Annotated in this window: 44 protein-coding genes; 8 read left to right on the forward strand and 36 right to left on the reverse strand. The window is 26.7% G+C overall.

What is annotated here, in order from left to right:
- The 16 genes from VN21_RS11555 to VN21_RS11625 all read right to left on the reverse strand — a co-directional run.
- A partial coding sequence (locus VN21_RS11555; protein ID WP_046823414.1) for an FAD binding domain-containing protein occupies window positions 1-458 on the reverse strand: 458 nt, incomplete at its 3' end.
- Between the two features lie 173 nt (window positions 459-631).
- The gene (locus VN21_RS11560; protein ID WP_046823415.1) at window positions 632-1,867 is read right to left on the reverse strand and encodes a cation:proton antiporter; all 1,236 of its coding nucleotides are present in this window, start codon (window positions 1,865-1,867) and stop codon (window positions 632-634) included.
- An 87-nt stretch (window positions 1,868-1,954) separates the two neighbouring features.
- Window positions 1,955-3,304, reverse strand: a complete 1,350-nt coding sequence (locus VN21_RS11565; RefSeq protein ID WP_046823416.1) for a uracil-xanthine permease family protein — start codon at window positions 3,302-3,304, stop codon at window positions 1,955-1,957.
- 241 nt (window positions 3,305-3,545) lie between these two features.
- Window positions 3,546-3,707: a hypothetical protein gene (locus tag VN21_RS18685; protein WP_161794391.1), complete on the reverse strand. Its 162-nt coding sequence runs from the start codon at window positions 3,705-3,707 to the stop codon at window positions 3,546-3,548.
- A gap of 23 nt (window positions 3,708-3,730) precedes the next feature.
- Window positions 3,731-3,913, reverse strand: a complete 183-nt coding sequence (locus VN21_RS11570) for a hypothetical protein (protein ID WP_046823417.1) — start codon at window positions 3,911-3,913, stop codon at window positions 3,731-3,733.
- Between the two features lie 289 nt (window positions 3,914-4,202).
- Complete coding sequence (locus tag VN21_RS11575; protein WP_046823418.1) at window positions 4,203-5,264, reverse strand: lysylphosphatidylglycerol synthase transmembrane domain-containing protein; 1,062 nt, start codon at window positions 5,262-5,264, stop codon at window positions 4,203-4,205.
- 121 nt (window positions 5,265-5,385) lie between these two features.
- On the reverse strand, window positions 5,386-6,030 hold the full coding sequence (locus VN21_RS11580; RefSeq protein ID WP_046823419.1) for a peptidylprolyl isomerase: 645 nt from the start codon (window positions 6,028-6,030) through the stop codon (window positions 5,386-5,388).
- 12 nt (window positions 6,031-6,042) lie between these two features.
- On the reverse strand, window positions 6,043-7,053 hold the full coding sequence (locus VN21_RS11585) for an acyltransferase family protein (RefSeq protein ID WP_046823420.1): 1,011 nt from the start codon (window positions 7,051-7,053) through the stop codon (window positions 6,043-6,045).
- An 18-nt stretch (window positions 7,054-7,071) separates the two neighbouring features.
- On the reverse strand, window positions 7,072-7,893 hold the full coding sequence (locus VN21_RS11590; RefSeq protein ID WP_046823421.1) for an alpha/beta hydrolase: 822 nt from the start codon (window positions 7,891-7,893) through the stop codon (window positions 7,072-7,074).
- Window positions 7,894-7,959: 66 nt separating this feature from the next.
- Window positions 7,960-8,589: a DUF4397 domain-containing protein gene (locus VN21_RS11595; RefSeq protein WP_046823422.1), complete on the reverse strand. Its 630-nt coding sequence runs from the start codon at window positions 8,587-8,589 to the stop codon at window positions 7,960-7,962.
- Window positions 8,590-8,997: 408 nt separating this feature from the next.
- Window positions 8,998-9,294, reverse strand: coding sequence for a hypothetical protein (locus tag VN21_RS11600; protein ID WP_046823423.1), 297 nt, complete (start codon window positions 9,292-9,294; stop codon window positions 8,998-9,000).
- A gap of 151 nt (window positions 9,295-9,445) precedes the next feature.
- Window positions 9,446-10,390 (reverse strand): alpha/beta hydrolase, encoded by a 945-nt coding sequence (locus VN21_RS11605; protein WP_046823424.1) that lies wholly within the window; start codon window positions 10,388-10,390, stop codon window positions 9,446-9,448.
- A 167-nt stretch (window positions 10,391-10,557) separates the two neighbouring features.
- Window positions 10,558-10,776 (reverse strand): hypothetical protein, encoded by a 219-nt coding sequence (locus VN21_RS11610; protein WP_046823425.1) that lies wholly within the window; start codon window positions 10,774-10,776, stop codon window positions 10,558-10,560.
- Window positions 10,777-10,882: 106 nt separating this feature from the next.
- Window positions 10,883-12,304: a YfcC family protein gene (locus tag VN21_RS11615; RefSeq protein ID WP_046823426.1), complete on the reverse strand. Its 1,422-nt coding sequence runs from the start codon at window positions 12,302-12,304 to the stop codon at window positions 10,883-10,885.
- Between the two features lie 211 nt (window positions 12,305-12,515).
- Window positions 12,516-13,313 carry a Cof-type HAD-IIB family hydrolase gene (locus VN21_RS11620; protein WP_046823427.1) on the reverse strand — a complete coding sequence of 266 codons (798 nt, stop codon included), beginning with the start codon at window positions 13,311-13,313 and terminating at the stop codon, window positions 12,516-12,518.
- Between the two features lie 114 nt (window positions 13,314-13,427).
- Window positions 13,428-14,021 (reverse strand): DUF3793 family protein, encoded by a 594-nt coding sequence (locus tag VN21_RS11625; RefSeq protein ID WP_046823428.1) that lies wholly within the window; start codon window positions 14,019-14,021, stop codon window positions 13,428-13,430.
- A 206-nt stretch (window positions 14,022-14,227) separates the two neighbouring features.
- Between VN21_RS11625 and VN21_RS11630 the strand changes: the two genes are divergently transcribed.
- Window positions 14,228-15,304: a M24 family metallopeptidase gene (locus tag VN21_RS11630; RefSeq protein ID WP_046823429.1), complete on the forward strand. Its 1,077-nt coding sequence runs from the start codon at window positions 14,228-14,230 to the stop codon at window positions 15,302-15,304.
- A gap of 129 nt (window positions 15,305-15,433) precedes the next feature.
- Here VN21_RS11630 and yiaY read toward each other — a convergent pair whose 3' ends face one another.
- The gene (gene yiaY / locus VN21_RS11635) at window positions 15,434-16,603 is read right to left on the reverse strand and encodes an L-threonine dehydrogenase (protein WP_046823430.1); all 1,170 of its coding nucleotides are present in this window, start codon (window positions 16,601-16,603) and stop codon (window positions 15,434-15,436) included.
- A gap of 206 nt (window positions 16,604-16,809) precedes the next feature.
- Between yiaY and VN21_RS11640 the strand changes: the two genes are divergently transcribed.
- Window positions 16,810-17,217 (forward strand): GtrA family protein, encoded by a 408-nt coding sequence (locus tag VN21_RS11640; RefSeq protein WP_046823431.1) that lies wholly within the window; start codon window positions 16,810-16,812, stop codon window positions 17,215-17,217.
- Between the two features lie 31 nt (window positions 17,218-17,248).
- On the opposite strand, the gene VN21_RS11645 is transcribed toward VN21_RS11640, so the two are convergent.
- The 9 genes from VN21_RS11645 to alr form a co-directional block, all read right to left on the reverse strand.
- Window positions 17,249-18,829, reverse strand: a complete 1,581-nt coding sequence (locus VN21_RS11645; RefSeq protein WP_046823432.1) for a PTS transporter subunit EIIC — start codon at window positions 18,827-18,829, stop codon at window positions 17,249-17,251.
- A gap of 56 nt (window positions 18,830-18,885) precedes the next feature.
- Window positions 18,886-20,070, reverse strand: a complete 1,185-nt coding sequence (locus VN21_RS11650; RefSeq protein ID WP_046823433.1) for a MalY/PatB family protein — start codon at window positions 20,068-20,070, stop codon at window positions 18,886-18,888.
- 41 nt (window positions 20,071-20,111) lie between these two features.
- Window positions 20,112-21,485: a fructose-specific PTS transporter subunit EIIC gene (locus VN21_RS11655; protein WP_046823434.1), complete on the reverse strand. Its 1,374-nt coding sequence runs from the start codon at window positions 21,483-21,485 to the stop codon at window positions 20,112-20,114.
- Window positions 21,486-21,497: 12 nt separating this feature from the next.
- Complete coding sequence (locus VN21_RS11660; RefSeq protein ID WP_046823435.1) at window positions 21,498-21,929, reverse strand: PTS sugar transporter subunit IIA; 432 nt, start codon at window positions 21,927-21,929, stop codon at window positions 21,498-21,500.
- Entirely contained in the window at window positions 21,919-23,799 is a 1,881-nt protein-coding gene (locus tag VN21_RS11665) for a BglG family transcription antiterminator (protein ID WP_046823436.1), read from the reverse strand. Before VN21_RS11665 ends, VN21_RS11660 begins: the two co-directional genes overlap by 11 nt.
- A 177-nt stretch (window positions 23,800-23,976) precedes the next feature.
- A complete protein-coding gene (moaA, locus tag VN21_RS11670; RefSeq protein ID WP_046823437.1) occupies window positions 23,977-24,933 on the reverse strand; it encodes a GTP 3',8-cyclase MoaA in 957 nt (318 codons plus the stop codon).
- Window positions 24,917-25,417, reverse strand: coding sequence for a MogA/MoaB family molybdenum cofactor biosynthesis protein (locus VN21_RS11675; RefSeq protein WP_046823438.1), 501 nt, complete (start codon window positions 25,415-25,417; stop codon window positions 24,917-24,919). The genes moaA and VN21_RS11675 overlap by 17 nt, the downstream gene beginning before the upstream one ends.
- Window positions 25,418-25,548: 131 nt before the next feature.
- Window positions 25,549-26,478 (reverse strand): S66 peptidase family protein, encoded by a 930-nt coding sequence (locus tag VN21_RS11680; protein WP_046823439.1) that lies wholly within the window; start codon window positions 26,476-26,478, stop codon window positions 25,549-25,551.
- Window positions 26,479-26,480: 2 nt separating this feature from the next.
- On the reverse strand, window positions 26,481-27,620 hold the full coding sequence (alr, locus tag VN21_RS11685) for an alanine racemase (protein WP_046823440.1): 1,140 nt from the start codon (window positions 27,618-27,620) through the stop codon (window positions 26,481-26,483).
- A 137-nt stretch (window positions 27,621-27,757) separates the two neighbouring features.
- Here alr and VN21_RS11690 point away from each other — a divergent pair, with 137 nt between their 5' ends.
- Window positions 27,758-28,555, forward strand: a complete 798-nt coding sequence (locus tag VN21_RS11690) for a M55 family metallopeptidase (protein WP_046823441.1) — start codon at window positions 27,758-27,760, stop codon at window positions 28,553-28,555.
- A gap of 24 nt (window positions 28,556-28,579) precedes the next feature.
- Here the strand turns inward: VN21_RS11690 and VN21_RS11695 are convergent, their stop codons facing one another.
- The 3 genes from VN21_RS11695 to VN21_RS11705 form a co-directional block, all read right to left on the reverse strand.
- Window positions 28,580-29,134 (reverse strand): flavodoxin domain-containing protein, encoded by a 555-nt coding sequence (locus tag VN21_RS11695; RefSeq protein ID WP_046823442.1) that lies wholly within the window; start codon window positions 29,132-29,134, stop codon window positions 28,580-28,582.
- A gap of 67 nt (window positions 29,135-29,201) precedes the next feature.
- On the reverse strand, window positions 29,202-30,425 hold the full coding sequence (locus tag VN21_RS11700) for an MDR family MFS transporter (protein WP_046823443.1): 1,224 nt from the start codon (window positions 30,423-30,425) through the stop codon (window positions 29,202-29,204).
- Between the two features lie 171 nt (window positions 30,426-30,596).
- On the reverse strand, window positions 30,597-31,493 hold the full coding sequence (locus VN21_RS11705) for a DMT family transporter (protein ID WP_046823444.1): 897 nt from the start codon (window positions 31,491-31,493) through the stop codon (window positions 30,597-30,599).
- A 270-nt stretch (window positions 31,494-31,763) separates the two neighbouring features.
- Between VN21_RS11705 and VN21_RS18430 the strand changes: the two genes are divergently transcribed.
- On the forward strand, window positions 31,764-32,027 hold the full coding sequence (locus tag VN21_RS18430; protein WP_046823455.1) for a hypothetical protein: 264 nt from the start codon (window positions 31,764-31,766) through the stop codon (window positions 32,025-32,027).
- Window positions 32,028-32,152: 125 nt separating this feature from the next.
- Window positions 32,153-32,716, forward strand: coding sequence for a manganese efflux pump MntP (locus VN21_RS11715; protein ID WP_046823445.1), 564 nt, complete (start codon window positions 32,153-32,155; stop codon window positions 32,714-32,716).
- Between the two features lie 40 nt (window positions 32,717-32,756).
- Here the strand turns inward: VN21_RS11715 and VN21_RS11720 are convergent, their stop codons facing one another.
- From VN21_RS11720 to VN21_RS11735, 5 genes are all read right to left on the reverse strand, one after another.
- Window positions 32,757-34,547 (reverse strand): ABC transporter ATP-binding protein, encoded by a 1,791-nt coding sequence (locus tag VN21_RS11720; protein WP_046823446.1) that lies wholly within the window; start codon window positions 34,545-34,547, stop codon window positions 32,757-32,759.
- 16 nt (window positions 34,548-34,563) lie between these two features.
- On the reverse strand, window positions 34,564-36,276 hold the full coding sequence (locus VN21_RS11725) for an ABC transporter ATP-binding protein (protein WP_046823447.1): 1,713 nt from the start codon (window positions 36,274-36,276) through the stop codon (window positions 34,564-34,566).
- Window positions 36,277-36,380: 104 nt separating this feature from the next.
- A complete protein-coding gene (locus VN21_RS18690; RefSeq protein WP_161794392.1) occupies window positions 36,381-36,518 on the reverse strand; it encodes a hypothetical protein in 138 nt (45 codons plus the stop codon).
- Window positions 36,519-36,588: 70 nt separating this feature from the next.
- Entirely contained in the window at window positions 36,589-37,713 is a 1,125-nt protein-coding gene (locus tag VN21_RS11730; protein ID WP_046823448.1) for a putative manganese transporter, read from the reverse strand.
- Between the two features lie 219 nt (window positions 37,714-37,932).
- Window positions 37,933-38,538 (reverse strand): hypothetical protein, encoded by a 606-nt coding sequence (locus VN21_RS11735; RefSeq protein ID WP_046823449.1) that lies wholly within the window; start codon window positions 38,536-38,538, stop codon window positions 37,933-37,935.
- Window positions 38,539-38,752: 214 nt separating this feature from the next.
- Here VN21_RS11735 and VN21_RS11740 point away from each other — a divergent pair, with 214 nt between their 5' ends.
- The gene (locus VN21_RS11740) at window positions 38,753-39,979 is read left to right on the forward strand and encodes a sodium/glutamate symporter (protein ID WP_046823450.1); all 1,227 of its coding nucleotides are present in this window, start codon (window positions 38,753-38,755) and stop codon (window positions 39,977-39,979) included.
- Between the two features lie 92 nt (window positions 39,980-40,071).
- Window positions 40,072-40,317: a hypothetical protein gene (locus VN21_RS11745; protein WP_046823451.1), complete on the forward strand. Its 246-nt coding sequence runs from the start codon at window positions 40,072-40,074 to the stop codon at window positions 40,315-40,317.
- Window positions 40,318-40,336: 19 nt separating this feature from the next.
- Here VN21_RS11745 and VN21_RS11750 read toward each other — a convergent pair whose 3' ends face one another.
- Entirely contained in the window at window positions 40,337-40,702 is a 366-nt protein-coding gene (locus tag VN21_RS11750; protein WP_046823452.1) for a hypothetical protein, read from the reverse strand.
- A gap of 176 nt (window positions 40,703-40,878) precedes the next feature.
- On the opposite strand from VN21_RS11750, the gene VN21_RS11755 reads away from it, so the two are divergent.
- Complete coding sequence (locus tag VN21_RS11755) at window positions 40,879-41,463, forward strand: DUF2238 domain-containing protein (protein WP_046823453.1); 585 nt, start codon at window positions 40,879-40,881, stop codon at window positions 41,461-41,463.
- 38 nt (window positions 41,464-41,501) lie between these two features.
- Here the strand turns inward: VN21_RS11755 and VN21_RS11760 are convergent, their stop codons facing one another.
- Complete coding sequence (locus VN21_RS11760) at window positions 41,502-41,681, reverse strand: hypothetical protein (protein ID WP_046823454.1); 180 nt, start codon at window positions 41,679-41,681, stop codon at window positions 41,502-41,504.
- Between the last annotated feature and the right edge of the window lie 268 nt (window positions 41,682-41,949).

The raw sequence follows: 41,949 nt of genomic DNA on the forward strand, positions 1-41,949 counted from the left end.
GTTAATATGTCTTTTTCATAATTCTTATTTAAAAACTCATCTAAGCTTAATCTTCCGCCTTTAAACGTATCCACCTCTGTATCTAAACAAAGAAGGGCTACTATTAAATCAGAAAATCCATATTTTGAAAATACGCTACCTCCAACTGTAACTACATTTCTAAATTGAACCCCTATTATATCTCTAACTGAATCAGTTAATATTTTAAAATTATTTTTTATAATATCGCTAGTTTCTAAGCTTCTTAAAGTCGTCATAGCTCCAATTTCTATAAAGTTATCATCTTCTTTTATATAATCTAAATCAAGGTTGGAAAGTTCAATTCCTGTACCTATTCTTTTTTTCCCCATTCTTAGAAATGCTGTACCTCCAAGAATTTGATTATTTTTCCTCTTAGTCAATATTGAGTATGCTTCTTCTAATGTGTTTGGCTGTACTATATCAGTAAGTGTAAACATACTGTTCCTCCCTCTTTAATTATGCAAGTTATTTTATTAATCTATATAATTTTTTTAATTATATCACACTTTATTGTTTTACTTTTATTAAAATAATTTAATTATTCCTTAAATTTAGGTATAAAAATCCATTAAATTTTTATACCTAAATTAACCTAATAGTAAATTATATGTTATTCTTCTTCTAATAATCCTAATTTTCCAGCTATATATTTAGTTGTACTTCCCTGAATTATCAAAGTTATAAGTATTGTCATAAATACAATTGATGAAATAATTTCATAACCAGGTATTTTCATAGTTGTAATTATACCGCAAAGAGCAGCTGGAATCACTCCCGTTTCTCTTACCCACATCATAAAAAGAATTTCATTTCTAGACCATTTAGCTTTTTTATCACATATTGTGCATATAAGTACACTTATTGGTCTTGCTATAAAAATAAGTCCTACAACAACAAGTAATGACGGTAATAAATATTTCATTAAAACATGTAAATTAACTTGGCTTCCTAAAATTATAAATATCATCATTCTACATACTGTTCCTAAAGTTTCTACAACATTTAAATCAGTATCGTATGACCTTTGAGTTAACCAAATTTTAAAATTTTTCTTATTTCCATTTATAATTCCCACTATGAAACATGCCATATATCCACTCCCACCTAGTTTAGTAGCCAGTTCATACGAGATTATAACTGATAAAATAGATACTATAGGTGCAAAGTCCCTTAGCACACCATAAGGCTTATCACTTATTAATTTTAATAGCAAAATTCCAGTAATTAAGCCTACTGTAACTCCAAGAATAATCATTATGATTAAATTATAAATATTTTCTTCAAACGAAAATTTTCCTGATAAAATTATAGTAATTACTGCTGATGTTAAAATAGCTCCTGTTGCATCATTAAATGCGGACTCACTTATTACAGTTTGTTTTACCTTATCTTTAATCCTTACACTATTAAAAATCGGCACCAATGTTGCAGGATCTGTAGATGCTATTATAGCTCCTGCAAGTAATGCTGAAATTGAGCTTATTTCAAATGATAATCCAATTATTTCTTTCATTATAAATGCTGATATTAAAATACCTAGTGTTGATAATAGTAATACCGTAGCTTTAACATTTTTTAAAACTTTCAAACTTATTTCTTTTCCACCTAAGTACAGTATAAATGCTGATCCAAATGTTAAAATCAATTGATTTTCAATTTGATATGAACTTATATCAATAAACTTAAAAAATGATGGACCAATAATTATCCCAGCAATCAAAAATAATACAACATCAGGAATATTAATTTGCTCACTTAATTTGCTACATAATATCCCAGTTATAGCAACTATAGCAAATATTATTAGTAAATTATTACTAGCTATTGTTTGAATTGATGTTTCCATAAAAAACCTCCTAAAATTTATTTCTAATTAAATAATATGAAATAATTTTTAGGAGGTTCACTTGTTTTAATTTTACTAATCTTAAATTTATGAAGCTTGTGTACTTGAATTCCCAACTTCTATTTTATTTTTTACCTCTGATTCTTCTTTCGGCAATACCATATTTAAAAATATAGCTATTATAGCAACTACTATAAGTCCTGAATCTCCAAATATTAATTGTATAGGCTCTGGCATTTGAGATAAAACACCTGGAACTAATGTTAATCCTACTCCAAGCCCTAATGCAACTGCAACTATTGTACTATTTCTATTATTTAAAGGTTCTGATGTTATAAGTTTTATTCCACTTACTGCAATCATCGCAAACATCATTACACTAGCTCCTCCTAATACACTAGCTGGCATTAAAGATATTAATGCTCCAAATTTAGGGAAGATAGCTGCTAATATTAAAAAACCAGCCCCTATTCCAACTACGTTTCTATTTATGACTTTTGTCATCGCTATAAGACCTACATTTTGTCCAAATGAAGTAGTTGGCATGGAGTTAAATAACGCTGCAATAACACTTCCAAATCCATCTGCCATAACTCCACCTGATATTTCCTCATCTGTAGCGTCACGCCCTACACCTGAATGTGTAATAGCTGTTATATCACCAACAGTTTCAACTCCAGAAACTATAAACATACATACAAATGCAAATATTGCATCTATATGGAATTCAAATCCAAATTGTAATGGCATAGGAATAGAAATCAGTGCCATGTTTGAAATTTGAGAAAAATCTATTTTACCCATTGGTATAGCTACTATATATCCTACTATAAGTCCTATTAAAATCGAAGCTATACTAGTTATTCCTTTAGTGTATTGCTTACAAAATAAAACAGTTACTAATACTATACTTCCTAATAATAAATTTGATAGTGATCCAAAATCACTTGCCCCTATTCCACCTGCAAAATAGTTAATACCTGTCGGAAGTAATGAAATCCCAATTGCTAAAACTACAGTCCCTGTAACTACCGGAGGGAAAAACTTTCTTATTTTACTTATATATGTACCAAATACAATTTCAATTAAACTACCAGCTAAACATGCTCCTAAAACACCTTCATACCCATATTTAGCTCCTACTGCTGTTGCAACAGAAACAAACCCAAAGCTCGTTCCCATAACTATAGGTAATTTAGCTCCAAATGGTCCTATTTTATAACACTGAACTAATGTTACTAATCCAGACACTAACATTGCACATTGAACTAATATAGTTTTATCATCAAGGCTTAATCCTAATGCTCCTGAAATAATAATTAATGGAGTAACATTTCCTACAAACATTGCAAGTACATGTTGAAGTCCTAATGGTATGGCCTCTTTAAGTTTAGGTCTTCCATTTAACTGATAAATTACTGAATTTTTTTCATTCATAAAAAATTTTCTCCCCCTTAATATTCGGTATATTATAATCCAAATCAGATTTAATATTCGTGTTTATATTTTGATTATATCAGATTCGAAAGTTTTATCAACCTAAAATCCGAATTTTTATTATTTTTTTTTAAAAATAGTACGTATTTCTAACTATAAAATAATTATTATAATTTCTAGCATTAAAAGATAGTAATAAATAATAAAAAAGCTTATGTATTTTAATACATAAGCTTTTTTATTATTTATTACTATCTTTATGATCCTTATCTTTTTCATGTTTTTCATCACTTGTATTGTTCTTACTTATTATGTCATTCATAGATAAACTTGTATTTAATATCTCTTTTGTGTATTGTAAAGCATTTTCATATTGTCCATTTTTAAATCTATTTTCAGTCATATGCTTCACTCCTTAAGATTATTTTAGCATGGAGGGAAAAAATTTTTATTTGCTAATCTATTCCCTAATATATCAGCTATTTTTTTATTGTGAGAAATTTCTTCAGCGATTTCCTCTTTGTTATTATTCTCTTTTAATAATTCTTTAATTTCTTTATTGTTATCTAAGTTATTTTTATCTTTACTAGTATTTTTTTTGTTAGACATAATATTACCTTCCTTTTATATCGTTTAATACTAGAATGTCCATATAGCATTTATTTTAAACTTATAATTTTTTCTATAAAAAAAAGAAAAAAGAAAAGTATAAATACTTTTCTTTTTCAGTAAATTTAATATAAATCTTCTTTATCATCGTTTTTTGACTTTTTATCGTCATATAAATAGTAAATACCTAAAGTAATAATACAAATTACTAAACTCCACAATATAACTGATATAAACATCCATGTCACCTCTAATGTTGTGGTTCACTATTTATATATAATATTATTTTTTATGAATTAATGTTACTACTAGTTTCATTTTTTCTTATTTTTTTCATTTTATAATGGTATCTAATTGTAAAAATTCCACAAAATAATAATACAAAATAATATATAAATATTCCATATAAAAATACAGAATACCCTAATAATTCTTTAGGAATTACATCTTTAAATATAGTAAAAAATGCAATTTCATTAGCTCCTACATTTCCAGGTGTTGGAACAGGAGATACTGCCATGTATAAAAAAGCCTGTAACGTTAACATATGTGCATATGACTGAGAATTCAAACTTAATGATTTGTATATACAATAAGCTATACTAAAATACAAAGTCAATTGAACTATCGTAAAAAGTAAACATTTTATTAATGACTTTTTATCATTTAAAAATAACTTAATTGAATAATTATACTCATCAATAAATTCATTTACGATTTCTTGTTTATCTTCTAGTTTTTTAAATATTTTTATCTTTTTTAGTATGTTTAGTGCTATGTTTATTATTTTCTTAGTTTTTTTAGGACTATATATTATTAAAATACCAAAGCTCAATGCAAATATATTCATAATCATACCAGTTGCAACTAATATAACTATAGAGTTTAGCTCTCTTTCTAAGTAGATATAATGATTAAACAATAATATCCCACAATATAGTGTAACTACAGTTTGAAATATAACAGTCTTATTCGCTATAACTGCAGTAGCTTTACTTACAGGAACCTTAGATTTTGTCAAAGCATAAATTTGCATCGGTTGGCTTCCAGAAGCCAAAGGAGTTACCAAGTTATAATACAAACCCATTGTTCCTATGTTAAATCCTAAAGACTTAACTTTTGTTTTATGAATTGAATTTAATATTATATTCAAAATATGTGCTTCTAATATTATATACATTATTATGCATAAAAATCCTAATGCTATATATTTTAAATTTATAATTTTGATAATTTTAGATAAAACATTTATGTTTAGAGTCGTACACACTAAATATGTAGTCAGTATAATTAAAAATAATAAAAAGGTATATTGCAATATATCTTTTTGTCTTTTAGTTAATATGTCCATAATATTTCTCCTAATTGATTTTAGCCATCCTTTTATAAGTATACTATTTTTCATTTTTATTTCAATAGTTTTAACTTTTCACATAAAAATAAGAGTAGAATATCTACTCTTATTTTATTATCTATTTAATTTTTTCAGCAGGTTTATATTCTACACCTTTAGTGTCAACCCTTATACTTTCTATAACTATATTTTTCTTAGGCTTTTCCTTAGAATCTACAGGCACATTATTTATTTTATCTACAACATCCATTCCTTTTATTACTTTTCCAAAAGCTGCATACTGCTTGTCTAAGTTTTTTGCATCTTTTGTAACTATGAAAAATTGACTTCCAGCTGAATCTGGTTGTTGACTTCTAGCCATAGATAGTACACCTTTTTCGTGTTTTATATCATTTTTAAATCCATTGTCATCAAATTCTCCTTTTATAGAGTATCCAGGTCCTCCTGTGCCACTACCTTCTGGATCTCCACCTTGTATAACAAAATCTTTTACTACTCTATGGAAAATAAGCCCATCATAAAACTTATTGTTAGCAAGTTCTATAAAGTTATTAACTGTATTCGGAGCTAAGTGTGGGTATAGTTCCGCTTCTATAGTTCCATAATCTTTAACTTTTATAGTTGCTATTGGTAGCTCTTTTGGTGGATCAATTGGTTTGTTGGTATATTCTTTTTCTGATTCACTTTTTTTAGAACATCCAATCATTAGTCCTAAAGATAATACTGATACTAATAATATTATTTTTCTAGTTAATTTTTTCATCTACATCCCCCTTTATATTTTTATTAAGCTCACTATATAATCAAACAATTTGTTTATAGGATTAAAAATAAAATTATATATATAATTTACAAAATCTCCTGACAATAAAATCATTATTAATATAGGACTTATTATTATTTCAAAATTAGAAAATAAGCTAATATTCCAATTTGGTATAAAATATATTACTATAACGATTAAATATATATGAAATACATATATATTCATAGTATTTTTACCATATTTACTATACCAAAATTTTCTATTTGGAACTACATTTATAATACCTATACTAAGTATTATAGATCCTAAATAAAGCAAGCTTCTTCCTATTAATCCTTGTACCATATTTAATTGATTGGTCTTATATGCATATGAGTTATATAAGAACTTATAACCTACTACATCATACTTAGATATGTATATAGCAATTAAAATAAAAACTATTACTATGAAATAACCAATTCCTTTACTCATATTGCTTATTTTATTAAGTTTCATTGAATCTGTATAGTATCCCATCAGAAAAAACGGTAAAAACGCTATAGTTCTAGATATAGATAAAAAATTTTGTCCCATGCTATCAATGCCAATTAACAATCCTAGCGCAAAACTTATAGGAATTATCCATTTTATTTTTGTTAAATATTTAATGGATATCCTCCAAAAAAATAAACTCAATAAATACCATAATGTCCATCCAGGGTAAAATATAGAAAACATATTTTCACCTGTAACTATATAAGCTCCAATGTACCAAATTATATCAAAGAAAATATATGGTATTAAAAGTTTTTTAACCAAAATTAAATTTGATTTAACACCTTTTTTAGATAGATATCCAGATATAAATATAAATAAAGGCATATGAAATATATATATATACATATACATACTTTTTAATGTATCATCTTGATTTATATAATATTCTATTGTATGCCCGAACACAACTGCAAACATTAAAATAACTTTAAGATTATCAATTAAGTAATCTCTTTTTTCAATATTGCTATCTTTTCCCAATTTATGATCCTCTTTTCATTAGTTTAAGAAGTCTAAAATAACCTTTGAATCTTTTTTCCCATTTCCCCTTACTATATTCAGTATATTACTATGATACATATTATCTAAAACAATTAATTTTGCTAATTTTGATCTATTAATCTTATTCAATTTATCAACGAAACTCATCGAACATTCAGGATTTATCAATGAGTCTAACTTTCCATGTATACAAAGTACCGGTATATCTTCATTTCCTTTTATCAAGTTAATAGGGTTTACTTTATCTATATTTTGTCCCTTTGCATAATTTTTAATAATTGATTTTGCATATTTTCTAGTACAGGACCTAAAGTTTAGTACTCCAGATATAGATATGAATTTTTTAAATATATGTTTGTCTATTCCATACTTTTCATGGAAGTAATCATTGAAAACTAAGTTAGCCGCTAGTTCTCCTCCTGCTGAATATCCCATGACATAAACTTTATTCCTATCACCCATAACCTTTTCATTGCTTAGGAAATGTTTAAATCCATTAAAAATATCATCTATCTGAGTTGGATATGTAAATTTAGGAACAAGTCTATATGAAATTAATACTACATTAAATCCCTTTTTATTAAAATATTTACCTATATAAGAATATCGCTTTGGACTTCCATGCCACCAGCTTCCACCATGAACAAAAAATATTATTGGACTTTTGTCATCAAAATTAAAAAACTTATAATATTGTCTTTTATGATTTCCATAATTAGTATCATAACTTTGTATGTTAGAATCTTTAATATTTGCAGTTACAATGTTATATACCAAAGGAACTTTAAGCATGTTTTCTTTTAGTCTGTTTTTGTTCATGTAATTTCTCTCCTAATCTCTTTTATTTAGAAGTACCTCAATAAAAGCTTATTGAGGTACTTCTAATTATTTATTCATATATGTTATTATATCTAAAGATTGTATAATTTCAATATCTGGTACATCCCCAATTAAATAGATCGTGTAAATTTTATTGTTCTTTAATTCAATTTTTTTACTTATTCTTATTCTATCATAGTTTCCTTCCGATTCCACATTGCTTTCTTCTATAGCGAAATCATATACTCCTACAGGAACTTCTGCATAATTAGTTCTTTTGCCAAAAGGAATCTCATCTATCATTTTCACCCCGTTTACCGTTAAGTCTATCGGCTCCGTAGTAGGCGATAAATGTGCTATTCTAAACTTTGCACTGGAATCACAAATCTTTTCATTTGGATCTTCAAAAACTGCAAGTAGCATAAGCTTTGGCATTATACCGGTTATAACTAAAGTCCCTACATTCCCACCTGCTATAGTTAACTCTTGTTCTAGTATTAACTTTTCATTGTTTCCACATTCATATACTTTGACCGTATAATCCCCAGGAAATGTCGGTGTATATGGAACAAATTCTCTGTACCTAACATCAGAAAATACAAGTACGTCATTAATATATACATCAATTTTATCGCTATTTGCCGTAGCATTAAAAACTCTTATATATGATGCATCATTATTAACTCTTATTTTCATACATACCTCCCCCTTTAAGATAAAACATAATTTATTATATGTCTTTTATACGACATATGATACTTCAACAAATAGTGTTTATTTTTTATTACCTGGGTAATAAAACCATTGTAATCACTAGCGTCAAGGCGTTTTTTATCTTATTTTATCATATCGATGTAAGCTTTTATATTTCATTTTGTCATCTATTGTTATATTTACATTTAAAATAAAAATTCAGCATCACTCGTGTCGTCATTAAGTTTCCCATTTATATAAAAAATTTCTATTTCCCAATACAAAATCACTTTATTCTCATATATTTTATTGCTTATTGTATTTTTCTTGATATATCTTTTGTAAGCGTAAAAAAACTTCTACAAATTTATACTTTGTAGAAGTTTAAAATATATAATATATTAATTTTTCCTATTTAGCATCTTTATTTATTGATATTACTCTACTTTTTTTCTCACTGACTTTCGGTTTTTTCTCGCATTCTTTACAACCTCTCAGCTTTTTCATAAAGTTATCTAACATTTCAACTATATTGTATTTATTTGCTAGTTCAAAATTTTTGCAATATCTGGCTTTAAAGAATATTTCGTCTGGTATCCCAGTTTTATATATGTCACATATTGGTTTTCCATTTTTAAATTGTACAAAATTCTTACTTTTTAGAGTATGCTTGCACTTATGACATTTTCTAGTTTTTAATCTCCCCATATTCTCCCCCCTAAGCAAAGCTTTTCTTTTGCTTTATTTATATTTTACCATAAATTTCAAAATTTATATACTTCTGTAAGATATTTATTTAACATAATTTTAATCTTGCTATATTTATTAAGTTCAAACTAACAAAATACTTTTTTAATATTTATTGATTAGTTATTTTAGTGTTCTGCTTTATCCAATTTATAGTATCGTTTATAACTTCATCTTTATTAATTTCATTTAGCATCTCATGTCTTCCCCCACTATACAATTTGAACTCAACATTTTCTATGCCCACTTTTTTATAATTTTCATACAACTTAATTATACCTTTCCCAAATTTGCCAACAGGGTCTTTATCTCCTGCAAATATATATATAGGCAATTTAGAATTTATTTTCCCCAAATTATTTATATTTCTAATTTCTTTAAATAACTTAAATAAATCATAAAAATATCCATTGCTAAAAACCACTCCACAATATTCATTTTCTATATATTTTTCAACTTCTTTAAAATCTCTGCTAAGCCAATCAAATTCTGATTTATTTGGTTTAAACTTTTTATTAAATCCTCCAAAAGCTAGTTTATCTATTAAACAAGCCTTTTTTTCTCTTCCTTGTATTTTACTCATAACTTTAGCAACTAAGAAACCTAAATCAACTTCTATTCCATACAATCCATTTGTTCCAGAAAGTATTACTCCGTCTATATCTTCACTATAATCGATTATATACTTTTGAGCTGCAAATGATCCCATGCTATGACTAAATAAAAATATAGGTAATCCATTATTTTCAGTTTTTATGATTTTGGTTAATTTATTTAAATCTTTTACTATACAATGTATGCCGTCCTTTTGTGCAAGTATACCTATTGTATTTATATTTTTTGCACTTTTACCATGTCCTCTATGATCATTTATATATACTATGTACCCATTATCGGTCAAGCAATTTGCAAATCTTTTATATCTGCTAGCTTCTTCTGCCATTCCATGGGAAATTTGAACAATTCCCTTTATATTTTCTTTTTCTATTGGCTCATATTTATATACATATATGTCAGTGTCTTCTTCCCCTTTAAATGTAAAATTACTTATTTTCATAAATCCCTCCACTATTACAATAATTTAAATTTTATGTATATTAAAATTATTTTATTATATTATATCATTATGTGATCAATTATTTAAATATACTTGGCATAATAATGCATAATTGCAAAAATAAAAGGAATATATATGTATATATTCCTTTTAAACAATACTTTATTTTATAAATCCATTCTTCCTTTGTAATCACCATTACCATTTTTTATATGGCTTTTTCTATTCATTGTTTTCTTACTATATTTAGCTTCACCTTCAGATGCAAGCTTTGCATTAACTTCTGTTGATTCACATCCATTTATGCCTAACTCTTGTGCAATCTCTTCTTTATTTTGTTTGTAAAGTTCAACTTTTGTTAAATTTTGTTTTTTATTATTAGTCATTTTCATACTCCTTTCTAAAATATACTCATCTTTATTGTGCTTATTTTCATAAATTAAATTCTAGTAAATCATTTACAAAAAAATAAAGAGCATATGCTCTTTATTTTTAAAATCCAAACTGAAGTCCTATAACTAAAAATCCAATTCCAAGTATTGTAATTGTAACTAGTAAAGGAGCTATAAATTTAAGCCATTTATCCCAAGGAACTCTAGCTACAGCTAATGCTCCCATTAAAACTCCAGATGTAGGTGTGATCATATTCATAAATCCTGATCCAAATTGAAATGATGTTACTATTTGCTGTGCTGAAACTCCTACCAAATCGCCAAGTGGTGCAAGTACTGGTATTGTAAGTGATGCAAGTCCTGATGATGATGGTATTAATATAGTTAAAGCACTTTCAAGCAGGAATGTTAGAACTATAAATATCGACTTTGGAAGTCCATTTAATAAGTTTGCTGCTGAATTTAATATACTATCTATTATAAATCCATTTTGTGCAATTATTACTATTCCACGAGCCAAAGCTATGGCAAGCCCTGCTGTAATTAAATCTTTAGCTCCTTCTTCAAAAGCTTCTACAATTTCAGATTGTTTTAATCCTCCAAATATTCCTGACAATATTCCCATTGCGCAGAATATCATACAAATTTCTGGTATGTACCATCCTTTTGCAATTACTCCATAAACCATAGCTGCCATACCAACAGTAAATGTAACTAAAACAGCTAACTCTTTTTTAGTAAAAGGTTTTATAGATGATTGTCCCATTACAAAATGTTCTCTATTTTTTTTATCTAATTCGTATACAATTGATTTTTGCGGATTTTTTTTAACTTTATTGGCATGTAACATAACAAATGCAATAGATATCGCCATTATAATTACAAAAATTATACTTCTATATCCAATCCCTGAACCGGGTGCTATATTAGCTAAAGCTTGTGCTATGCCAGTTGAAAAAGGATTTATTGTTGATGCAGCAGTTCCTGCCGCTGCTCCAATAAATACCACTGACATTCCAGTTAGGGAATCATAACCCAAACTTACCATCATAGGAATAAATATAATGTAAAAAGGAAGTGCCTCTTCGTGCATTCCAAAGGTTGTACCTCCTAATCCAAATAAAATCATACATATTGGAATAATTAAAAACTCCAATCCTTTCATTTTAGAAATCGTATGCCCAATACCTGCCTCTATAGCCCCAGTTTTGTTTACAATTCCAAAGGCTCCTCCAACTAATATTACAAATCCTACAACTTCTGCAGCATCTATAAATCCATCTATTGGAGCTTTAAATATTTCTGGTATACCTTGTGGATTAGATTCTACTACTTTATATGTTCCTGGTACAACTACACTTCTCCCATCAACTTCAGTTCTATCAAACTGTCCACTTGGTATTATCCAAGTTAATCCAGCCATAACTATAATCAATGCAAAGATTATCGTAAAAGTATGAGGAATGCTAATCTTTTTCTTTTTTTTGTTTTTGTTGTTTTCTAAAATCTCTGATTTACTCATAATTCATCTCCCTATAATAACCCCTTTTTTCATTTTAGATTGATAAATTTGTGACAGTCCTTTATGTCAAATTCTATATTTATATAACTCTTTTCACTAAAATTATAGCATATCTTGGTAATTAACATTTGAATTTTTTAATTTTTTCTTAAATTTATAATTTTTAAACTCAATATATAAAAAAGCATAGGCTTAAGCCTATGCTTTTCATTTATTTTAATATTTCACTTAATGCTTTTGCTACACCATCTTCAGTGTTTTTGCAAGTTATAAAGTTTGCATTCTTTTTCACTATATCTTCCGCATTACCCATTGCAACACCCATACCAGCATATTTTATCATACTTAAATCGTTATGATTATCTCCAAAAGTTATTATTTCACTTTTATCTATATCTAAGTATTTACCTAAACTTTCTACAGCACTACCTTTATTAACGCCTTTTTTCATAATCTCAATATTATCAAAGAAAGATTTAGTCAATTCTATATCTTCTATAGTTTTCAATTCACATTCTACTTTAGATAGTAGTTCTAAGTTACTTTCTATAATTAAAAATTTCAAAATATTTTTCCCTAATATTTGTTCTTTTATATTTTCAGTTTCAATTATCTTTATATTTAAATCTTCTTGCATTTGATATTTTCTAAGCCATTCATTTATATATGTAGTAAATATAGTATCATCTGTAAAACACTGATAATATATATTATTTTTTTCTAAAACATCAATTATGTTGTTACATATATAATTTTCTATTTGGCTTTCATATATTATATTCCCATTTGACTCTTTAATTAAAGCTCCATTACAACATATTATAGGAGTTTTTATTCCTAACTCCCTAGCATACTTAATAGTTGATTCATAAATTCTCCCTGTTGCAATAGCTACATTAACCCCTTTATCAGCAGCAAATTTCAAAGCTTCTTTATTTTTCTGGCTGATTTCATGCTCTCCATTTAACAAGGTTCCATCCATATCTGTTACTATCAATTTATAATTCATATTTGCCTCCTTTAAATGCCTATTTAATTTCGATTATATTATATTCTAGTATATTAATACCATTTCCTTCTTATTTTTACACTTTTGAATCAGTTTTTGATAGTAACAATTTATTTAAACTACTTTTTTTATTCTATCAAGAGATTTTTTCTCTAGCATATTTCTCATTTTTTTCCTATCTTCTAAAAATCTATTATATATTTCATCTGAAATTTTAGTATTTCCATATACTCTCCAATACTTTGTCTTCTGAAGTTCATAATTACCATAGCCCATAAATCCTACTACATCTTTTAGTGGATATCCTAAAAATATGCCTATTTCATGTGGAAATTCATTTTCTTTTAGCTTATCTAATAAGCAATTTATATAATTATCTAGCGTATAGCAATTTGGATATCCTATAAACCTAAGAAAATTTACGCATTTTTTATTTTTTAAAGTTTCCGATAGAGCATCTTTATTTATGAATAGTATTTTTATTTCCCCATTATCCTTATAAACTATCTCATATTTTAATCTAGAACAGCTTTTGAAAAAAGATTCTATTTCTTTTATTTTGTATTCTTTATTGTTGTCATTAAGTGAAATATTTAATATTTCACTAGGCTTTGATCCTAAGATTACAGGCCCTAAAAGTTCTAATATCCATTTTATGTATGATGAATCTATTCTATTTTTACATGAGTAATCACATTTTATATTCATATTAACCTCCATTTAATTGAAAATCATTATCGTATTTAAATTTTATCATAATTGATAATGATTTTCAATATCTTTTTAGTTATATATTAAATTTTATTGTTCTAATCCATTTAAATTTCATTTAATTAAATTATTTTACATTTTATATAAATTTATGTTAAAATTTACTTGTACGATATTTATACAATTAAAAGGGAGATGGATATATGAAAACTCAAAGATTAAACGCTGTTCTTGATCAAATGAAGAAAAATAGCATAGATCAAATGTTAATTAGTGATCCATATGCAATATTCTACTTAACAGGAAAAATGATACATCCGGGAGAAAGATTATTAGCATTATACATAAATGTTAATGGAAATAATAAAATGTTTATAAATGAATTATTCCCTGTGAATGAAGACTTAGGTGTTGAAATGATTTGGTTTAACGATACTCAAAATTCAGTTGAAATCGTTTCCAACAATATAGATAAAACTGGTACTATAGGTGTTGATAAAAACTGGCCTGCAAAATTCTTATTAGCTTTAATGGATTTATCTCCAGAATGTAAATTTGTGAATTCTTCTTATATAGTAGATACTTTAAGATCTTCTAAAGATGAAGAGGAAAAAGATTTAATGAGAAAAGCTTCTGCTTTAAACGATGAAGCTATGAAGAGATTAAAATCTACTATAAATGCAGATTTAACAGAAAAACAACTTGCTAACAAATTATCTGGAATATATGAAGATTTAGGTGCTGATGGTTTCTCATTCTCTCCTATAATAGGATTTGGACCAACTGGAGCAGATCCACACGGTACGCCTGGTGATAGAAAAGTTAAAGTTGGAGATGCTATAATACTTGACATAGGTTGTGTAAAAGATAACTACTGTTCAGATATGACTAGAACAGTATTCTATAAAGAAGCTCCTGAAAAAGCTAAAGAAGTATTTGAAATAGTTTTAGAAGCTAATAAAAGAGCTATAGCTTTAGTTAAGCCAGGTGTTAGATTCTGTGATATAGATGCAGCCGCTAGAGATTATATAACAGAAAAAGGATACGGAAAATACTTCACTCATAGAACTGGTCACTCTATAGGTCTTGAGTGCCATGATATGGGAGATGTTTCTTCTGTTAATACTGATTGTCTTCAAGAAGGTATGATATTCTCTGTTGAGCCAGGTATATACCTACCAGGTGAATTCGGAGTTAGAATAGAAGATCTAGTTCTAGTTACAAAAGATGGTCATGAAAACTTAAATAAACATGATAAAGAATTAGTTATAGTTGGATAAATTTTAAAGCATAGACAAACATTTTGTCTATGCTTTTTTATGTCTACATATTTATAATTTATACAAAAAAAAGATTATCTTAAATAATTTAAGATAATCTTTTTTGATATATAATAATTTATTTAATTTTTAAGCAAGTTCAGTTGCATTCCCCATCGCTCTTGTAAGTATATCTTTTACATCTTGATGAGTTGCTTTTATTGGATTAGTTAACCCACAAGCATCTTTAAGTGCATTATCTGCTAAAATATCAAAGTCTTCTACTTTAACTCCTAGCTCTTTAAGGCCTGCTGGTATATCTATATCACTTGATAATTTTCTTATAGCTTCTATACAAGCTTTTGCTCCTTCTTCATCACTCATGTTTTTAGTTTCAACACCCATAAACTTAGCTACATCCTTTAACTTAGAACTGCAAACTGTAGAGTTAAATACTTGTACTTCTGGAAGTAATATAGCATTACATACTCCATGTGGTAAATCATAAAAGCCACCAAGTTGGTGTGCAATTGCATGTACATATCCAAGTGAAGCTGAGTTAAATGCCATTCCTGCTAAGTATTCAGCATAAGCCATCATATCTCTTGCTTCCATGTTATTTCCATCTTCTACTGCATCTCTTAAATGATTATTTATAAGTTCTATAGCTTTTTGAGCACAAGCATCAGTAACTGGTGTAGCTGCAGTTGATACATATGCCTCAACTGCATGAGTTAAAGCATCCATACCTGTTGCTGCTGTTAGTGATTTAGGCATACTGACCATTAACTCTGGATCATTTACTGCAAGTATTGGCGTAACATTTTTATCAACTATAGCCATTTTTACATGTCTTTCTTCATCTGTTATTATAGAGAATACTGTCATTTCAGAAGCTGTTCCTGCTGTTGTATTTATTGAAATTAAAGGTAATTGAGGTTTAGAAGATTTATTTATTCCTTCATAATCCTTTATATTTCCTCCATTTGTTGCAACTAATGCAATTCCCTTTGCACAGTCATGAGGAGAACCTCCGCCATAAGAAATTACAAAATCACAGTCATTTTCTTTTAATATTTGAACCCCATCCATAACACTTTTTACAGTTGGATTTGGTATAGATCCTGGATAAACTACATAATCTATATTATTTTCTTCTAAAAGATCTTTTACCCCTTTGAATTCTTCACTTTTAGAAGATCTTTTTCCACATACTATAAGGGCTTTTTTAAGTCCTCTTGAAGTTATCTCTTCTGCTATTTTCTTAACGCACCCTGGTCCCATTAAACTTATATTCGGCATAAAAAATGCATAACTCATGTCTTTTCCCCCTTGTTAAACGTTTTTTTAAGCGTTATTATTTGTTTTTTATTTAACACAATATAATTATATACCACATTTTTCCTTATGTATATAGTTTTTTTGTTTTTTATATGTAAATATCATGTTATTATAAAACCAATACTATATTATGAAATGTTTTTACATGTAATGACATCATTGGTCAATATTAAGGAGAAAGTGTAATGATTTTAATTTTAAAAAAGTATAAAATGAAAATTATAGAATATGTTAAATTTAATGCTATAGGTATATCAAATTTTATAATTTCTCAAATGATTTATATTAGTTTGTATTTATTTTTAGAAATTCACTATTTATTAGCATATTCTATAACTAGTTTAATAAGTGTATCTGCTTCATATTTTTTAAATTCAAAGTTTACATTTAAAGAATCTAATTATACAGCTAAAAAGTTTTTATTATCTTCTTTAGTTTACGTATTTGAATTTTTCTTGAATATGACAATAATAATCTTATTTGTAAACATACTTCATATTAATGAGATTATAGCACCTTTATTTGCTCCAGTTTTTTCTACTCCTCCTGTCTTTTTTATGATGAGAGCTGTAATAAAAAAAGATATATATTAAATAGTAATCTATTTAATATATATCTTTTATATTATGCTAATGCTAATTGTTTATTAACTGAGTTTTTAACAACATTTACTGATGGTCCATAAATTATTTGTATATTATTCTCATCAACTTTAACTAGCCCCATACATCCAGTTGTTTTAATTTTTTCTTCACTTACAAGATTCATATCTTTAACTGTAACTCTAAGCCTTGTTATACAACAATCAACTACATCTATATTTTCAGCTCCTCCAAGCCCAGAAATTATGACCTTAGCTTTTAATACAGATGGGTCTGTATTTTTTCCAATATCACCTTCTTCATCCATCATTTCCATGCTTTGATCATATTCTCCTCCTCTTCCTGGAGTTTTTACATCAAACTTAACAATCCACCATCTAAATAAGAAATAACACGATAACCCAAATGGAATTCCTAGTAATAATAATATTAAATACCTAGATTCCGGTCTTAAAACTCCATATAGTAAAAGTCCTATTAAATTGGGTTCAGATCCACCCATACCAGTTTGTAAAATGTAACTTACCATAAAGCTTAATCCTGTTATTACAGCATATATCAGATAAAGTATAGGAGATGCAAACATAAATGCAAACTCTATTGGCTCTGTAACTGCAGCAATTAAGATTGAAAATACACCTGTTAACAATAATGGTTTTATTGAACTTCTATTTTCGGGTTTTGCAGTATGATACATAGCAAGCGCTATTGCAGGAAGACCAAATAATGTCATTGGTACTTGTCCACCTCTTAAGAACTTAACCATTTCAGCAATAGTTGTACCTTCTGGTAGTGCATTTGTTGTCAAGAAATAATTATATGCTATTCTTGATCCTTCAACTACATTTCCATCAGGGAAAGCATATACTCCCGATACAGCTGTATCTCTTATAACTGCATTCCATACATGATGCAGTCCTGTTGGAATTAAAAGTCTTTCTCCAAATCCATATAAAAATGGTGCAAATATACCTGCGTTAGCAACCCCTTGCGCTGCTGTATTTATAGCTGCTGATATAGCTGCCCAAATAAAAGGGAATACTTGACCTAAAAGTACAAATACTACTGCACAAGCGATAGGGACAAATCTAGTTCCTCCAAAGAATGATATTGCCATAGGCAATTTAATTTTATGAGTTTTATTATGAATAAATGCGGCAAGTAACCCTACTACAATACCCCCAACCATACCTGTATCTATTGTATCTATTCCTAGTATAGGCTTTAAAGTTGCTTCTGGGAACATCCCTGCAACACTTGGGTTAACAGTTAATAGTGTACCCATTCCCATTAAAAAGGCTAGATATCCTACTAAACCTCCTAAAGCCGCAAACTCTTTATCCTCTTTAGCCATCGCAAACGATAAAGCTACTGCAAATAATAGAGAAATGTTCCCCATCATTACATTTGCAATAGTACTCATTATATTTGCAATATACTGTACTACTGGTGTGCTAAGCACAGGAATCATTTCTTTTAATTGATCATGCCATAAAAATACTGATGCTAGTCCTAATAACATAGATGCAAAGGAAATTAATGTTATTGGCAATAAGAAAGCCCTTGAAAGCTTTTGAAAAAAGTCAAATAATTTCTTCTTCATATCATTCTCCTCCATAAGTTCATTTTTTATATTTTTATTTAAATTCTAAGTTCAGACTAGATTAATCCATTTATAAAAGCTTCAATTCTAACCAAAGCATTATATACGTTTTCTCTTTGAGTCCCTAAGTTCATCCTTATATAATTTTCTCCGTCTGCTACAAAATGTGCCCCATCCTCTAGTAAAACACCTTTTTCTGTAGCAAGTTTTGTAGTAAATTCATTCGAATTTATACCTAATTCACTAATATCTATCCATGCTAAATAAGATGACTCCATTTTCATAGCTTCAATCATAGGTACTTTTTCTTTTATGAATTTTTCTACTATAAGGTAATTTTCTTTTATATATTCATTTACTTCTTTTAACCATACTCTGCATTCATCGTAAGCTGTTATAATTCCTATTATTCCAAATACATTTGGTGACGTTATTGAATTTTGATTCAATTTTTTTCTAAATTTATTTCTTATTTCTTTATTTCTAACTATTGAGTATGAAGTTTTAAGTCCTCCTAAATTAAATCCTTTATTTGGAGATGTTAGTAGGATTATATTTTCTAGCAAATCATCTTCAAGTCTTAATATAGACTCAAATTTTCCGAAATGTATATGTTCTGCATGGACTTCATCTGCAACTAAAATAACACTATTTTCCTTACAAAGTTTTGCTACTTTTCTTATTTCTTCTAAAGACCATATCCTTCCTGATGGATTATGAGGTGTACAAAATAACATAAGTTTTGGTTTATAAGTTTTAATTTGTTTTTCTAACGTTTCAAAATTTATATAATATCTATTATCAACTATATCTAAAGTATTTGTGGTAACGTTTACCCCTTGCTTTTTGCTCGCCGATTCAAATGGGTCATATACAGGGGTATTTAATATTATGTTATCACCTTCATTACAAAAAGCTTGAATTGTGTAGTGTATAGTCGATACCGTACCATACGTTAGTGTTATTTCATCTTTATTTACTTTAACTCCATGAATTTCACTTTGCCAATTTATTACGGATTTGTAAAATTCTTCATAACAATAAGTATATCCAAACACACCTCTTTTCACTGTTTCAATAAATCTATCTTCAATTTCTTTTGGTATTTTGAAATCCATATCTGCAATCCACATTGGAATAAAATCTTCATCTACATTTCCAAATTTATCTCTTATTATTTCCAAATCCCACTTCCTACATTTCTCAGATACTCGATCTGGCTTAATATTAAAATCATACATGCAAATCACCTCTTTCGTAATTTTATTTATAGAAACAATTTTTAAATTATTTCTTTTTTATTTTTATTTTTAATAAAAATTAATAAACTTATATTAACTATCACTCCAATTATTACGCTTATATAAAATCCTAAAAATGGAGTTACATTTCCCAACAATGGGTCAATTATATTAGCTCCTGGTGCTAAACGTTTAACTCCCATAAAGTTTCCAACAATGGCAGCAATTGAAGCCCCCACAATTTGTGATGTTAAAATAGATTTCGGATCATTTACTGCATAAGCTATTGCTGGTTCAGTTATACCAAATAACCCTACTGTAAGTGCTGATTTTCCATTTTCTAACTCTTCTTTATTAAATAAATCTGGTCTAATTATAGTTGCAATACCTATTGATACAGTAGGAATTATAATAACAATTGCTACTGTCCCAAAGTAAATGTAATTCCCTTGCTGTGCCATACTCAATGCAAATATGTACGCAGTTTTATTTATAGGTCCTCCCATATCTAAAACAAGCATTATTGCTATGACTACACATACTAACATAGAACTTCCTAAGGATAATGAATTCAGAAAATACATAAGCTCAAACATAACTTTACTTACAAATGGACCAATTATATAAAACACTATAGTACTTATAAATAATGTACTTATAAGAGGTATTATTAAAAACGACATAATTGGAGTCATATCTTTAGAAAGTTTGATATCTTTTAAAAATTTTACAAAGTAACCAACTAAAATCCCAACAATTATCGCTCCTAAAAATCCACCATTAGCTGCAGTTCCTAAAATCGCTTCATTTCCTACTAGGTAACTTCCCAAAAACGCAGGAGCTAATGCAGGTTTTCCAGATATTGAGTATGCTATATAAGCTCCTAATACAGGTATCATTAGTTCTATTCCTATAACCCCTACCATTTTTAATAAGTATGCATATGTATCTACCTCGGGAGCACTTCCCTTTGTTATTATAGATGATATTGACATCAAAAGTCCTGCAGCTATAGCTAATGGTATTGTATATGATACACCTGTCATTATATGTTTAAATATATTGATATTTTTCTTAATTTTTTCTTTTTTATATACAAAGGCTTCTTTTTCTAGATTATCAAACACTGCTTCTATATTTTTAAGAACGTCACTAATATCTTTCTGAATTATTTTTTTACCTTCAAATTTGTCCATTTCTTCATCAGACAATCCTCTCCCTATTGCTAATATAACATAGTCAGCTTCTTTTATATCATCTGGTGTAAGCTCAAATTCATTTCCTAAAACACCTTGAGTCTCTATCTTTACAATATGACCTCTATCTTTACCTTCACTTGTAAGCGCTTCTGCAACCATATATGTATGTGCAACACCTACTGGACAGTTGCTTATACCTATTATTTTGTATCCCATAAAAATCACTTCCTATTTTATTGTAGATTTAATTTTTCTAATTATATCTTTTTCATCCTTAAATGATTTTAATTCATTTACATAATTTTCATCCATTAATAATCTAGCAAGTTTAGATATAATACTTAAATACTCATGATTTATATTTTTATTAGGTATAGCTAATGCAATTACAAGATCTACAGGTTCATTATCTATAGAGTTCCAATCAATAGGCTCACCTAAAGCACAAATAATTATTTCTATTTCATTAACTACATCACATCTACAATGGGGTATTGCTATTCCATTTCCAATGCCTGTACTAAATTGTTTTTCTCTTTCTAAAAGGCCTTTTAAATATGTTCTACTGCAATTAACAATCTTATTTTCTTTAGCTATATCCGCTATTTTATATAATACATCTATCTGATCTTTTGCTTTTAAATTTTTATTAACTATCATACATATTACTCCTCATTAAAATTTCAATAAATTCATTTAAAGATGTACATTCACATAATTTATTAACTATGTCACTTTTTTTAGTACTTGAATGAATAAATGGGAACACATGTTTGTTTTCTTTAATTTCTGAGTTTAAACACGCTATAAAAACTAATTTAACACTTGCACTCCCCCACTTTATTGCATCTTTTAATGTACATATTGCTATTGTATTTTTATTTTCATTTGAAATACAATGAGGAACAGCTACTAAATTTGATATTTCTGTTGATGATAAAGCTTCTCTTTTTAGTATAGAATCTTTATCAACTTTAGTTATATAATCATTTTTAACCATATCATTGCAAATTAATTCAATAAGTTCTAATTTATCTTTTACTTGTAACTTATAATAAAAATTATTATTAAATAATGATTTTAGATAACTTTGTAAGTAAATTTTATTTAATTCATCCTCTATATTTTGTATATCTATATCATCTAAAACATGGGATACATAAATTAGATTTTTATTTTTTAGTTTATCTTTATCTATATTTATAGTAGATATTATAAAATCAATTCCAATTAAATCTAATTTCTGTAAATAATGAAGTTGGTAACATCCAACAACTTCTATCTCAGGAAAATATCTTCTTAACTTAGTTTTTATTAATTCAGAAGTTCCAATTCCAGTATTACATACTATAATAGATTTATAACTTATTTTTTGCTTTGCTCTTTCAATCGCAGTTGCAAAATGTATAGCTATATATCCAATTTCATTAGAATTTATTTTCGTTTTTAAAATTGGTTCTAGCATACTTCCTAAATCTAGTGCATAATTAAATGCTTCAGGATAATTCATTTTTACTTGATCTAGTATAAAATTTTCAACATCTATCTTTAGGTAATATCTGTGGTATGAATTGAGAATATGTTTTGTTAAATTTATTAATAAAGATTCATCTTCATATAAAGAAACTTTATATTTCATATCTATATCTTTCAAAACATTTTCAACTATTTTCCTTACTTCATTTTCACTAAAATTTTGAATTGAACTGTTTCCAGCTTCAATCAACTCGTTCATATAATTTAGCTCTGTATCTTTTATTTCAATATCAAATTTATCTTTTATTTTTATTTTTAAATTTTTATTAAATACAGAAATATCTGTTTCGATCTTATCTGAATAAATCTTATCTGAATTGTAGCCATTTATAGATCTATAGCATGAAATGGAAATCATTTTTGTTAAATAATTTATTTCATAATCATTTTTCAATATTTCTCTAGATAATAATTCTTTTTCAATAATTTTTTTTATAACATATATAAATTGATCATTTATAGGCTTTAAATCCATTGACAATGTAATTTCATTAGATCCTTCATCTTCGAAAAAATACTTTATACAACATCTTCGTATATTTTCTTCTGTACCTTCTAAATATAGACCTTTATATGGTTTATATTTAAGATTTATATCAAAATTGTTAAGTAGCTCTTTTATATTTGTTATTTCATTTTGAAGAGTAGATCTACTTGTATATAACATTTCTGATAAATCATCTAAGCTTATTGGATATTCTTTTAATATACTTCTAATTAAATCTGATGTTCTTACTGAATTTTCTTTATTTGTCTGACTTATAGTTTTTATATATGCTTTAAATTTTTCATTAGAAAATATTAATAATTTATATCCTAATCCTTTAGCGGAATCAATTTTTGCCCCATATACTTCTAGCTCTTTATTTATTGACTTTATATATCTCTTTATACTTCTTTCACTTACATTTAAATATTGAGCTAAAGAACTACTGGGAGTATAATCATCACTAGAGTTAAGATATGATATAATCATTTTACTTTTCTCTTTCATTTGTTTACCTCCCTAAAACAATTATATTTTAAAAATTCGTTTTCCTTAATACATATAATTGTCACTTGTAAGTGACAATTATATAATTTTCGAGTTTTTTTGCATTTTAAATTTACTTTAAGATTAAAAAAAGCTATCTATATATTTAATATGATAGCTTTTTTATTTATTATGTTTTTAACCACCTATTTGATTCATATTTCTTTTTGTATCACTCTTTTTATTTTCTATTAATTTATGTTTTTCTGGTTTTTCGTATATATACTTTTCTATCAAATTAGTAAACTCATTCTCATTGTTTAAATAATCATTAATGTCTAACTCTTCACTTGAATGTAAACACAATTTTACTTTACCATTAGAAGTCATTCTTATTCTATTACATTCACTACAAAACGAGCAACTCATAGGTGTAATTATTCCTACTTTTCCTTTTGAATTTTCAAGTTTATAATAAGATGCAACACTTTTTTCTTCATTTTTTATAGGTTTTAAGTTTTCTATTTTATTTAAAGCTTCTTTTAAATTGATATATCCATTTTTAAATATTTTTAAACCTTCTCCTATAGGCATCAATTCTATAAATCTAACATCTATTTCCTTACATTTTGTTAAATTTATAAATTGATTTAGTTCATCATCATTTAATCCTTTTATTAAAACACAGTTTATTTTTACTTTTATGCCTAATTCCACACATCTATCAATTGATTTTAATACTTCTTTTAAGTCTCCACCTCTAGTTATTTTTTTATATTTATCTTCATCTAGAGAGTCCAAACTTATATTAACTTTTTTTAATCCATTTTCTTTTAGCTTATCTATTTTTTCATAAAGACCTATAGCATTTGTCGTTATACATATATCATCTATATTACAATTTTCTTTTGTGTACTTTATAAGTTCTTGTAATTTATCATAGATAAGAGGTTCTCCACCTGTAAATCTTACCTTTTTTATGCCTAATTTTGAGAATCCTTTAATTATAAATTTATAATTTTCAAAACTTAATATATCATTTATATTCTTATCAAATTCAATTTTTTTAGGCATACAATAAATACAACTTAAATTACATTTGTCGGTTAAAGAAATTCTTAAGTAGTCTATTTCTCTGTTATACTTGTCTATCATTTGCACACTCCACAGCTTCACCTTTTAGTATATCTATCCCATGTCCTATGGTATCTATTACAAATTCGATGCTTTCTATTGCTCCTTTAGGACTTCCTGGTAAATTTATTATAACCGTATTTTGTCTTATCCCACTTACACCTCTACTAAGCATTGCTCTCTTAGTTATTTTACAAGATTCCATTCTTATGTATTCACTAATTCCCGGAATCTCCCTTTCAATAACTTCCTTTGTAGCTTCTGGAGTTACATCTCTTTTAGAAAATCCAGTACCTCCATTAGTTAATATCAAATCTACATCTAAATCACATAATTTTATAATTTCATTTTTTAGCATTTCTTTATCGTCAGGAATCATAGTGTAATATTTAACTTTATATTCTTCTTTGACATTTATAAAGTCAGCCAGTTTCTTTCCTGTTATATCTTTTCTTTTACCTATAGAACCTTTGTCACTTAAAGTTATTATCGCTACATTAAACATATATCCACCTCTTTAAATCTCTTATGTATATACATAATTCTACCATATATTTTTTATGTTAGATAGTAACCTCTTTTAATATCTTTAAGTTAAAACATCAGTTACATAAAATTTTATGTAACTGATGTTTTCTATCTACTAAAATATATATTTTTATTTGTGGCATCTAATTTGCAACTTACTCCTAAAGGTATACTTATCATTGGATTACAATGTCCTGATTGCAAGTTGTATATACAAGGTTTATTGTAATTTTTAACTCTATCTGATAGTAAATCATATAATTCATAATCATCAACTTTTTCTTTTTTGCAATCTTCAAAATCTCCAAATATAATACCTCTGCATTCTTTAAATTTACCTCCTAATTCTAATTGTGTAAGCATTCTATCTATTCTATAGATTTGTTCTCCAACTTCTTCTATAAACAAAATCTTATCTTTAGTATCAATCTCATATTTAGTTCCCATAGTACTTGCTATCAATGATAAATTACCACCTATTATTTTTCCTTCTGTAACTCCCTCTACTACAGTATATAATTCTTCTCCCATAGGATTTTCTATAGTTAAGTTATCTTTCATATTAATCATATTTTTAAAAGAATTGTAAGTAAAGTCATTCCAGTTTGGTGATGTTGATGCCATTATCCCATGATAAGTTACCAAATTACAATATTGATTAAAAGCTATATGAAGTGCAGTTATATCTGAGTACCCAATAAACACTTTTGGATTTGCCTTTATAATATCATAGTTTATTTTATCAAGTATTCTAGGTGTTCCATACCCACCCCTAAGACATAAAATTCCATCAACTTCTTTGTCTTTAAACATTGTTTCTATATCTTTAACTCTTGTATTATCATCACCTGCTAAATATCCTTTATAGCTTAGATAGCAAGTGTCTCCCATTTTTACTTTATATCCAAAACTTTCAATAGTTCTTTTTATTTTATCAATTTCAAAATTTAAAGAATCTTTGCTCTCAGGTTTATATGGACTTGATGGTGCTATTATTCCTATTGTATCACCCTTTTTTAACTGTTTTGGAAATATCATAATTAATCATCCCCCATTATATAATTTAAACTTTTTATTATTTTATTATTTTTTAAATAAACTTTATCAACTCTTCTTGATGTTAATACAAGTATTTCATTTCTATTTGTATCACATAAGTTTGCAATCTCTAAAATATTAGGACCATTTTTCCCATAAAAAATAACCTCTTTTTCATAATCATTTTCATTTATATCACTTATGTCTATAATCATTTGATCCATACAAATCTTGCCTATTATATTGCATTTTTTATTATTTACATATACATAACCTTTATTTGATAGGCATCTTGGTATTCCATCTGCATATCCACACGGTATAATACCTATATTCATATCCTTATTTGCTATGTATGAATAATCATAACTTATACCTTCTCCTTTAAGAAGTCTTTTCACTTGTATTATTTTTGATTTAAATGTAATAGCTTCACCCAAATTTAAATTTGACTTGCGACTATTGTATCCATATATACTAGATCCAACCCTAACCATATCTAAATGGAAACCCTCATAAGCTACCATACCTATACTGTCACATATATGCTTTATAGGTATATATTTGTATTTTGATATCCCATATAATATATTTTTAAACTTATCGAATTGTTCATAGTCAGATTTTTCATCTTTAAGTGCTAAATGGGAGAAAATTCCTTCCACAAATATATGATCTAAATTTATAATATCTTTTATATCTTCAAGGGTAGATTCATTAATTTTAAATCCTAATCGATTAAATCCTGTATCTATTTTTATATGAATCTTGCCTTTAATATTTTTTGTCTTGCAAATACCATTAATTATATTAGCTTGCTTAGTTGAAAACACTGTAATTGTTATGTTTTTTTCAATAGCCAGCTCCAGGTAATCATCTGGAATATATCCCATTACTAAAATGGGTAAATCTATATTATTTTCTCTTAATTCAAAAGCTTCACTTATAGCTGCAACACATATATAATCTACATTTTCTTTATCTATATTTTTGCATAGTTGAACTGCTCCATGTCCATATGCATCTGCTTTAACTACTATAGCTAATTTTGTATTTTTTGAAATATATTTTTTTATCTCACATATATTTTTATTTATTATATCTAAATCAATCTCTAAATAAGTTTCTCTTGTTAAATTCATAAGTTTCCTCCATTAATATGCTTTTTATATGTATATTTTTAGATTTAAATAACTATATCTATTATATGAAATTTAAAATTATTAATAGACAGTCCTCTTAATAATTTTAATTTTAATAAAGATTAGGGGGAAATTTTATGAGAGTATATATAAGTGCTGATATAGAAGGTACGTGTGGAATTGTAAATTGGGAGGAAACTAACCTTAATTGCGCTCATTCAGAGTATCATAAAACTCAGATGACTAAAGAGGTTAAATCAGCTTGTGATGGAGCTAACACAAATAATTGTGATTTTATTTTAGTAAAAGATGCTCATGATAGCGCTCGAAATATTAATCCATCTTTACTTCCTACAAATGTAAGCTTAGTTAGAGGATGGACTAATGGTCCTCTTATTATGATGTCAGGTATTGATCCTACTTTTGATGCAACTCTTTTTATAGGATATCATAGTGGAGCTAGTCAAGATGGAAACCCACTTTCTCATACAATGAATAGTTCTAAATATGATTATGTAAAGATAAATGATGAAATCGCAACAGAATTTATGGTAAATGCATATACAAGTGCTTACTTTGATGTTCCTGTAGCATTTTTAAGTGGAGATGAACTTCTTTGTAAAAATGCTAAAAAACTAAATCCAAATATAGTAACAGTTCCTGTATCAAAAGGAATTGGAAATGCATCTATCTCTATACATCCAGATATAGCTTTAAAAAATATAAAAGATGGTGTTGAGCAAGCTCTATCAGGTGATCTTTCTAGACATATAATAAAACTCCCTGATTTATTTGACATAGAAATCAAATTTAAAAATCACTATGATGCTTATCAAGCTTCTTTCTATCCAAAATGTAAATTAATAAATACTCAAACAATATCTTTTTCAACAGATGATTATTATGAGTTTTTAAGAATGTTTTTATTTATTTAAAGAAAGTGCTAATGATAATTAAATTTAATTATCATTAGCACTTTTATATACACTGATTTTATCTATCAATTCTTTTATAGATTTTTTATCAGTTAAGTCTATTTTTTCTTCAAATCCCCTTAAAACAACTTTATCATCTTCTGTTAAATCTGATTTGGTCTTTTTGTCTATCATGCTTTTTAGTGCTTTCATCATAATTTTGTCTATGAAGCTTAGTGAACTATAATCTAAGCCTCCTTTAAAATTGTAAAATCCAACATTTTTTTCTTCTATATTTTTAAAATTATTTTTTATTAATGATTCTTTTCTATTTTCACTTATACTTTCCATTCCAACTGAAAAAATATAAATATTCTTATCTTTTATTTTATTATAGTTTTGGTCAATAAAGTTTAATCCATTTATTTTTCCCTTATATATGCCACCTCCAAATATTATAGTTTCATATTCGTCTAAATGTTTTGACCTTATATCTGAAATTTCATATAAATCTGCATCTAACTTCAAAGCAATCCATCCTGCATATTTTTTTGTACTACCATATTTAGTTTTATATATTACTGCAATTTTTTTACTCATATAAACACCTCATCTTACAGTTATTTCTTCTTATATATACTTATATGACTCATTTGTTCATTTTCCTTTAATTATTTTTCATACTCTTTTTTATCATCATCATCGTAATCATTCCAAAGGTCGCAACTGTTGCAACAATCATCCATCCTACAAATATATTGTATTTTTCTATCATATCACCCATAATCATAGGTCCTATTGCAAATCCGATCCCTGATATTAAAGGTAGTATCGAACTTATTCTTCCTCTATGTGATGCTGGAGTGTTATTCGCAATAAACGTTCCTTGATTTATAACTATTAAAATTTCTCCTATTGTCATTAAAAATACACCTATAAAAAATAAAACTACGGTATTTACTATTCCAAACATAAAAAATGCAATTGCATAAAATACCCCTCCAATAGACATGGCCTTTAGTACATTCATTTTTGTTGTTAAAGATGTAATTATAGGTGTAAATACTATAACTACTACTCCATTTATTCCACCTAGCAATCCATAAAGTTTTGCTCCATTTGATCCAAATAAATCTTCTAACTGTATCGGTAATGCAAATCCCCACTGTGAATATGAAAAATAGTACATCAATACGCCTAGAGAAAAGAAAATTAGTGTAGGTCTTTGAATCAGAACCTTAAATGCAGAACCTTCTACCTTTTGCTCTAAATCGCTTAAAACCTGTTCGTTTTCATAGTTTTCATCATTTATTTTTCTTTCTTTTACAAATAGAATTATTAAGACTAGTGCTATTAAAGTTGTAATTCCATCTCCTATAAATATAAGTGGTAAGTAATTTTCATACAAAAGTCCACCTAATATAGGTCCTATGCAAAATCCTATATTGCTTCCCATGTATAAAAGAGAGTACGAAGCTTTTCTATTTTTATAGGTTGTTATATCTGCATTTAAAGCTTCAAATGCAGGTGATGAAATTGAATATAGACAAGATGACAAAATCATTATTTTTGCCATTGTTGTTGAAGGTTTCATAAATCCACAAGCTATAAGTGTTAAAGCTCCAAGAAACTGGCAAATAATTATAACTTTTCTTCTTCCTATCGTATCTGCTAATTTCCCTCCAAATATCATTGCAGGTGCTTGAAATGCAGATAGTGTAGTTATAAATATCCCTGCTTCAGATATCGATAATCCGATTTTTTGAGTTAAAATTAAAGCCATTAAAGGATGTACAAAAGCCCCAAGACTATTTACAATCCTACCAATAAACAAAACGTATACTTCTTTTGACAAGCCCTGGTATGTTTTTAATAAATTGTTAATTCCCATAGCATCCCTCCTCACAAATTGTTTATACTATATAATTATATTCCTTCTAGCTCCTCTAAAAGCACTTTTAAAGTAAATCCTCCTAATATATTTGTAATTTTCCAAATATTATAAAAACAAAATAAGTCATATTAAAATATTCAATCTATTTAATATGACTTATTTAATGTTTCATTCAGCTTCATTAAGCTCTAACGAATCTTCTGTTTTAAATAAAAACGACAATTTTGTTTCTGCACAAATAATAGCCGTAAATATAAATAAACTTCCCAAAATCATTCTAAGAGTTATTATTTCCTTTGCTATTATTATAGAAAAAAGCATCCCAAATATCGCTTCAGTGGATAATAATATTGCTGTTTTAGTTCCATCAACTTTAGTTTGGCATATAGTTTGCCCAAGAAAACATAACGTTGTATTAAACACACCTAAAAATAGTACAGATCCTATAGTTGAACTGTTTATAGCAGTACTTGATTCTCCTGCAAAAAACTGTAATGTCAACGATAGTAAAAATGCCGTTGCCATTTGTATGCATGTAAGTACAACAGGATCATGTTCTTTTGTAAATTCGCTAGTTAAAAATATATGCATAGCAAACCCCACTGCACATATTAATGTCAGACCATCTCCAAAACTTATACTAAAGTCTGACTCTAATGAGATTATTCCTATTCCTATAAGTGCAATTAAACTACTTATAATTCCTATTTTTTCTATCTTTCGTTTATATAAAATACACCCTACAAATGGTACTATTACAACATTTGCAGCTGTTAAAAATGCGCTTTTCGCTGAAGTTGTATATTTCAATCCGAACGTCTGAAAAGAAAATGCTATAAATAAAAATATACCAAGTAATACCCCTGAAATAATATCTTTTTTATTTGTATTTCTAAGTTTTTTAAAGAATATTACCCCTATTAAAAGTGCTCCTATAAAAAACCTACCTGTCATTAATTGAAATGGCGTAAGACCATTTTCCAACCCAAGCTGAGTTGCTACAAATCCACTTCCCCAAATCAGAGATACTAATAATAATCCAATTTCTCCACTATACTTTTTTATAAAAACCCCCTCCTTTTTTACCCACTCATATTATTATATTATTTATTTAGCACTTTTTCTATAATCTATAAAAACTTTATGTATAAATTTTCATAATTGTAAAAAATTTCGCCTATTTATATAATTAGATTAAAATTATTCATATTTTTGATGTGTGTAATATTTTAGAAAATATAAAAGTTTCGACGTTTTTTGTTATCTATTTACATATTTTGGCACGAGTGCTAAGATTTAATTATTAAATCAATTATTCTTAAGGAGATGTTAAAGATGACTGTTAAAAATGAAGTAAAACACATAGAAGACGAATTAAAAAAAGATGTAGAATGTTTAAAATCTATACATGAAGATAAAAAAGAACTTAGACATGAAAATCATGAAGAACATAAATTTACTAAAGAATTAAAGCATGAAATGAAAAAAGAAGAAAGAGAACTAGAAAGAGAAGAAAGTAAAATAATTAAAGAAGAAAACAAAGAAATAAAAAAAATAGATAAAGAAATAAAAAAAGAATTAAAACAATTAGAGAAATAGTTTTAAAAGCGTACCTTACAAATAGTAAAGTACGCTTTTTTTAAAAACTTGGACTATTTACATATCTATCCCTATATATATTAATATTGAACTATTTTATTTTAATATATATAGGGAGGATTTTCATGAGCATAACTTTCATCTTAATGACTTCTATTGCATTATCTATGGATGCATTTACTGTATCATTATCTAAGGGTATGTGTGTAAAAAAATTAGATTTTAAATTGGCTCTTAAAATTGGTTTTTCTTTTGGACTATTTCAAGCTTTAATGCCTCTTATTGGATGGAAAATTGGAATTGGATTTTCTGAATATATAAAGTCTATTGATCACGTAATAGCATTAGTGCTGTTGTGTTTTTTAGGATTGAATATGATTTTTTCAAATGATGATAATTCTAACTCCTCTAAGTTGAGTAATTTTAATATATTTATTTTAGCTATTGCTACTAGCATAGATGCTCTTGCCGTAGGCATTAGTTTTTCATTTTTAAATATTTCAATACTACCAATAATACTTTGTATCGGCACAATAACCTTCATACTTTGTTTTTTAGGTGTATTAATAGGAAATAAGGTTGGGTATTTTTTAGGAAGTTTCGCTAAATTTTCAGGTGGAATAATCCTTATTTTAATAGGTTTTAATATTTTTAATGAACATACTGGATTTTTAAATTATTTCTTTTAAGTACATAGTTTAAGGTGGCATCTAATATCTAAATGTCACCTTAATTCATATTCTCCTTGTTTAGTGAGCATATACTATCGTAGTAAATACCCTTTTTCTTCATAAGTTGGTCATGACTTCCACTTTCAGCTATTACTCCCTTATCTACTACCATTATATTATCACAGTATCTTATGGTGCTTAGTCTATGAGCTATTATTATGCTAGTTTTATCTTTCATCGCATGTTTTATAGCTTCTTGAATTTTTCTTTCTGTGTTAGTATCTATACTACTTGTCGCTTCATCTAAAATTAATATTGTAGACTCTTTAAGTATAGCTCTTGCTATGCTTATTAATTGCTTTTGTCCAATACTCAAACTATCTCCACCTTCTTCTATCAATGTGTCATAATTTTTTTTTAATTTCATTATGAAGCTATGTGCATTAGAAATCTTACATGCATTAATTACATCTTCCTTTGTAGCTTCTAATTGCGAATATTTTATATTGTCTAAAATCGTTCCATTGAATAAATATATATCTTGCAATACAATTGATAAAGAATTATTAAAGTATTCTTTATCATAGTCATTTATATCATATCCTCCTATTAAAATATCTCCTTTATCGTGTTCATATAATCTATTTATAAGATTTATAATAGTCGTTTTTCCACTTCCTGTTGTACCTATTATTGCATTGCTTGTTCCATCTTTAATTTTAAAACTCAAATCTTTTACTATATAATCACCTTTTCCATATTTGAACCATACATTTTTAAATTCTATATCTCCTTTTAACATATCTTTATTTTTAATACTTTTACTTAAATGCTTTTCTTTTACATTCTCGTCTAATATTTCAAAAACTCTTTCACATCCAGCTATAGATATCTGGAAAGTATTAAATAAATTTGCAAGTTCATTCAAAGGTCTAGTGAATTGTTTAGTATAACTTAAAAATGTAGCTATAGTTCCTACAGTTATTATATTTTTTATAGAAAGATATGCCCCTGCTATTGAAATAAGTGTAAATGATATATTCGTAATAACATTCATCATAGGCATAAGAAGAGAACTATATACTTGAGCTTTTAAAGATTCTCTTAAAAGCCTATTATTTATTTTATTAAAGTTTTCTACTGAGTCATGTTCATAGTTAAAGGCTTTTATTACATTCATATTTTTTATGTTTTCTTCTATGTGTGAGTTTAATAGACCTAATTCTATTTGTTGTCTTTTGAAAAATGACTTGCTTTTTCTAGCAATAAATTTGCTTAGTACAACAACTAATGGCATAGTAATTATACTTAATATTGTCAATTGAGGGCTTAGTATAAACATCATAAATACAGTTCCAAATACGGTTATACTAGATGTAATTATCTGAGTTATTGAACTTGATATACCACTACTTATATTGTCTATATCATTAGTTATTCTACTCATTAAATCTCCATTTTTATGTTCATCAAAATATGAAATAGGTAACGTTTGTAATTTCGAGAAAATAGATAATCTTATATTTTTTATAACCCTTTGAGACATGTTTATTATTATAAATTCCTTAAATAAGCTTACTACTGAATCAATTAGATAAAAACTAACTAAAGCTCCCAAGGTTATTTTAAATATAGATTTACTAAATTCATTGGTATCTATTATATCTACACACTTTCCTATTAACAGTGGTATTAATATAACTATTAAACAATCTAAAAAAACTAAAATACTTATTAATATTAATGTTTTTTTCTCATTTTTAAAATACTTTAAAAGCGTAAAAATTGTTTTTCTAGCATTCTTGGGTTTCTTCTTTGGTGTAAATCTGCTTTCAATCTTACTTTTCATCGATTATCCACCACCTTTATACATCTGGAGATATTTGAGAGCTGTATATTTCTTTATATATTTCACATTGTCTTAATAGGTTGTTATGGCTATCAAACCCAACTATTTTACCATTTTCTAAAACTATTATTTTATCCATATCTAATATAGAGTTGATTTTTTGAGAAACTACTATGTATGTAGTATCATCTATATATTGTTTTATATTATTTTTAATTTCATTTTCAGTTTTTATATCCATAGCACTAAATGAGTCATCTAAAATTAAAATTCTAGGATTTTTTATTAAAGCTCTTGCTATGCAGATTCTTTGCTTCTGACCTCCAGACAAATTAGATCCATTTTCACCAACCATTTCTTCATATCCACTTTCAAAGTTTTTTATGAATTCATCACAACCACATATTTTACATACATTTATAACTTCATCTAGTGAAACTTTCTTATTTCCCATTTTTATATTATTGATTATACTTTTATTAAACAAAGTACTTTTTTGTGGAACTAATCCAATATAACTTCTTAAATTTTTACTTTCTAAATTATTTATATTATTTCCATCTATTTTTAAAGTTCCTTTATTTATCTGATAAAATTTCATTATCAAATTTATTAAAGTTGTTTTTCCGCTTCCTGTTGGACCAATTATTCCTATGTGTTCTCCTTTATTTATTTTAATACTTATATCATCTAATACTTTTTCATTGTCAATATATGAAAAATCCACATTTTTAAATTCCAAACTACCATTTATGCTTATTTTTATATTCCCACTCTTATCTATACTATTTTCAGTGTTCAAAACTTCTATAACTCTTTCGCTAGATGCTTTAGCTCTTATAAATACATTAAAGATATGTGCTATCATAAGCAGTGAAGTCAAAATCCTCCCTATATAATTTATGTACGCTACAATAACACCTACTTCAATTTCATTATTTAAAATTAGTTTTGATCCAAAGTATAATATAATAGCTATTATTATATTAGAAATTAGAGTTATAGTAGGCTTAAACACAGCACTAATTTTCATAGCTTTTTCTGTTACTTCTAATAAATTCGTATTTACATTTTCAAATTTTTCCTCTTCATATGCTTCTCTATTAAATAGTTTAACTATTCTTATATTACATAAATATTGTCTTAGATTTGAATTTAAATTATCTAAAGATATTTGAACTTTCTTAAAATAAGGCGTACCTATATTTAGATTTATAATAATTATTCCAAATATAATTATTATGCCAACTAATAAAACTATTGACAGTTTTAGATTTAACTTCATTGCTAATACAAAACTTCCTATGCAAAGTATAGGTGCTTTTATTATAATTCTCATTAACCCATTTACAAATTGTTGTATCTGATTAATGTCATTAGTGCTCCTAGTTATTAAAGACCCTTTACTTATTTTATCTATATTCTCAAATGAGTACGAATTTATATGAGCAAATACATCACTTCTTAAATCTCTAGCAAATTTTTGAGATACATTTGTTGAAATTATACTTCTTAAAATAGCAAAAACAGCACCTGCTATAGTTATTACTACCATTAAAATACCTTTATTTATTAGATAACTCATATCTTTGTTAGATATCCCAATATCTATAATATTTGCCAATATAGTGGGCTGCATTAAATCACAAACAGCTTCAAAACTAACTAACACTATACCTAAAGTAAATAAAATAAAATACTTCTTCATATAAACTACAAAGTACCTCACAGGTCCACCTCCCCAATATATTTATATGTACTTTATACTATCTATTATATCCATTTTATATTTTATAATAATAAAAAAGCTATCTCATAATTATGAGATAGCTCCTATTTTTTATTAGATAAAAAATATCCAATCCATATACCTAGTGCCAAGGTAATAAGTGTTGTAAAATTTATTCTCGTAAATAATACTCCAGCTAAAACTCCTATTGCTATTCCAACAACCATACAGTTATTTTTCATATATTTCCTCCATAATAAAATCTATACTATAGAATATGAATATATGCTTATAAATTAACCATTAATTTTTCTATATAAAATAAATTAATAATCCTACTATAATTGATGGAATTGTGGTTATTATAGTTGCCCATAAAGCAGACTTCTTATCCATAGCTAATAAAGGGAATAATGCATCTCCATCTTGAGATATACTATTTGCAACTAATGCTGCAAAAGGTAAGCTTCCTTTTAAGTAAAATGACATCACTACAATTTGAACTCCACACCCTGGTACAATTCCAAGTGCAGCTCCAGCAAATACACTTATAACTCCTGCTCCTAATATTAATTTTACTAGTGCTTCTTCTCCTCCAGCCATAAGTATAATTAAATCATATAATACATATGCTAAGAAAATCCAAACAATAACAAAGGATATTTCACTTACAGAATGTATTAAAGTTTCTTTTAATGACATAAGTTTATGTTCATTTTCTTCAAAGTTTTCATTTTCAATAACCTTTTTAGTCATTATCATATATATAAAAGATGATACTATACCTAATATAGCTATTATTTCTTCAAACGAATGCATAGCTTCTATAAATCCAAACTCTAACCCTGAATGTGCTAGTATCATAAATACACATCCCGTTATAAGTAATAATAAATATATTTTATATCCTATACCATGAACTATTTCATGTGCTAGATGATAAAATTTGCTACTTTTTTGAATATCACATGAATTAGAAGTCGAAGTTCTTGAATAATTATTAGCTTTATCTTTATTCAAATCAGACTTACATTTATGTAGTTCTAATCTTTCTTCCGTTTTAAAGTGATCAACTATGTATCCAGTTAAAATACCAACTAAAAAGCTTATAACCGTTACTAAGATATATGCTTTAAAATCAGTTGTCATCATTAAAAAGGCACTATCTCCCATACTAGCAATCAAACTCGCTATTATTGTTCCAAAGGTTACCTTATTACTTATAAATAGCGGCATTAAAACTATACTTCCTCCACAACCAGGAAGCGCTCCTAACAAAGCTCCAAATAGTGGCTGTAATTTTTTATTTTTACTTATTATTTCTACGAAACTTCCACTTGTTTTGTAGTTTATAAATCCAAAAATTAATATAGACATGCTGACTAGTGAACCCACATGTAAAAAGGTCTCTTCAGCACTACTTATTAGTATACTCATAAATCATCCTCCGAAAATTTTATATTTTAAATTATACTATTTTATTTTTCATTTGTAAATGATTATCTATATCATTTGTTTTTTATCTATATTTAATTTATGTCCAATGCATTCCATATTAATCATATTTTTCTTTAATATTAACACTTGATGACCCTTTCATGGTAATTTTTTTAAAAAAAAATAAAAAAAGTAAAATAGACAAGCTATTTTACTTTTTTATTTTTTTTGATCTATTATTGTTTTAGTTGTATCTATATCTTTTGCTATACATCTTTGTGTATTTAATCTTTCTCCAACTAACATAGTAGACATTAATGTTTTTAATTCTTCTACTAATTTGTGGAATTCTTCTGTATTTTCTAAATTTTCCTCTTTGTCTATTATTGTTTCCGTAGTATCATTCCCTTTTACTACATCTAATTCTTCATTTAACATAGTATTAACTAGACCCTTAGCTTCATCTGCTAGTTTTTCAATTTCTTCCATACTTATGTGTTCATCTTCTTTTTGATCTATTATTGTTTTAGTTGTGTCTATATCTTTTGCTATACATCTTTGTGTATTTAGCCTTTCACTTACTAATAATTCTCCACCTACACCTTTTAAATTTTCAACTAAGTCAGTTAAAGATTTATGTAGTTTTCTCATTTCTTGTTCATCAAGTTCTCTTTTTTCTTCTTTTTGATCTATTATTGTCTTAGTTGTATCTATATCTTTTGCTATACATCTTTGAGAGTTTAATCTTTCACTTACTAACATAGTATCCATTATACCTTTTAATTCATCCTTAAACTCTTTTAGTAATTCATTTATTTTTTTCATATTTACCACCCCGCAAAATATTTTTATATTATATATATTACCCTATTTTGCCATAATAAAACAAGATTTTATTTAAAATTTTACCATTTAAATTAATTGTCGATTATTGTTATCTATTTTTCGCTATTTTTATGTGTTTTACTATATTTTTTAAAACATTCTTTCATTAATTATGAGTTAAGGTCATATAATCTTCTCTAGGAGGTGCTTTGATTTGAACGTAAATCTAAATTTGTTATCTACATTATCTATAGCTATAGTATTTTTCATAATTGGTACTTTCTTAAAAGATAAAATTAAATTTTTCTCAAAATTTTGTATCCCATCACCAGTTATAGGTGGATTACTTTTCACACTTTTATCATTATTTTTAAGAATTTTCAATATTGTAAATATCAGTGTTTCTCAAAACTTTATATCTATATTTATGACTGCTTTTTTCACAATATTAGGACTTAACGCTAGTTTTAAACTTGTAAAAAAAGGAGGAAGTTTACTATTTAAGTACTGGATTCTATGTGGCTTTTTAGCACTTTCTCAAAATATAATAGCTATTTCGATAGCTAAAATCACTAATATTCATCCATTAATAGCTCTTATGTGTGGAACTATATCAATGGAAGGCGGACATGGAAATGCAGCTGCATTTGGCAGTACTATAGAAAAATTGGGAATAAACGGCGCTGTAACCATAGGTCTTGCTTCTGCAACTTTAGGTATAATAATAGGGGGACTTTTAGGTGCTCCAGTGGCAAGATATTTAATTGAAAAGAATAATCTAAAACCTAAGTTTAATCCATATCCTAAGTTATATAATAAAAAATGTAATTTTTTAACTAAAAGCTTTTTAACTAGAAATTCTAAACCTAATATTTTTACCCCAATAAATTTTTTTGAACATACATTAGTTATTCTTCTATGCTTGAATTTTGGAGATTTAATCGCAAGGACAATATATTTAAAAACTTCCATCGTTATCCCAAGTGTTGTAGGTTGTATGATCGTTGCTTGTATATTTAGAAATTTTAATGATAAAGCCAAATTAATAGATTTAAATTTCTATATACTAGATTTCGCAAGTGATATAGCACTTTCAATGTTTTTAATAATAGCCCTTATGAGTATAAATCTATTAGATTTATCAACTATTGCAGGTCCTATGATTTTAATAATTTTTGCTCAAGTTATATTCATACTAATTTACTCAATCTTTGTATGTTTTAAAGTTTTAGGAAAAAATTTTGATGCAGCCGTAATGGTATCAGGTATTATAGGTCATGGAATAGGAAATACACCTAATGCATTAGCTAACATAAATTCTGTTACCCATAAGTATGGTCCATCTGAAAAAGCATCATTGATAGTTCCTTTAGTAGGAGCATTCTTGCTAGATACTTTTTCACTCCCATGCATAATAATTTTTATAAATCTTTTTAAATAACTTACATACTAATTCGTAACATTTGTTACAGATTTTTTTATTTATTTAATATATAATAATCTACATAATTTATCACTTAGGAGGATTTTTTTATGTCTTGCGGATGTGCAAATACAAATAAGAATGACGGAAAGCAAATTGTTGATTTAGTTAGAAGTAAAGGTAAGGCTGATTTTCCATTAAGAACACCACATAAAATCGTTTGTTCCAATTGTAAAAATACATTTATTATGAATACGCATGTTGACAAATGCGATCATTGCAACATGACTTATGGTGTTACGCCTTGTAGCTCTATGGAAAAAGAAAATATTAAGGTAGCTGGTATAAATTATTAAAACTCCCATTTAGGGAGTTTTATTTAAATTGGTCTTCATTTAAATTTTCATCTTCATTGTCAATTTTATTTATAAACTTATTCATTTCTTCATTTGATGAATGTTCTTCATTATCATAACTTAATCTATTACTATTAAATTCTTCTATTTTAGATTTTAATTCATAGTCTTCATTTTCTTCATATACATTTTCTAAGCCATAATCATAATCATAATCATCTTGCTTTGCCTTAACTTTTTTATATACCATTGTAGCACCAATAGTCGCGGCTCCTATTCCTAAAGCTGTAAGTGTAGTTATTTTTGCAGCTTTGTTTCTTTTAGTTTTTCTCTCCAATTCTTTTTTCTCTTCTTTTATATTTTTATATATTTTTTTAGCTAGCATATAAAAAACTCCCTTCATCTATTTTTTTATAACTGTAATCAATATTAGTATTTGGAATTATTTTAAAAAAACACAATTAATTATGGTTATATTAGGAAATTTTATGCTATACATATTTTGTTAATTGCTTTAATATATTATTAGTAATACATTAAAACGTGAAGGAGGGTTTCATTTTGTTATTTTATAAAAAAGAAGTTCCTAAATACTTAATTTTAACTACAAACATACTTATATTATTATATACAATTTCTTTAATATACTTTATTTTCTTTGGACAATCATTTCAAATTGTACCCTGTTTTTGCTCTCTAATGATAACTTTATTTATAAAATTTGCAACCAAAAAATTTATTAATGTAATTTCTCCTATTTTAATTTTTTCAATACTTATATTTACTTTATTTTCATCTTACTTGGGTTCTTGTTTCGATTTTTATGGAATAGTCAATCATTATGATGATATAATGCATTCTCTATCAGGTGTTTTAGCCGTTTTATTTGCATATGATGCATTGGTTCTGTTAAATTCTAATTCAAATACACTGATTGATAGAAAAGTTATCATTGTATTTACATTTTGTTTTAGCATGGCTATAGCTGGTTTATGGGAGATATCTGAATTTTTAATAGATAGCTTTTTGGGAACAAACATGCAAGTTGGTGGACTTGCAGATACTATGCACGATATGATAGACGCTTTTATTGCTTCAATTATAACTATACCTTTATACGAATCGTTTTATAAAAAATACAAATAAATAAAAATAAACCTCACAAATGTGAGGTTTATTTTTGTTTATTTATATTCTCCGTCTGAGTATTTCTTTAAAATATCTACAAATCCCATTATCTCTAAATTTGCATCAGTTCCATTCATTATTTGATTATAATACCAATTTGCAAATTCTGGATCTGCTAAAGTTTCATTTAATTTTACAAAATCTAAATTTCCATAGTTTTGATTATTCTCTTTCATTAGTAATCTCTCCTTAAAATAGTATTATTTAACTTATACATATATTTGTTATTCACATTTGTTTATTACTTTACAATATTCATCCTTTTTATTATTTACTTGTAAAAATTTTTTATAAATCTTTTTTATAAACTAATTACAATTCTATTTACTAATCAAAACAATTTTAATTAATTTTTATTTACAATAAAGGTTTTCATACTTATTTTGGGTACAACAAGTAACCCTGTTTCAATATTTTTACATTTTTTTAATTAAGTATATTTTC

Origin of the sequence: Paraclostridium benzoelyticum (genome assembly GCF_001006285.1) — a bacterium.
Taxonomy (GTDB): Bacteria; Bacillota; Clostridia; order Peptostreptococcales; family Peptostreptococcaceae; genus Paraclostridium; species Paraclostridium benzoelyticum.

Excerpts from the sequence above, each read along its gene's own strand:
- VN21_RS11560 (WP_046823415.1), bottom strand. The coding sequence starts at position 1,867 with ATGGAAACATCAATTCAAACAATAGCTAGTAATAATTTACTAATAATA.
- VN21_RS11565 (WP_046823416.1), bottom strand. The coding sequence starts at position 3,304 with ATGAATGAAAAAAATTCAGTAATTTATCAGTTAAATGGAAGACCTAAA.
- VN21_RS18685 (WP_161794391.1), bottom strand. The coding sequence starts at position 3,707 with ATGACTGAAAATAGATTTAAAAATGGACAATATGAAAATGCTTTACAA.
- VN21_RS11570 (WP_046823417.1), bottom strand. The coding sequence starts at position 3,913 with ATGTCTAACAAAAAAAATACTAGTAAAGATAAAAATAACTTAGATAAC.
- VN21_RS11575 (WP_046823418.1), bottom strand. The coding sequence starts at position 5,264 with ATGGACATATTAACTAAAAGACAAAAAGATATATTGCAATATACCTTT.
- VN21_RS11580 (WP_046823419.1), bottom strand. The coding sequence starts at position 6,030 with ATGAAAAAATTAACTAGAAAAATAATATTATTAGTATCAGTATTATCT.
- VN21_RS11590 (WP_046823421.1), bottom strand. The coding sequence starts at position 7,893 with ATGAACAAAAACAGACTAAAAGAAAACATGCTTAAAGTTCCTTTGGTA.
- VN21_RS11595 (WP_046823422.1), bottom strand. The coding sequence starts at position 8,589 with ATGAAAATAAGAGTTAATAATGATGCATCATATATAAGAGTTTTTAAT.
- VN21_RS11600 (WP_046823423.1), bottom strand. The coding sequence starts at position 9,294 with ATGGGGAGATTAAAAACTAGAAAATGTCATAAGTGCAAGCATACTCTA.
- VN21_RS11605 (WP_046823424.1), bottom strand. The coding sequence starts at position 10,390 with ATGAAAATAAGTAATTTTACATTTAAAGGGGAAGAAGACACTGACATA.
- VN21_RS11610 (WP_046823425.1), bottom strand. The coding sequence starts at position 10,776 with ATGACTAATAATAAAAAACAAAATTTAACAAAAGTTGAACTTTACAAA.
- VN21_RS11615 (WP_046823426.1), bottom strand. The coding sequence starts at position 12,304 with ATGAGTAAATCAGAGATTTTAGAAAACAACAAAAACAAAAAAAAGAAA.
- VN21_RS11620 (WP_046823427.1), bottom strand. The coding sequence starts at position 13,313 with ATGAATTATAAATTGATAGTAACAGATATGGATGGAACCTTGTTAAAT.
- VN21_RS11625 (WP_046823428.1), bottom strand. The coding sequence starts at position 14,021 with ATGAATATAAAATGTGATTACTCATGTAAAAATAGAATAGATTCATCA.
- VN21_RS11630 (WP_046823429.1), top strand. The coding sequence starts at position 14,228 with ATGAAAACTCAAAGATTAAACGCTGTTCTTGATCAAATGAAGAAAAAT.
- yiaY (WP_046823430.1), bottom strand. The coding sequence starts at position 16,603 with ATGAGTTATGCATTTTTTATGCCGAATATAAGTTTAATGGGACCAGGG.
- VN21_RS11640 (WP_046823431.1), top strand. The coding sequence starts at position 16,810 with ATGATTTTAATTTTAAAAAAGTATAAAATGAAAATTATAGAATATGTT.
- VN21_RS11645 (WP_046823432.1), bottom strand. The coding sequence starts at position 18,829 with ATGAAGAAGAAATTATTTGACTTTTTTCAAAAGCTTTCAAGGGCTTTC.
- VN21_RS11650 (WP_046823433.1), bottom strand. The coding sequence starts at position 20,070 with ATGTATGATTTTAATATTAAGCCAGATCGAGTATCTGAGAAATGTAGG.
- VN21_RS11655 (WP_046823434.1), bottom strand. The coding sequence starts at position 21,485 with ATGGGATACAAAATAATAGGTATAAGCAACTGTCCAGTAGGTGTTGCA.
- VN21_RS11660 (WP_046823435.1), bottom strand. The coding sequence starts at position 21,929 with ATGATAGTTAATAAAAATTTAAAAGCAAAAGATCAGATAGATGTATTA.
- VN21_RS11665 (WP_046823436.1), bottom strand. The coding sequence starts at position 23,799 with ATGAAAGAGAAAAGTAAAATGATTATATCATATCTTAACTCTAGTGAT.
- moaA (WP_046823437.1), bottom strand. The coding sequence starts at position 24,933 with ATGATAGACAAGTATAACAGAGAAATAGACTACTTAAGAATTTCTTTA.
- VN21_RS11675 (WP_046823438.1), bottom strand. The coding sequence starts at position 25,417 with ATGTTTAATGTAGCGATAATAACTTTAAGTGACAAAGGTTCTATAGGT.
- VN21_RS11680 (WP_046823439.1), bottom strand. The coding sequence starts at position 26,478 with ATGATATTTCCAAAACAGTTAAAAAAGGGTGATACAATAGGAATAATA.
- alr (WP_046823440.1), bottom strand. The coding sequence starts at position 27,620 with ATGAATTTAACAAGAGAAACTTATTTAGAGATTGATTTAGATATAATA.
- VN21_RS11690 (WP_046823441.1), top strand. The coding sequence starts at position 27,758 with ATGAGAGTATATATAAGTGCTGATATAGAAGGTACGTGTGGAATTGTA.
- VN21_RS11695 (WP_046823442.1), bottom strand. The coding sequence starts at position 29,134 with ATGAGTAAAAAAATTGCAGTAATATATAAAACTAAATATGGTAGTACA.
- VN21_RS11700 (WP_046823443.1), bottom strand. The coding sequence starts at position 30,425 with ATGGGAATTAACAATTTATTAAAAACATACCAGGGCTTGTCAAAAGAA.
- VN21_RS18430 (WP_046823455.1), top strand. The coding sequence starts at position 31,764 with ATGACTGTTAAAAATGAAGTAAAACACATAGAAGACGAATTAAAAAAA.
- VN21_RS11715 (WP_046823445.1), top strand. The coding sequence starts at position 32,153 with ATGAGCATAACTTTCATCTTAATGACTTCTATTGCATTATCTATGGAT.
- VN21_RS11720 (WP_046823446.1), bottom strand. The coding sequence starts at position 34,547 with ATGAAAAGTAAGATTGAAAGCAGATTTACACCAAAGAAGAAACCCAAG.
- VN21_RS18690 (WP_161794392.1), bottom strand. The coding sequence starts at position 36,518 with ATGAAAAATAACTGTATGGTTGTTGGAATAGCAATAGGAGTTTTAGCT.
- VN21_RS11730 (WP_046823448.1), bottom strand. The coding sequence starts at position 37,713 with ATGAGTATACTAATAAGTAGTGCTGAAGAGACCTTTTTACATGTGGGT.
- VN21_RS11735 (WP_046823449.1), bottom strand. The coding sequence starts at position 38,538 with ATGAAAAAAATAAATGAATTACTAAAAGAGTTTAAGGATGAATTAAAA.
- VN21_RS11745 (WP_046823451.1), top strand. The coding sequence starts at position 40,072 with ATGTCTTGCGGATGTGCAAATACAAATAAGAATGACGGAAAGCAAATT.
- VN21_RS11750 (WP_046823452.1), bottom strand. The coding sequence starts at position 40,702 with ATGCTAGCTAAAAAAATATATAAAAATATAAAAGAAGAGAAAAAAGAA.
- VN21_RS11760 (WP_046823454.1), bottom strand. The coding sequence starts at position 41,681 with ATGAAAGAGAATAATCAAAACTATGGAAATTTAGATTTTGTAAAATTA.